This window comes from Nitrosomonas sp. Is35 (assembly GCF_033063295.1).
Classification (GTDB): Bacteria; Pseudomonadota; Gammaproteobacteria; order Burkholderiales; family Nitrosomonadaceae; genus Nitrosomonas.
Genome location: NZ_JAWJZH010000001.1, coordinates 2245057 through 2302727, shown reverse-complemented (window position 1 = coordinate 2302727; position 57671 = coordinate 2245057). Strand labels below are relative to the sequence as shown.

Genomic DNA, 57671 nt, shown 5'->3' with positions numbered 1-57671 from the left:
CCGCGAATTATCCCGTTAATGTGATTAAAGCCGGTGCAAGCGAATTTTCGGCTTACAAAGGTGATGCAGTGATTACCGATGAAGGCAATCACAACATGTACCATATATTTTGGGATAGTGCAGCCGGGGCATTTAGTACCAGTGTTATCGGTACCTTCCCGAATCAGCCGGAAGATGGAATTTTTCTAACTGCAGCAATCCTGAACCCGGTACCGGAACCTGAATCCTATGCGATGTTGTTGGCAGGGTTGGGCTTATTAGGATTCATGGCACGCCGTCGTAAGATTTCTTAAAGAAATTTTGTTCTGGAAATTAGAGGAGCTTAGGTTCCTCTAATTTTTACTGCGGCAGGGAGCGCCAAGGCGCAATGTCGCTTTCTGTGACTAACCGGTGTTTACTGATACTGGTGTCATCAAAATCAGCTTGTTCAAGCGCGTTGATCTGATAAGTTCCTGAAGCGACCTGGATCTTAATGTGTCCATCCGCAACTGCGATATGGCTGCTGCCATCCTTATGCATCTCGATGCTGAAGCGAGTGCCGAAATCCTTGATGATGGCATTGCCGACTTTGACTTCAAGTTGGTTGATCGTATCCTTTTTGATATCGAAATACACATTTCCCTTAAATAGTTCGACTTGTAGCGGCTGACTTTCTTTTACCGCGACGGAGCTGCGCGTATCGAGTGCCATGTTGATACCGGGTGCTATCCCAGTGGCCAGCGTATCTTCGGATTTTGTTTCATAAAAACGGATGCTAGGCGGTTTGCCAAAATACCACGTCATCAGCCCCAGCAGTATGCAAATACTCATGATTGCACTGTGCACGAGAAAACGCCGCCAACTGAAAACAAAAGTGAATGGTTGTATAACCGGGGGTTCAGGTTCCTGCATTTTGTTTTAGCGAAGAAGAAATGAAAGGGGAAATTATATACTGATGACAGTAATTTTTTCAGCTTGCCAGTGACACTTGTGGTTAACCAAGGATTTGCCATGAATATAGATAGGCCTGACTACGCGCGTTGCCGTCGAGCGTATACAACGCGAGCTGGGGGAAAAGGATCGTTACAGAGGCGGGTTGTTCGGGCAGATAAAAGGAATTATCTGCTCACTGACCGCGCAGTGCCCGCCGTAAGCGTTGATTAGACGGTTTGACGCGATCAAAAGCCAAACCGCTGCTGCCTTCACCACGACCGGTTTGTTTCTTCACACCGAGCCAGCAAAAGACCTGACCGTTGTTCCAGCGCGTGCGCTGATACGCTTGCGTGACTTGTATGCCGGCCCGGGGTACTTCTTCTTCGTGCAGAAAGTAAGGTTGCGGCGGTTGCTGATCGAGTCCTTGGCGCAATAATACCGTGCGCGGTTTGATTTTTTCCGGTGAATTCGAGTCACCCAGGATAATGCGCGGCATCGACGCGCGCTGCAATTGAATTTCGCGATTGTTGTTATCCAGATGCACCGGAATCATCGGAATCCAGTTCTCCGGTACGCCTTGCATCAATTGATAGCGGATCGCGGCGCTTGCTTCCGGGATTTCCGGTACCACCAGACCACCCTCGATTTCGCTATCCAGGATACTTTCCAAACGGCTAAAAAGCTCACGGCCTGCTTCGTTACCCGGTTTGCTGCGGCCCGTCGCCAATGGGATATTTTTTTCGATGCCCCACACCATGTTGGCAACTTCATCGCGCACAAACCACAATTCTTCGAACGGCTTTCCTTCCTGAATTTTGGGCACGGTCGGCAACAACAGCAGCGAGGTATCGGCACGCACGTTGTCGCTGCCTTTGACTGAGAGGTTGTACATCGCCCAGCGCTGCCAGTTCTCATCGCTGCCGGAACCCGATGCCGTGACCCAGATTCTTTCACCGAACACATTGGTGACCGCGAGACCTTGAACATCGGCGATACTGCCGACCGGCAACTGGAAAGGCACCAGAAACCAATCGTTGGCATAAACCAGACCGAATTCCATCAGCAGCAGTTTGTTGATGTCGGTGGTATCGGGTTTGATGTCGCCAAAATTGGTTTTGCCTTCTTCAAACGTCCACCAGCGCGTATTCGGCATGCCTTCAAATTGAATCGCGGTCGGAAAAAACGACAACGTGGATTTTCCCTCCACCGGCGGACTACCATTGCCGCCATCTAAGCTTTCCCGGACTGGATCGACGTCCAGGTTGTACCAATCCAACCGGCCTTGGTAATACTCCTCGGCGGTCATGACTTTTTCCGCGCCATTCTGCGGTGCCGATACCGCAAACTGATATTCCAGTTGCTGCGGCAGCCACGCATCGTTTTGGCCTTGATCCGGCTGGTAGAACAACTGCTCGTACCATTGCACGAATTTACTGGCCAGGCCGTCGATGGTCGTTTTATCGCCGTCGTTGGCCAGGGTAATGCCGTCGTAAGCGTGATGCAAGCTGTCGGCTTTTAAATAAAAATACAGATTGGCGCCATCCATGGCGCGTCCTGCCATGGCAGAGAAACTTTGCCACACTGCCAGATGTGCGGTCAGGAAAGCATCGCTGCGGCTGGCGGGATCGGGTTCGGCGATGCGATAACTGGGATGCTGCAAGTATTGCGGCTTTAACGCGGATAAACCAGCCGTCTGCAAATATTTTAACCACTGCCGCCCCATCAACAGACGGATATCCAACGACAGAATGTGCTGTTGCCCGTTGTAAGGCAACGGCCGTTGTTCGACGATCGCTTCCAGTGGCGTCGACCGGTCGAAATCCTGTACGGCGGCGTCGCCAGGTTGATATCTAGTCAACTCGGTGGTGGCCATATGTACTTTGGCGAAGATCGGCGATCCGGCATCGTCGCCTTTGAATTCCCCAGTTTGCCATTGTTTGCACAGCATCCACAATGGATCGCGGACTTCGGCGCGCAACGCGCGGATAAAGTTTTTGGTGCGTGGCCGTCCTTCCAGGCGGTTCCATAGCACCACCGTAGGTAGCAAGACTTTGCGATCAATGACTTCTTGGATATTTTTTATCGCAATAAAATCGTTCATGATTAACTCTCTACGTTGGATTTGAATTGCACCGCGTTATTAAAGGCCAGATCAAGCGCCATCATAATCGGATAGCGAGTTACCGAAGAAACCACGGCGGGCAGGAAGCGCGCGTATTCGGTTTCGTTCCAATGCGCCGGTTCAACGGCGCGCTTGCTGGCCATATCCAAAGTTTCGTGCAAGGTATCGACCAAATCCTGCCACTGCCAGTGACCGCTGAAGTTGGCCGGTAGCGCCAGCAACAATGACTGCGGTGCCTCACAGTTAGGGCGGTCGTAGTGAAACGTCAATCCGGTGGTCTCTTGAGTGGTGGGAATCACTTCGGTCCACTCGTCGAGCAATAACCCGCAAATCGCATCGTTCTGTGCAAAAGCATCGACGTAATGCGCGGTGTACAGCAATTTATCGCTGTCGATCACAAACGGTTCGCTTGTGCCGGGCTGGGTATCGGGATATTGCAACGCCAGCCAGTGATCATCGGTGCGATAAGGAAACTGCAGCGGCGTTAAACTCAAGCTGGCATTGTTCAATGCTTCACTGAACTGCGTCACGCTTTCCCAGCGCTGTAATTTTTCCCGCACCCGTGCAACGCCATATAGCCAGTTGTCTTCGGGGAAATCCACACTCAGGTCATTCTTCTGATAACTCAGCAACTGTGCACGATTGTCGTAGCTTTGCTGCCATTCGCTGCCATGTACGGCGGCCAAATTAAACTCCGGCAGAATGACAAAATCGTCGTGCGTCAACTGCCGGATTGCTTGTGTCAGCTCGTCGATGCGTTGCTCGGCGGAAGCTGAAGCATCACCGGTGATTAAACCGTTGGCCGCCGCCACGCGTTTGTCGATATCCGCCGCCAGACCTTGCACCTTGGCTTGTAAGGTTTGTGCAAAGCTAACAAGGGCCGTTTTGTTGTCGGCAATATCCAATGTCTGCGTGTCATGTAGCGCGATATCGTTTTCCCGGGCAATCAGCGACGCATACAACGCACCGGCTTGACTGGCGGTTGCCAGCAGATTTTCAAGATGGGTCAGGCTGTTTTGAAAACCGGTTTTATGTGTGGTATTCAGTGTGGTCAGTAAATCGTTGGGGTCGTTCGATGCCGGGATCGGAATCGATTCGGTTACGATTAATAACGCTGCTTGCATCAGGTACTGCATTTTGTCTTCGACCGGCATGGCAGGATCCAATGCGCCGAAGCCGGTAATACGTTGTTCGAATTCGAGTAAAGCCGCCTGCCAGCGCGTAACGATGTTTTGCAGCTTTTCCAGCAGCGCCAGGAATTGGGTTCGCCGCCAATCGTACACAAAGCCGGTTGCCGCGCTGCTCAAGCCGAATCGATTGACCGCCTGCGCAAGCGGCAAATAACCGTTGATCATTTCATCGAGATGAGTGAGCGCATTGCTTTCCGCGGCAGCCGGGTCGGGATCGTTCAGCCAGGTATCGATTTGCGTTTTCAGCGCATTCAAGGCCGTTTGTTGCGGCAGCAGCAAATCGCGCACCGCGGTGACTTTTTCCGCACGGATCGCGGCCACGCTATCTTCTTGCTGCGATGCTTCGTTCGGCAGTTTGACGTCGGTGGTTTTGAGCGGACGCGATTGGGTGATCAATGCTTTGAGGTCGTTTAGCATCGGCATCACTTCAAAGAACGAATATTTTCCGGCTTGTTTGCCGCGGTATTGGATTTTGATATCGCTATCGATGCGCACGCCGGGAATCGCATAAACATGAGTCAAAATACGGTCATCGAGTGCGGTCATTTGCTGCTGGTCGCTCGATAGCATGTACATCAAGTCGATGGCCAGCAAGCCAAGGTCCTGCGCACTGATCGTTTGTTGTTCCTGTTGCGCATTGCCCTGGTTGAAATAATCGACGATACAGAAAATGCCGCTCATGGGTGGCAGCAGTTGCGTCAGCCATTGATTGACGGCCGGTTCGCCTTTTGCGCGCGGCGTGCTGTTGGTGGGATCGGCGGGGTTCAATCCGGCGCGCAAGTGCAAGCCGACCCGATGCGTGAGCGTGACACCGCTGCGCGGCGTTTGTACCACTTCCGGTACCGGTGGGAAATGTCCCTTGCTGAAGGCATCCAGTGTTCCGGCGGCGCGCTCATAGTTGCCGCGCACCACTTGATACACGCCCTCGGCCATCGCGAGATCGGCGACGGCATCGTTGATATTCATGATGCGCTGCACTTCGCGATTGATCGCACCCAGCTTATTCTGCTCGGTGATCGTGGGGAGTTGCGCGATACCGAACGGATAATTCCGCTTTGCGCCGGTTTGTGCTTGCACATGCTCGATCAGCGCCAGCCCATCGACGACGTTGCGTGCTTCCACCGCGCTGATCGGCTCGTTGCTGGGAGTTGCGGTAGTTGATAACCGGTCGCCCGCGAGCGGGAATTGCTTGCGCAGATCGAAAATGATGCTATCGAGAAATAAATCACCGGCGTCGTGCAGACCGCGCTCCAGGTAATAACCCAGCAGCGCCGAGAGGCTCTGGCCGTTGCGCATACCTTCGATGACGTTCATCGCCAGCCGCACGCGCTCGGAAGTGAGATTGATCGCCAGACTATCGGGATTGCTGGGTGTGGCATTGGCCAGATAACCGTTGCGCAATACGGCAGCGGTAACGGCATGGTTCAACGAGGGCGCGTGAATGAAGCCGAAATTCTTATCGTCAGCGGTCAACGGTGCTTGACCGGGCTTATTGAAAATTTTATCGAGCTCCTCGGTCAGTTTGACCGGTGTCAGATTTTTGTTTTCCGGCCGGACATCTTCCAGCCAGCCGTATGCGCCCAAGTAGCAACCATGCGAGTTGGCAGCGTTACCATGATCCGGTGTCGTGCCGGGCTCCGGCTGCGCTTGCCCGGCGATTTGCTGCATGATGTCCAGTTGTACGTTCAGCAGTCCTAACCACCAAGCATCGAGACGGTAGCTGCAACAATCGATGTGCTCGGCGAAAATCCGTTCCAGCCGCGCCGTCGGTGTGTGCTGCAAACGTTCCAACGAGTTGATTTGGATATTCAGGTAAGGGTTACGCAGCGTCAGGATTTGCGGAATGAAATCGCCGATTTGCAAATTCGGCTGACTGGTAATCGCCGGTTCCGCTTTGTATAGATATTGCCAAGGACTGCCTTTATCGTCTCCGGACTCTTGGATGTGCATGAACTTCGGCTCGCGTTTCGCCACAGAGAATTGCTGCGGGTTCAGCACATTCGCTTCCAGGTGCAGACGCAGACTGGTATCGAGGTACGACAAATCGAGCGCATGGTGCAGCATCAAATAGAGCAAGGCAGCCGGAGGCTTATCGTCGATAAATCCTTGTTGCAGGCGCAGGGTGTTATGCGAATCGCGCGCTGCGGTAACCAACCACTGAAGATAATTTGTGTTAGTAGTGTGATAAATCCGCGCCGGGTTGAATTCTGAAAGCGCTTGGTCGTCAATCAGCGGGCCTTTCAGCAGGTTGGCGGTGAGCGTGAAAAATTTGTTCAGAATATCGGGAATCTTGTTATGGTCCTGCGCCGTATAACCCAGTTGCGCCAGTAAGTTAAGGCCGCTTTGGGTATAAAACAGCGAGGCAATCGTGGCGTAAATCGCGCCGTTGATGCCGGAAGTTTTATAGCGGTTGTAGAGCTGCTCGGCGCTTTCCGCGTAGCGTTGATAAAACTCGACCGATGCCGGATGCAGACCAACGATGTCGAGCAAGGCTTGTTGCGGATCGGTTTGCGGTTTGCCGACGTACGACACTTTCGGCAGCAGTGAAGTCCAGCGCTCGTCGGCTTTCTTGATAAGGCTGTAGAGCCGGGTCAGGAACAGGAATGAGCCGGAGATATGCGGCTCCAACCGATCGTCGTTGAATAATTTACGATTGATCCATGCCATGCGCGAGAACGGCGTGGCTGGCAAGATGCCGTACGGTTGTTTGCCGATGCGGATCGCTGGCAGCGTGCCGCGGCCCAGCACATAACGGTTGAAATAGTTGCGTGTGCTGGTGATGGTGCCGTCGCTGAACACCGGCTCCATCATTTGTTCCATGAAATAACCGAGTGTTGCCGGCCACAGTGCCTCGTTCATTGCCCGGGCTTCCATCTGATCGTTGGCGTAATACTGCGGCGATAACTTCAGGATCGCCGGGTCGAGACCCAGACTATTTGCCAGCCAGCGGCCGTCTTTCCGTGTGCGCCAATCGGCAGGATCATCGTCGGCGGCGTACTGGTTGAAATAATGATCGTAACTGGCGTCGGCGTCGCTGAACCAGGTATAACCGCTTTCCTGATCTTCAACGTTATTGGTCGGCGCACCCTGCATCAGGAAACTGAATCCTTTGCGGCTGCGTTGATGGTGCTGAATCAACTGTTGCAATTGCTCGCGGCTTTTGTCGACATCGGCGCTGAGCCGCACACCGAGCACAAACAGCCGGTCGAAACCGCGCCGTGCTTGGATATCGTTCAGATTAATCTTGAAGCCCATGCCTTTGGCAACCGCTTCGTCAAAGTCGGTGACCCATTTCATTTCATCGGGTACGATCAGCTCGTCGTCTTCCAGCCGTAGCTGTTGATCTTCCGGAGCATTGGGATTGGGTCCGACGATCAGTTCCGAGGGTACCGGGCGGCCGATATGCTGTAACGTTTGTTCCTTTCCGTTGAAACCCATCACCACAAACCGTTCCGGCAACAGCGCCACGCGTGCCGGATTGGTCCAAGCTTGCAGCTGCGTATCGACTCCGTCGGCGACGGGTAACTCCAGGAATTCGACGCGCACGTTAGTGATAATTTGCGATGGTGCGGGTTTGACGTTTAGATTCTGTGGCTGGTATGACGTGACGATTTCCTGCGCGCGCGCTGCGCCGAGATCGTTTTTGAGTTTGGCATACGCCGCATCCAAAGCCGTGGCATCGTTATTGGCGTTGAATACCGCTTGCCAATATTCCTGTACGAACGGTTTCTCGGTGGCGGGCAGCGGCTGTTCCGAAACAATCACCAAAATATAATCGCCGTCGGCTTTGACCGGTTCTTCAGCCAAATTCAGCGGTTTGAATAATTGGCTCAACCAATACGCCCGGCCCGCGCCGTGGCTCTTGACCAGCGCTTGCCACGCCGCACGTTTTTCGCTGTCGATGCCGCCCGCTTTCCAGATATTGGTCCAATACACGCGGGTGTTGCTGATTTCGACTTCGGATGGAATTTCTTCAAAAGTATCGACGCTGATGTCATCCGGGTAGACGCGCACCCATAGTTGATCGACACTGACATCGCGTCCGCCGGGGCCGGTGACTTTTTTGAAGCGTGTCTCGATGCGCAGCGGTAACAGCAGAATCGGATGGATATCGTTCAATTGACCGATGTTTTTGGTTGGGTCTGAGAAAGTCTCGAACAGCGATTCCCGGCCGATCAATACTTCCCGGTTCCGCTCAAGCTCGGCTTGCAGCTTGCCGGTGTCAGCTCGCAACGCTTCTTGCTCGCGTAGCAAAGTCTGCAATTGTTCCTTGGCTGCACCGTCGGAGCGGCGGCGCAATGCTGCGATCAAGCGTTCGGTTTTTTGCAGCTTCTCATTGGCGGCAGACAAACTTAACCGGCTTTGCCGGTGCTGATGCCGTGCTTGATCGATCTGTTCTTGCGTGTCTTTAAATTGAGTCATAAGCCATTTCTGTCGGTTGAGATTTTGTACTTATGTAACCATGCTTAATCGCGCGGCAGCATTTCGGCAGCATGCACACCGACGAGTACCGGCGCCTGGAATAAAATGTAAGCCAGTTCCGCCGAATTGATATTGTTAGTCCAGCTCAACAAATGATCCTCTTTCCACTGCTCCGCTTTTTCTTGCGCGGTGCCGCCCGGCGCCGTGTTTGGCAAGCTGCGCGCGGGTGCGGCGGCGATGTCGATAAATTCGCCATCACTGATGCCGGGCGCAACATCGGTCCAAGCGAGGTCGTTCCAAACCTGAATCGGACCTTCACGATCGATATCCAGACCGAAGCGCGGTTCACCCGGCCGTTCCTTGATCACGAAGAACCAGCCCGGTTCGTCGTCGACCTCGGGATTGCCGCGCGCTTCTTCCTCGGTTAAATCGAAGCCGAAAAAGTAAATGTCCGGTTTGACCTGCGCTTCGTACAGCGGTGTTTTGATCGGTACGCTATCGTCGAATACCCGTTCGGTTTTTTTGTCCGGTGCCGGATTGGTAGCGCTGATCGGTTGCCATTTGGCTTTTTGCGCGTAAATCACCGCATTGGGGTATTTTTTCAGCAATTCGCCGCGAATTACCAATACCAGTTCTTCTTCGTTTTCCAAACCTTGTTCGCGATGATCGTGTTCGCCCAGTTTGGAGAACCGTGACCAGCGGTGAATCGGCGGAATGTCTTTCAATTCTTCGCGACGTTGTTTGCTGTCCTCGGTCGGACTGAGAAAACCGCTGACGTCCCAGAACTGCCGGAAGTAGGAGCCGCGTTGATCGGTCGGATATTCGCGCCACAACAACTCGCGCGCAAATTCGTGATTGAGGCCGACCATGTACGACTCGATGAACGGCTGATTGGTCTTCAATAACGTGATGGTGTTTTGTTCGATGAAATTCAGGTTCGGCACAAACAACTCGGTGGATTTATCGGTCAGCGGTTTGTACATCGGAACATCGAATTCCGGATACGCCATCGCTTCGACAAACTTTTCACCAATTAACCCGATGATGTGCGGCGGTAACAGGATGTTGCCCAGTGTCCATTTCGGAATCGTAACTGTTGGATTCAGTTTGACCAGCGTATCCGTTGCCAATTGAGCAATATTGACCGGTACGGTTGCCGGTATGACACCGGCTTGCAGGCCGTTTTGCAACACTGTGTAAGAGTCTTTCAGTGCAGTTTTAAAACGGCTGGATTGAATGCTATCGGCTCCACCGGCGCTGGCGGGTTGCGGCGGATTGGCCGGATCCAGCGCTAAAGGATTCAGTTCCGGCGTCAGCACAAAATTACTGCTGGGTGGCATCGAGTCGACCGCAGCCGGTGTTTGCCTGGTTTCGGATACCGAATCGGCTTGATTCATTTGCGTGATTAAACGCTGCGCAGTACGGTAAGCCCACAATAATCCCGCGCTTAGCGCCGCCGCTACAGCCCAGATTGCGGTGCTGGCGCCGATGACCGCCAACACGATCACGAGCAGCAAAATCAACGCTAGCAAGAGGTAAGGGATCAACGGATAGCGTTTCAGTAAATCCAGCAACCAGGACGGCACGTTCTTCGGTTGCGCATCTTGCGATAGATTATCCAAGGTGGGCAATGAAGCAGGTACTTCATGCGGCGGCGCGGCGGTGACAATACCGTCGTTGACGCGCGTGATCAAATTGTTGGGATGAATGCGCTCGTCAAAGGTCGAGAGCTTTTGCAAGCGGCCGTTCGGGCGCAACATGCGCCGCAGTGGTGAGGAGGTCAGCGCGGGCGTGACCGGGCTTTGCTTGATTCGATGAGAAACCGTGATGCCTTGGCTGATGACGCGTTTTTGCACCGGGGCTGTCATGAACAGCACTTTGTCGTGGCTGATTTGTTGCAACGGCAGCACTTGCTTCTGATACCAGCTATTGGCGGTGATCTTGGCGAGCTGCGCCAGGCGGATTTGGCGGTTGGCTTCGAGCACATCGCCGACTTGGTCCCACGCCGCATCCATGTATTCTTCCTGGTTGGCAATGATGACGTCGGTACCGAAACCGGCGGCGCTGCGCCAGCGCGGGTCGAGGTTGAGCTGGTGCAGCCAATTTTGGTCATTGGGCGCATCGCTGCCGTCGGCTTCTTTCAGTACGCGGTTTCTGAGCGCATGCCAGCGGCCGTAAATCGGCGGTGTAATCAATGGATCGGGATCGGCCTGGATGGCATCGGGCAAATCGGTATTCTGGTGAGCCGCATCGGCGGCGAGCCGGGCGTAGTCATCGGCAAGATTCAGAAAGGCCGCCAATTCCTGCTGGAACACATGCGGATACGGCTGATCCCAATTTTCCCATTTGGCGATTTCCTGCTCGGCTTGCTTGCTCAACGGTGCGAGCAGTGCGCCGCCGAGTTTTAGCACGCCTTCGAGATCCGGATTCTGGATACCGCTGATATTGGAGCCGGGGTTCTGTACATCCATGTCGCGGCGGCCGACGCGGCTATCCGCCGGTTTCGGTTCGAGCAGGCGCACTAAGTATTCGAAATCGCCTTGCGAGCCGGTACGGAAGAACCAGCGGTAATAAAACGGAAACTGCGTCGGCGCCGGGCGGCCTTCGCCCCATGCTGAAAATGTCGCGTGCGTTGCATCGTCGGGGTTCATCCCCAGTCCGGCCAAACGGCCGGTTTCAAAGGTGGGGATCAGAAAAGCGTGATAGCGCTCGTTCGGGGTCAGTTTGCGCGGGCAGACGATGCGCGAATAGGCTTCGTCGGCGTTTTGCGCCAGCACGCTTTGCAGTTGCGACAGAGCGTTGTTGATATCCGGCGCTTGCGGCGCATCTTGACCACCGGCAATATTTTTATTGACGTGCACATGCGCCCACGCCCACAGTTCCTCGGCTTTGGGAAATACCGATCCCAGCGCATCAGCTTTAATATCGATAAAAGGCAGCGGCTTGCCGGAAATATTACCGCCCTCGGCAAATTCCGCTTCGGTCAATACGATCAACGTGACCCATGGCCGTAACCGCGATCCCGCCGGTGCCGCCGGGGTGTAACGCCAAGGAAAATCTTCGTCGTAGAACTCGATATGACACAGATAATTCGGTTCAAAGTTGGTGATCCAGTTGAGCGGTTCGGTTTTGATAATCGCTCTCGACTCAATACCGATGATATCGCCGGGGCCGTACAGGGCAACGTTCTTGTTGACCGGAGCGGCCACATCGCCGCCTTCGCCGCCGCTGCCTTTGATGTTCAGACTGACGGCGACACTGGCGCGTGTTTTGACCGAAGCATCCAGATCCGCCGATTGGATATTATTGGCGACGCCTTGCCGTAGCCACGGTAGAAAAGTATACGTGCCGATCGCCATTATGCCGCCTCCTGCAATGGCGCGGCTTCCGCGCTGGGGATGACGTGCAGATTGTCTTGCAACGTGGGCGACTGATTCACTTGCTTACGCAGGAAATCCTGCGCCTGCGCGTGCGTGTCGAAATAAGCGTCTTTGCTATGCGGACTGTTGTTCATGGTCGAGGCGACCACGTAGCCGGTTTCTTTCACGATGATTTTCTGATCGACCGGTGCTTTTTGCGCCTTGTAACTGGCCGAGAGTGCCGATTTCGATGCGGCGTTGCGGCCTAAAAAGTGATTGAAGAATTCGGCGCCGATGGCGACAAAACGGATCAGCAACGAAACAAAGTTATTGTCGATGATATTTTGCTCGTAGCGCACCACACGTTTAACCGCTGCCGGCGATTTGAGTTGCTGGTTGCTCACCGACAGTTCGATACCGGCATTTTGTTTTTCGTAGGAGGGTGCGCTCAGTTTGTTGGCGTCGCTCAAGTTTTTATATTGCGCCGTGGCAAACGATTCTTTGGTGTCCGCGATCTTAGCCAGGCCGGTATCGATCACTTCGACGGTCAGCCGTTTGGCGTCTTTCGGTTTTTGATTGCCGACTTTGTCGAGATCCAGATCGAGCGGAACGGCGCGCTGGTTGACGCGCAATACGCCGACCGGGTGCAAAATCAGATCGCTGGTGCTTTCAATGGCGCGCAGTGATACCAGCAATTGACTGGATGCGGGTAATTCGGCCGTCCAGTTATCCAGCTTATCGAATTCCGCGGTGATGAGCGGCATGATGTCGATGGACGGCAGCGTGGTGTTTTCATCCTCGCCCCAGGTGTGGCTGAAAGGTACGTCGATATCCCAGAATAACAGCGAGATGGAGCCTTCGCCTTCGATGTGCCACGGTGATGTGCCTTCGAGTTCGCCGCGCATATGCACCCCGAACAAGCCGATACCGAACACTTTGACATCGAACGACGCGGAAATGGTGATGATGAAATAGAATGGCGAAAACTGGAACAACGCATCGAAGCCGACATGGCCGGAAATATTGAAGGCGCTGAGACCGAAATAAACTTCCGCTTTGGCGCCGAACTGCACGGTGTTGGAAGTGACGGCGAAATAACCTTCCACGCGGATCCGTGCAAATGAAGTATTCAGGATGTTGATCGCAATCCGGCTGGGATTGGGAAAAGGCAGTGGAGGTGGTTTAAAGGAGGGATGAAAACCACCTACACTGATGACAAAATTGGCATCGTTACCCCAAGCGATCAGCAGACCCATATCGCCGTCGATGGTGAGAAAAATAACCCGGGAATCATATAAGCTGGCATAAAACCACAGCCGCTGTTTATCCACTTCCAGCGCGCCGATGAAACTGACCTGAATGACGATCAACGCCGCGTCTTCATCGGGCAATGCAACTTTCAGCACACCGAGAATGGCGATATTGCCCGGCGGTATTTCGACGATGATGCCAAGCGATGCGCTGACCAGTGTCGGTGTGCCCCAGCCCAATTTGGCCATCGGGCCGATCAGAAACACATCCTGCGCAGGCGGGAAGAATTGGCGCAAATCACTGATGATGCGCGGCGCATTCTCGATGATATTGTCCGGGAACATGATGCTGTTGATCGATCCGGTGCGAACACCGGCGGCAATCACTTCCAGTTCCATGGTGCGATTCAAGCCGAGCAACCCGCCGACGGCGTTCAGCGTAAAACCGAAACCCAGCTGGAACGGCGTGCCGAATTCGGCGCTGAGAATGATCAGCAACGAGAAACCTTCGGAACCGTCGGGCATGCGCGTCGTAATTAGACCGATCGCTTTCACCGTGACGATGCCGCTGAACATCAGCTCCAATGCACCGGCATATTCTTCCTTGTCGAAATCGAAGTAGAGATAGCCGCCGCCTTTGACAATACCGGCATCCAGCGACAAGCCGACGCCATTCGGCGGCTTGAATCCTAGCTGGATATCGACCGGCCCGGCATTGCCGCTGCGGTTATCGACCAAGGCGAAATCGATCGCTAAGCCGATGTTTTCCACGACAGCGGCGAGCGGGCCGAGCGCAGCTTTGATATCCGTTGAAATGGCGGTAGGGAATTTGTTGTTTTCGATACCGACCGAAAAGGTTAACGCGCTGACTTCCACCGGCCCAAGATTCAGGTGCAGCGGCAATTTGATTTCCAAGGCGCTGCTGCCGACGAAAAACAGCCCATCGTTGCTGTTGTAGCCGAACGCCATGCCGAAATCCGAATTGAGCTGGACGCCGCTCAAGATATCGGTAAGAAAACCATCACCGTCGGCAAATGAGATCGCCAGTTTACCGGCGCCGATTTCACCGCCGACGGTAAAATCGGCTGCCGATTGGCCGCCGCTGCCTTGAATCCGGCCGCCGAAGCTGACGCCGAATTTACCGACTTCCAACCGGCTGCCATCGGGGTCGCCAATCAATAGATACGGTGTTGCCGCTTGCGTGCGGTCGGCGGTGACGCTGAGGTTCAACAAACCGGAAACCGTGTCGGCTGCGGAGGTATGAAAAGTGAATGTGGCCGGCGGCTGGATCACAAGCTCGGCGCCGAACGGCAGCGTGGCCTGCAAATCCAGAATGACTTTTAAATCGTCGGCAGCAAATTCGATTTTACCGGGACTGAGATTCTGCCGGATCGACAGGCTCAATCCGTTGGGATTGAGATCGGTGCGCGGCCGCAGTTGAAAAATGACAGCTTCGAGAATCGGCGTGGGCGATGTATCGTCAAAAAAAGCCGGTGCTTTGAGATGAAGCAACAAGCGTTCGAGCCGCTGCAACAAATTGGCGGCATCGAGACTGTTGCTGCCCCAGTTATAGTGCGACTGTAATGCCGATACCGGCGATTCCAGCCACTTGCCTAGTTCGTTGAAATGGAAGGTAGAGATTGTAAACTCGGGATTACCGGGGTCGGTGGAACCAACGTTATTGCGTTGCCGCTCAAGTATGCCCAGCAGCTCGAACAACTCATTGATGCCGTTGGCGGTATCCAGCGCACGGACGAGCAAGTAGTTGAACAACCGTTCGGCAAAATGACTGGAAACGCTCGCTGGGATACTGCCGATGCCTTGCACGGCGGTTTGCAGTTGATCGATTTTTTGGATGGCGGTGATGACTTGGCTGATCAGCTCTATGCTGATGGTGACAATTTGCTCGATATTTTCCGCTTCGATGGCTTCCACCAAATCCCCGGCTTTTTGCAGCACGGTTTTGCTGCTGGCGATCAGCGCTTGCATCGGAGAAGCCAGTGACGAAACCTGGCCGCTGTTGAGCGTAATGCCGAGTTCGGCAAACGTTTGCACCGCGCGCGTGCTATTTAGCTCGCGTTCCAGCGGCTCCAATACGTTGGAGATTTGCAGCAAAACGCGCTGTAAGGTATCCACTTCATTTGACATCGGTGGTTTCCTCCATGAGTGCGGCGTGTCCACTGAATTCGCTGGAGCCGGATGCGTCTTCAAACTGCTTAACGAACTCGTGCAGATTATCGAAACTGTTGATGAATCCCATCACTTCTTCAACGTAACGCTGAATCACTTGCTGCAACGCAGCGCTGCCATGCTGCGTCAGCACCTCGGCCATACGCCGGATCATCTGATCGCGCGTGATGCCTTCCACTTCAAACGGAATGACATGCGCCGGGTCGCGCGCATTGTTGACAAAGTGCGCTAGAAACGCCGGGCCTTTGCTGCGATGCCAAGCCACGGTGACCGGTCGCCGGTGATTGACGAGGGCAATCACTTCCTGACGGTGATCGAGAATCTGCTGATAAATCTCAGCGCCTTTGCGCGTGTTCAGAAAACGCTCGCGCACCTCGGTGGTGTGGTTGATGCCAGTGAAAATGCCTTCAACATCGTTTAATGTTTGCCCCGCGGGGCCGACCGGCGGGTTGGCGGTTGTGATGGGGGTGATGCTGAGGTAGGCCATGACCGGGTGAATGTGCGATGCAAGCGCTCGAGCAGGATTGGCCGAATCCACTGCATACAATAACCCGACCACTTTGTTTTGCGCGTTGACAACAGCGGAGCCGGAGTCGCCATGATCGGCGAATATCAAGTCGCCATTGCAATCGGGTTGCGTCGCTTCGATGTAGATCATGCGCCCGCCACCAGCATCCAGTGCGGTGGTGTCGATGACTTTGCCGGTGGTTTTGCTGGTTCTACGCCCAACTTTATACACGACATAATCGCTACCGCCCAGATCACTTTGTGCAACGCGGGCAACATCTTCCAATTTGCTGTTGCCGCCGATATTCAGTCCGCGAATTTCGTTCTTGTACGATACGCCGCAATTGGTATTGCACCAGCTGGAAATACAGATATCCAGTTTTGCAATGGCGCAATCCAAGTAATAGTCTTGGGCTGTTTCACTGGGGTAGGTATAAGAATAGGGGGCTTGTTGACCCACATTGTGAATTTTTCCGATCGGATTACGCCGTTCTTGTGTGCCGTCAAGAGTGATAGTACCTGCGTTATCGATATAGCGCGGTTGATAAATCGTATCGCCATTGACTGCGCCATTACTTGCAAGTACGTGATTGTTCGACAGCAGCACCACGTTTTCCGGTCCGCTGACACCATTTAACGTGGCAAAACATCCCAATGTTCCGGAGCCAATTTGATTCGAGGCATTCGTTTTGAAATTGGTAATCGATATTCCGCCAATCAGCGGTGAATGTTGATCCAAGTCTTCGCAATGTATTGGTTTGGATTGAATGACAAGCACCACATCGGTGGGAATGCCCTTATATTCTTTCGGGATGATGTCGGCTGGATTCAGGTCTTTCGGTTTGCGTTTTTCTTTGACGTACACGCGGAAGGAAATTTGATTGGTGGTTTTGCCGCCGACTTCTTTCAAGCCGTAGCCAACGCCAACCACGCCCGGGATTTTTTTCAGCTCAGCTTCGGCTTCCGCATGTAATATAGCCAATTCTTTTTGATCCATTACGTTACCTCCATCCAGTCGGCCAGCAGTATGCGAATACAATGCGTTTTTTCTGTGGCATAGCGTTAATCCTTATTGATAGACCGGGGCGCGCAAAAATCGAAGTACCAGGGCGTAATCTGCAAACAACTGAGCACCGGATGAATGTGGCACGCGTAGGAGATATAGGGATCGCGCATGTGATGGCCCCAGAGCAACCCTACCGCGCGCTGGTATTGGTCGACGAGCAAAGCGCCGGAATCGCCTTTACGTGAGAACGGTTGTCTAATGCCGTGGCGATCGGGTAGTGCTTCGATGATCAGCGTGTTGCGGCACAGTTCGCCATGGACAGTCTCAACCGTGGCTGCGCTGTCAATGATTTTTCCCCACGTTGAATCAGGGCGGCCTAACAAGCGGACTTTCAGTTCTCGTCCTCTCAGCGTGTCCAGCGGATGCACCCGGGCGATTTTTGCGAAGTGCCGGATTCTTCCTTGCGTCTGCTGCGGATTTTTGCATTGCTTCAGCAGCAGGCTGGCTGTTGCGCAATCGATGTAATAGGGTTTTTCCGGTTCTCCCGGATAGGCAAAGGAGAAATGCCCGCACAGTCCTTCGCCGTCGATTTTGGCAATGGCATTTAAGCGTGGCGCGTCGAAAATGACATGGTCATCGTGTTCTTCGTAATCAGGTTGAAAAATAATTTCGTCGTGTTCCGCATCGTTGGCGAACAGAACATGCCGGTTGGATACCAGCACCAGCGATTCCCCATCCGGAGCGTTACGTTTGGCGGCCAGGAAACCCAGCGTGCCCAAGCCTACGTTGATGTGGTGGAATTGATAAATGCCTTTCAGATTGCTGATGGCGGCGCCGACACGCGGTAATGCGGCATCAAGGTGATGCTTAACCAAAGCGCCGGAGTGGCCGGTCAATTTGAACGAGGCATTTGCAGTCATAGTAACCACCTATTAATAAAGCCGTCAGCTGATGGGATACACTCAGTGATGCGCTTAATTATTCAACTTATCGCTTCCTATCATCAAAGATGACTCGAGACGATCAGATGCAGTGATGCTGGTACGGAAGCCCTTACGGGTGAATTTTGTTACTACGTTTCTAATTTGACTGAACTTACTAATCCTTGCTAATCAGCAACCGGTTTGCCGATCGGATACGTGTTCCGGTGTAGGGTTTTTTTAGGTGGGTATGCGTGTTATTAGTTTTTATGGATGAAACATTAACCCTTTGTTCGTATTTCATTTTTCTGTTGGAATAGAAAAATAATAACCCCGCTTCAGTCCAGAATATACTGAAAACCCGGAAAGCTGTCAAACAAAGCACCCCGTTTCCGTTTTCGTGCGCTAAACTGATCGACGACGTGTAACGACTATCATTAGCCGGAGGAAAAATGCTGAATTCTTCAATTCTGGATATCGCCATGGGCATGGTGTTTCTCTTTGTTCTGGTTAGTTTATTGTGTTCCGCGGTCAATGAAATGATTGCGCAATTCATCCGGATGCGCGCGAAAAATCTTGAAGCCGGTCTGACCAACTTGCTGCAATCCGGCGAAGCCAATCAATTGGTCGCCGATCTCTATCAGCATCCGCTGATTAGCGGGCTCTCAAAAGCGGGAGAGAAACCTTCCTATATCCCGCCGAAGAATTTCACCCTGGCGCTGATGGATATCATGACCGGCAGTACCGGCAAGCTTCCGGCGGACAATCAATCGCTCATTGCAAAGATCGAGAGCCAAAAGTTTTTTGCGCAAACCGAAGCGGGAAAATCGATCATCCTGCTGCTGCACGAAGCAGGCGACGACGCGGAGAAAGCGCGCAGGAACGTGGAGAGCTGGTACAACGATGCGATGGACCGGGTGGGCGGCTGGTACAAACAAAAAACGCAAGTCATTATTTTTGGTATTTCACTCATGGTCTGTACAGCCTTGAATATCGACGCCATCAAAATTTCCCAGACCCTGTGGACCGATATCGCGCTCAGGCAAGCTTTGGTACAAGCTGCTTCTTCGACGGATGTTGCAAGTTTGATGCCGCAACCACCGGAAAAGCAATCGGCAGAGGAAATATCCGCCGGGAATGATGATGGTGTAGTCAAGAAAACTGCGGAATCCCCCAAGGATGTTGGGGAGTTGATTAAAAAAATTGAAGAACTGCACTTGCCGATAGGATGGACGGTCAAGGATGGCGAAGAGAAAAAATGGGTTTGGGTATCGGAAAAATTTGAAGCCATGGATTGGCTGGTCAAAATCATGGGCATCCTGATCACGACTTTCGCCGGATCGCTTGGTGCACCGTTCTGGTTTCAGTTGCTGAATAAGATTGTCGATTTGCGGGCGGCGGGTAAGCAGCCGGGAAAATCTGGAAGTCAATAATCAGGGGGAAATTATCAACAGGCGAGCTTAAGAATGGCTGCATATGCACTGATAGATGCAATAGCTATTGACCAGATCCACTTCCAATGTAGAAGGTAAAAATTAATAAATGGATTTAATAGAATACGCCATACTGGGAAGTGTGGTTTCCCTGCCATTTCTGTTTCAAAGTCATGATTTTCTATGTGTTTATCGAATTTTTTCTTCAGATCAGAAATTGACCACATAAAGACCTCTAACAAAAATTTAGACAAACTATAGATCAGAGAGTGAAGAACAAAAAATATTAGTTTTTGTTCTTTATCCAATTTTCCCTAATCTTCCTTGCGTTGGAAAAATCTTGTTCCAATGCTTCAGCATCATTCTTCTTCAATAACTCTCGCAAGCTGTTCAATTCAGTCTGATACGCCTCAATCTGCGTAAGTAACGCCTCACGATTCGCCAGACAAATATCGCGCCACATTTCCGGGGAGCTGCTGGCGATGCGGGTGAAGTCGCGGAAGCCGCTGCCGGCGAAGCGCAATAAGCTTTCAGGATCATCGGTGCTGTGGTTGAGGTGATTCATCAGGGTGAACGCCAGGATATGCGGCAGGTGGCTGGTGGCGGCAAGTACGCGGTCATGTTCGTCCGGGGGCATCAGCGAGACTTGGGCGTGACAGGCTTGCCATAACTGGCGCACGCGTTCGACGGCTGCCGTGCTGGTTTCCGGCAGCGGGGTGAGAATCACGTGTTTGTTGCTGTACAAATCCGCTTGCGCGGCTTGCACGCCGCTTTGTTCGGCGCCGGCGATCGGGTGGCCGGGCACGAAGTGGTGCTGGTTCTGCATGGAAAGATGGTGGCGGGCCGCAGCGATAACATCCTGTTTGGTGCTGCCCGCGTCGGTGACGAGGGTGTTGGCGTGCAGATGCGGTGCGATTCTTTCCAGGGTACTGGCGGTTTGGCCGACCGGCATGGCCAGGAACACCAGATCGGCGCCGTTCAATGCGGAGGCGATATCGGTAGCAATTTCATCGATCACACCCAATTCAACGGCGCGTTGCATATTGGTCTGACTGCGCCCGACGCCGGTGATGTGCTTGACCAAACCCGCTTTGCGCAGCGCCAGCGCAAACGATCCGCCGATCAAGCCGACGCCGACAATGACCAGTTTATTCAGTGCCGTGATAGTTGCCATGACTATTGCTGTGATGTGGTAATTAATTCAGTTCGCTTAAGGCCTGCTCGAGCGATTCCAGGAATCGTTTGTTTTGCGATTCGAGTCCGACGGTTACGCGGAGATGGTTCGGCATTTCGTAGATTCCCAGCGGACGCACGATGACACCTTGCTGCAACAGGCTTTGATACACTTTCGGGGTGTTGGCGGCATCGCCTTTGATGCGGAAACTAATGAAGTTGCCGTACGACGGAATGTATTCCACGCCCATTTTGCGGAAGCCGTCGGTCAGTTGCAGCATACCGGCGCGGTTCAGCGCATACGATTTCTGCACAAACTCGGCATCCTGCAGCGCGGCCAGCGCGCCGACCAGGCCGATGCTGCTGACATTGAATGGCTGGCGCACGCGGTTCATCAGATTGGCTACGTCCGGATGCGTCAGTCCGAATCCGATACGCACGCCTGCAAGGCCGTAAACCTTGGAGAAAGTGCGCGTGATCAGCAGATTGGAAAATTGTTTCAGCCATTTGATACTGTCCGGTTTGTTGGCTTCGGGCAGGTATTCGTAATACGCTTCGTCCATGACGACCAGCACATCGCGCGATACCCGTTCCATGAAACGGAACAATTCATCTTCGCCGGATAACGTGCCGGTCGGGTTGTTGGGGCTGGCGATAAAGACGATGCGTGTTTCCGGCGTGATGGCATCCAGCATCGCGGGCAGGTCATGGCCGTAATCGCGGGCGGGAACCGCAATACCGTTCGCGCCGATCATTTGCACCACCAGCGGATACACCGCAAAGGCATGCTGCGAATACACCGCAGCGGCACCGGGTTTGAGAAAAACGCGCGCGGCCAGATCCAGCACGTCGTTGGAGCCGTTGCCCAGAATAATCTGCGTCGGATCGACGCCATAGCGTTTCGATAGCGCGGCTTTCAACTCGTAGCCGCTGCCGTCCGGATACAGCGCGACGTCGTGCAATGTGTTGATCATCGCGTCGAGCGCGAGCGGGCTGGTTCCGAGCGGATTTTCGTTGGACGCCAGTTTGATGATGTAAGACTCATCCAGTCCGATTTCACGTGCCAGTTCCGAAATCGGTTTGCCGGGCTGGTAAGGTTGGATCGAGCGGATATATTCCGGAGCAAAATCGCAAAGATTCATAAGATTAAATGTGTTAATGAATAAAAAAGAATAGGGAAAATGTGGTGAATTGAATAATGCGGCTATTCAGCGGCGGTGCGTTGTCAGGCGGCCGGATACGATCCCAGAATTTTCAGGAAAGCGGCTTTGTGGCGTAACTCCGCCACGGCTGCGGCGACATTGTCATCTTGCTGATGTCCTTCAAGATCGATGAAAAAAACATACTGCCACAGACCGGTGCGGGACGGGCGCGATTCCAGGCGGCTCATGCTGACGCCATACTGCGCCAGCGATTCGAGCAAGGTGTAAATCGCGCCGGAACGGTTATTGGTCGACACGATCAGCGATGTTTTGTCTTTTCCCGAAGGCGCGACGATTTGCCTGCCGATCACCAGAAAGCGCGTGGTATTTTTCGGATCGTCCTCGATGTTTTCCGCGCAGATGGAAAGCCCGAATAATTCCGCCGCTCTTTGGCTGGCGATCGCTGCGGCCTGATTGTCGGCTGCGGCTTGCCGGGCTGCATCGGCATTGCTGGCGGCATGGATCAACGCGGAATGAGACAGATGCGGTAAGTTGGTACTTAACCAGTGATGACACTGTGCCAGCGATTGCGGGTGCGAGTAAATTTTGTTGATGTGCGCTAGATCGGTTTGCTGCGCCATCAGAAACTGATGCACCGGCAATTGAATCTCGCCGCAGATGGTGAGCGGCGTTTGCAGCAGCAAATCCATGGTTCTGCCGACCGCGCCTTCGGAAGAATTTTCCACAGGCACCACGCCGTAATGGGCCGCTTCCGATTCCACCGTGCGGAACACATCGTCGATCGAATCGCACGCGACCTCAGTGATCGCGCTGCCGAAGCGTTTCAGCGCCGCTTCTTCGGAGAAGGTGCCGTTCGGGCCGAGGTAGGCCACGCTCATGGGTTTTTCCAAGGAGCGGCACAACGACATGATTTCGGTAAATAAATGTTTAATGTGTTCGTTGCTGACCGGCCCGGGGTTTTGTTCCTGCACGCGCGCCAATATTTGCGCTTCGCGTTCGGGACGATAGACGATGCCGCTTTTTTTGATTTTGCCGACTTGCTGCGCCAATCCGGCGCGTTTGCTGACCAATTGCAGCAATTCGTTGTCGATGGCGTCGATTTGATCGCGGAGTTGTTTGAGTTCTTCGGACATGTTAGTTAATCATTGAACATTGGGCGATTCGGTAGTGCTTGGGGTTTATCCGGGAAGACGCAAATAACGCGCCATCAGCACGCCGCTGATCGATGCTATCTCATGCAAAACATGCGGCGGGACCGGGCTGTCGGTGTCGACCAGCGTATAAGCCATGCCACCGCGCGATTTGTTGATCATGGTATGAATATTCAGTCCGGCCTGCGCCATGCTGGTCGAAATCTGCCCCAGAATATTCGGCACGTTGGCATTGGCGACCGCGACGCGGTAAGGCACTTCGCGTTCCATCTGCGTGTCCGGAAAGTTGACGGTGTTGGTGATATTGCCGTTTTCCAGATAATCGATCAACTGATCCACCACCATCACGGCGCAATTGTCTTCCGCTTCGGCGGTCGATGCACCGAGGTGCGGCAAGGTAATCACGTTTTTCTGGTGTTGTAGTTTCTCGCTGGGGAAATCGCTGACGTAAGTTTTGATTTTGTTGGCGGCGATGGCTTGCAGAATGGCATCTTCATCGACGATCGCGCCACGCGAGAAATTCAGCACAATTGCATGCGGCTTCATCAACTGTATCGTGCTGCTGTTGATCAGGTGCCGTGTCGAATCGAGCAATGGCACGTGTACGCTGATGAATTCGCTATGGCGCAGCAAATCCTCCAGGCTGTTGGCTTTCTTGACTTCCGCCGACAGGCTCCAGGCCGATTCGACGGTAATTTTCGGGTCGAAACCGATGACTTTCATGCCGAGCCGGATGGCCGAATTGGCAACCAGGCGGCCGATTTCGCCTAGACCGATCACGCCCAGCGTGCGCCCCGGCAATTCGATGCCGGAAAAACGTTTTTTGCCATCTTCGGCTTGCTTGTTGAGCGCCGCATCGTCACCCTGCAGGCTGTCGGCGAATTGCAATGCCGGTACCAGGTTACGCGCCGCCAGAAACAAACTGGCCAGCACTAATTCCTTGACGGCGTTGGCGTTGGCGCCGGGCGTATTGAAAACCGGCACACCGCGCGCATTCATCGCGTCGACCGGGATGTTGTTGGTACCCGCGCCGGCGCGGCCGATCGCTTTGACGCTCTCTGGGATGACGCTGTTCAGCATGTTGTGCGAGCGCACCAAGATGGCATCCGGTTCCTCGATGTCATGACCGGTCTGATAACGCTCCGCGGGAAAACGGTTGAGTCCGTGCGAAGAAATCGCATTGAGCGTCAGAATTTTAAAGGATTGTTGTTCAGGCATGGCGGCTGGCAAACTCCTTCATGAAAGTGACAAGTGTCGCGACACCTTCGACCGGCATGGCATTGTAGATTGATGCCCGCATACCGCCGACCGAGCGATGTCCCTTCAGCTGCAATAAACCGTTGTGTTGCGCTTGTTTGAGAAATTCACCGTCCAACGCGGAATCTTTCAGTGTGAACGGCACATTCATACGCGACCGGTTGGCTATCGCCACCGGGCAGTGATAGAAATCGGTGCTGTCGAGATAGTCGTACAGCAGATTGGCCTTGGCCGTGTTGATTTTTTCCATTGCTGTCAGCCCGCCCTGTTTTTTCAGCCAGGCGAACACCAGGCCGGTGATGTACATGGCGTAAGTGGGCGGGGTGTTGTACATCGAATCATTCTTGGCGTGAATCTGATAATCGTACAGCGTCGGTGTGCCGGGCAGCGGCTGGCCCAATAAATCTTCGCGCACGATGACCAGCGTCAATCCGGCGGGGCCGAGGTTTTTTTGCGCACCGGCATAAATCAGACCAAAACGCGTGACATCCAACGGCCGCGACAAAATATCCGACGACATGTCGGCAACCAGCGGAGCCTCCGTATCCGGTGCCCAGTGAAACTCGACACCGCCGATGGTTTCGTTGCTGGTGTAATGCACATAGGCTGCATCGGGGTTTAGATGCCATTGTTCCCGTGGCGGGATGTACGTGAAATTACCATCTTCTGAAGAAGCGGCCACATTGACCGTGCAATAGCGGCTGGCTTCCTCAATGGCTTTGGCCGACCACTGGCCGGTATTGATATAGTCCGCTGTTGTTTTGCCGCGCAGCAGGTTCATCGGCACCATGGCAAACTGGCTGGAAGCGCCGCCTTGCAGAAACAGCACTTTATAGTTGCGCGGAATGTTTGCCAGCTCGCGCAGATCGTTCTCGGTTTTTTCCGCTATCGACATGAATTCCTTGCCGCGGTGACTCATTTCCATCACCGACATGCCGCTGCCGTGCCAATCGAGCATCTCATCGCGCGCCTGTTGCAATACTTCCTTGGGGAGGACTGCGGGTCCTGCGCTGAAATTGTAGATCTGATTCATGGCGTTTTTTCCGGTAAGTGGTTATTGGCTATTCACCATCTCCATCGCTGTCCTCGCTTTCGACCACCCGTTCCAGACCGGCCAGTTTTTCGCCCGGATCCAGATTGATCAAGGTAACGCCTTGCGTGGCGCGGCTCATTTCGCGTACTTCGTTGACGCGCGTGCGGATCATGACGCCGCCGGAGGTGATCAGCATGATTTCATCGTCCGGTTTTACCAGTTTGGCGGTGACCACCTTGCCGTTGCGCGCGCTGGTGATGATCGCGATCATGCCTTGCGTGCCGCGGTTGTGGCGGGTGTATTCGCTGATCGGGGTGCGTTTGCCGAAGCCGTTTTCCGTCGCTGTTAACACCGCCAGTTCTTCATTCTCCGCTACCAGCATCGAAATGACTTTATGTCCGGAGCCCAGTTTCATGCCACGGACGCCACGGGCGGTACGACCCATCGGACGCACGTCGTTTTCGCTGAAGCGCATGGCTTTGCCATTATCTGAGAACAACATGACATCATGTTTACCTTCGGTCAGTTCGACACCGATCAGATAATCGCCTTCGTCCAGTCCGATGGCGATGATGCCATTGTTACGCGGACGGGAGAATTCCGATAGAGGCGTTTTCTTGACGGTGCCAAACGATGTGGCCATAAAGACAAAGCGGTTCTCGTCGAAAGTTTTGACCGGCAGAATAGCGTTGATTTTCTCGCCTTCTTCCAGCTGCACCCAATTGATGATCGGCTTGCCGCGCGATTGCCGCCCGCCTTGCGGCACTTCGTAGACCTTGATCCAGTACACGCGCCCCAGACTCGAGAAGCACAGGATGTAGTCATGCGTGTTGGCGATGAACAGTTTGTCGATGAAATCATCTTCCTTGGTGCTCGTCGCCAGCTTGCCGCGCCCGCCGCGTTTTTGCGCGCGATAGTCGTCGAGCAACTGGGATTTGATATAGCCGCTGTGCGATAGCGTCACCACGACATCGGCCGGGGTGATCAAGTCTTCGATACTCAAATCCTGCGTGTCGATGACGATTTCACTGCGGCGTTTGTCGCCGAATTGCAGTTTGATCGCGTCCAGTTCTTCGGTGATGATGCTGGTGATGCGCTCCGGATTGGCCAGAATATCCAGAAAATCGATGATTTTATCGATAACTTCCCGGTACTCATCGACGATCTTTTCCTGTTCCAGACCGGTTAAACGTTGCAGACGCAGTTCCAGGATCGCTTGCGCTTGCGCATCGGAAAGCCGGTAACCCTGTGCTTGCAAACCGAAGAAATTATCCAATCCTTCCGGACGCAGCGCATTGGCATCGGCCATGGCGCGCGACAGCATTTCTTCAACCAATTTGGACTGCCAGGTTCTTGCCATCAAGGCTTCCTTGGCATCAGCAGGCGTCGGCGCTGCTTTGATCAACGCGATGATTTCATCGACGTTGGATAATGCAACTGCCAGGCCTTCCAATAAATGACCGCGTTCGCGCGCTTTTTTCAGTTCAAAAACCGTGCGGCGCGTGACGACTTCGCGGCGGTGGCGCAGGAAGGCATCCAGGATCTGCTTCAAATTCAGCAAGCGCGGCTGGCCATCCAGCAAAGCCACCATGTTCATGCCGAACGTATCCTGCATCTGGGTTTCTTTGTACAGATTGTTCAGGATGACTTCGGGCACTTCGCCGCGCTTCAGTTCGATGACGACGCGCATGCCGGATTTGTCGGATTCGTCGCGCAGATCGGAAATACCTTCGATTTTCTTGTCGCGCACCAGCTCGCCGATACGTATCAGCAAATTGGCTTTGTTAACCTGATATGGCAATTCATCGATGATGATGCATTGGCGGCTGCCTTTTTCCAGATCTTCAAAATGTGTGCGTGCACGCATCACCACACGGCCACGGCCGGTGCGATAGCCGTCGCGTACGCCGGCGACACCGTAAATGATGCCAGCGGTGGGAAAATCCGGCGCCGGAATAATATCGATCAGCTCATCGATGGTAATATCCGGGTTTTTGAGCAAGGCGAGGCAGGCTTCCACGACTTCATTCAGATTATGTGGCGGGATGTTGGTCGCCATGCCGACGGCGATACCCGAGGAGCCATTGATCAGCAAATTGGGTATTTTGGCCGGCAGAATCAGCGGTTCTTTTTCGGAATCGTCGTAGTTGGGACCGAAATCCACCGTTTCCTTGTCGAGATCGACCAATAGCTCGTGCGCAATCCGCGACATACGGATTTCAGTGTAACGCATCGCCGCGGCGTTATCGCCATCGACCGAACCGAAGTTACCCTGTCCGTCGACTAGCATGTAACGCAAGGAAAAATCCTGCGCCATGCGAACGATGGTGTCGTAGACCGCAGTATCGCCATGCGGATGGTATTTACCAATAACGTCACCGACGATACGCGCGGATTTTTTGTAGGGCCTGTTCCAGTCGTTGGATAGCTCGTGCATGGCGAATAACACGCGCCGGTGCACCGGTTTCAAGCCATCGCGAACATCCGGCAGAGCGCGGCCCACGATGACGCTCATTGCGTAATCAAGATAGGAACGCCGCATTTCTTCTTCAAGACTGATGGGCAGAGTTTCCTTGGCAAACTGATTCATATCTTATGATTTTGTGAGAAACAACAGGTTATGATGCAGAAATATATCTTTGCTGAAACTGGATATAAGAAATTTATAAATCGGATCATTCTAACATGCTGCTATCGTTTCTCGACTAACTTTGCTATGACCCGCGCATAAAATTGCCATAAATGAGTGGATATGCAAAGAAAAAAGCTTGAAAAAGCAGGCTAAATAGGTAACCATAACAACTTTTTCAAATTTTCCTTACCGTACCGGGTGGAGCGCTGAATTGAATTTTTCGTTTAAAATACAAATGCGAGTGTGATGCAGTGTCTAATTTGATGAATACATACTCACGGTTGCCTGTTACCTTTGTCAAAGGCGAAGGGGTCTGGTTATGGGACGATCGCGGTGAACGGTATCTGGATGCACTGGCCGGTGTGGCGGTGTGCGGACTGGGTCATTGCCACCCGAGATTAACCCGGGCGATCTGTGAACAAGCCGGGACGCTGATCCATACTTCTAATCTTTTTCATATTGAAAAGCAGGAACGGCTGGCTGAACGTCTGACGGAATTATCCGGAATGGATAATGCGTTCTTCTGCAATTCCGGTGCGGAAGCGAACGAAGCCGCCATTAAACTGGCCCGGCTGTATGGACATAACAAAGGGATATCGTTGCCCACGATCATTGTCATGGAGCGGTCATTTCACGGTCGTACCATGGCAACGCTGACAGCCAGCGGAAACCGCAAGGTGCAAGCCGGGTTTGAACCGCTGTTAACCGGTTTTGTGCGCGCTCCTTATAATAATTTGGATGCGATCGCGCAAGTGGCCGCCAATAATAAAGATGTCGTGGCGGTGTTGGTGGAGCCATTTCAGGGTGAGGGCGGGGTAAATATTCCCGAAGCGCATTATTTGCAAGGATTACGCAATCTGTGCAGCCAGAATGGCTGGCTGCTGATGCTTGATGAGGTGCAATCGGGAATCGGGCGCAGCGGTAAATGGTTTGCGTTTCAGCATAGCGATATCATGCCGGATGTCGTTACGCTGGCCAAGGGACTCGGCGGTGGTGTGGCGATTGGTGCTTGTTTGGCGAAAGGTATAGCAGCCGAAGTGTTCAAACCGGGTAATCATGCCTCCACGTTTGGTGGTAACCCGTTGGCCTGTGCGGCGGCGATCGAAACGCTGAAAGTAATTGCCGATGAAGGTCTGCTGGAGCATGCGACAAAATTGGGCGATTTCATGCGCGATCGGCTGCGGAATCAACTGGCCGATGTTCCGGGTGTTGTGCAAGTCAGAGGTCAGGGTTTAATCGTCGGTGTCGAACTTTCCGTGCCTTGCGTCGAATTGGTGCGAAAAGCGCTGGAGAAGAAATTATTGATCAATGTAACATCGGATAAAGTGATTCGCTTGCTACCGGCGTTTGTGATGCAGCAACATGAAGCTGAGCAAGTGATTGATATTACTTGTCTGTTGATAAAGGAGTTTTTGAATAACTAAGCAGATTGCGTAGTAATGCATTGCTGATTGGTTGTTTATCGCGTTATGCAATTAAAGCATTTTTTGCAATTCAAGGATTTTAGCCGCGATGAATATGAGTATTTATTTGCGCGCGCGCGTTGGATAAAGCAGGAGTTCAAACAATACCGGCAATACTGGCCGCTGTCCGATCGCACATTGGCGATGATCTTTGACAAAAATTCAACCCGTACGCGCTTGTCATTTGAAGCCGGCATGCATCAACTGGGCGGTGCAGCCATTTATCTGTCAACGCGGGATACGCAATTGGGGCGGGGAGAGCCGGTGGAAGACGCGGCGCGGGTGATTTCCCGCATGGTCGATCTGATTATGATCCGGACTTATCAGCATGACCTTGTCAAGCGTTTTGCGGAGTATTCCAGAGTACCGGTGATTAATGGTTTGACCGATGAATATCATCCGTGCCAAATCATGAGTGATATTTTTACGTACACGGAATACAGAGGCTCGATAGAAGGTAAAACAGTGGCGTGGATCGGTGACTCCAATAATATGTGCAGTACCTGGTTGCAGGCGGCCGAGATATTTAACTTTAAAGTGCATGTTTCCACGCCGCCCGGTTACGATATTGACCCTGCGCAGATAGGACTCAACGGCACTGCGCATTTTGAGAAATTTGCCAGTCCCCACAAGGCAGTGGAGGGAGTAGATCTGGTCACGACGGATGTGTGGACTAGTATGGGGTTTGAATCGGAAACTGAGCAAAGAAAGAATGATTTTGCCGAGTTTTGTGTTGACGAGGAAATGATGGCATTGGCCAAACCGGATGCATTATTTATGCATTGTTTGCCAGCTCATCGGGGTGAAGAGGTAAGTGCGGAAGTGCTGGATGGACCGCAATCCGTGGTATGGGACGAAGCGGAGAACCGGCTGCATACCCAAAAGGCACTGATGGAGTATTTGCTGCTGGGTAAAATAGATACTGCAAAATAAATTTGCGATTGGTATTCATGGATTGCGCATTAACGGATTACAGCGCTAGATAAACGAACGTACTGAGAATAATGAAAAAGATTAATAAAGTGGTTTTGGCATTTTCCGGGGGATTGGATACATCCGTCATTTTGAAATGGCTGCAAGATACCTATCAGTGTGAAGTCGTTACTTTTACAGCGGACATTGGGCAGGGAGAGGAAGTGGAACCGGCGCGTGCAAAGGCAAAGCAGCTGGGTGTAAAGGAAATTTATATCGATGACTTGCGTGAAGAGTTTGTCCGCGATTTTGTATTTCCCATGTTCCGCGCCAATACGATTTACGAAGGGGAATATTTGCTGGGGACCAGTATTGCGCGTCCATTGATCGCAAAAAGACAGATTGAAATCGCGAGAGAAACCGGTGCTGATGCGGTATCGCATGGTGCTACCGGCAAGGGTAACGATCAGGTGCGTTTTGAGATGGGTTATTATGCATTACAACCGGATATTCATGTGATTGCACCGTGGCGTGAATGGGATTTGACCTCTCGTGAGACGTTATTGCAATATGCCGAGCAGCATGGTATTCCGGTCGAAATGAAGAAGAAGGCGGGATCGCCTTACAGCATGGATGCCAATCTGTTGCATATCTCTTACGAAGGTAGAATTCTGGAAGATCCTGCCGCGGAACCGGAAGAATCCATGTGGCGCTGGAGTGTTTCGCCGGAAAAAGCACCGGATGAACCGGAATATCTGGATATCGAATTTAAACGCGGTGATGTGGTAGCCCTTAACGGTGTCGCATTATCGCCAGCGAGTGTATTGGAAAAGCTCAATCAATTAGGCGGGAAACATGGCATAGGCCGGTTGGATTTGGTGGAGAATCGCTATGTGGGCATGAAGTCACGTGGCTGTTATGAAACGCCGGGCGGGACCATTCTGTTGCGAGCGCATCGTGCTATGGAGTCGATTACACTCGACCGCGAAGTGGCGCATCTGAAGGATGATTTAATGCCACGCTACGCGTCGTTGATCTACAACGGTTACTGGTGGAGTCCGGAACGCAAAATGCTGCAAACCATGATCGATGCAAGCCAGGAAAAAGTAAATGGCTGGGTGAGGCTGAAGCTGTATAAAGGAAATGTCATAGTGGTCGGCAGAGACTCACAAACCGATTCCTTGTTTGACCCCACCATCGCAACATTTGAAGACGACGCGGGCGCATATAACCAAGGGGATGCGGCAGGATTCATCAAACTGAATGCTTTGAGAATGCGCATTGCGGCTAACGCTGGAAAGAAACATAAGAAATAACTTTTTCAAACCCTTATGACCGGAATATCACCGGTTTGCCTGGAAGTGTGAATGCATAGAAAGCGGGTATAGCGTAATTGTTTATGCACAGACACAGAGAGAAATAATGCCATCATTTGATATCGTTTCAGAAGTGGATAAGCAGGAAGTCAGGAATGCAGTCGACCAGGTGAACAAAGAGGTCACTACTCGGTTTGATTTTAAAGGTTCCGATGCCAGAGTGGAGCAGGCGGATTATCAGCTGACTGTATTCGCAGACGACGAATTTAAACTGGAACAAATATTGGATATTCTCAGAACCCGGCTAACCAAGCGGAATGTGGATGTGCGATGCTTGGAGAAAGGCCAGGTTGAAAAAATTAGCGGAAACAAAGTAAAGCAGTCAGTAACAATTAAAACAGGGCTTGAAACTGAGCTGGCAAAAAAAATTATTAAGCACATCAAAGACGGTAAGCTCAAAGTTCAAGCCAGCATTCAAGGCGATGTGGTACGTGTAACCGGTGCAAAAAAAGATGTGCTGCAAGAAGCAATTCAGCTGATAAAGAAATCGATTGATAATTTTCCATTACAATTTCAAAATTTCAGGGATTAACAGGGATTAGTTGATACTTGAAAACTTATTTTGCAGTTTAAGAAACAAGGTTAGGATTCTTAGCAGAAAGGAAGTTGCAGGGATATGTGATGATGGATGGAAGTGTATTGTTCAAGTGAGCTATCTTCGTCTTGACATATATAAATAAACCCAATAGAATCCGCTCTCTTTTTTGCCGCATCTTCGGATTGGTTGGAGGTCGGTATTGATAATTACCAATATGTTTGATGTTGGGAAATTAAAGCAAATCAGCAAACAGATGAAGAACGGCTTAAAGCCATTCCAGTTTTTTAGGACACAGAAATGCCGACAATCAGTCAGTTAGTTAGAAAACCACGTGCTGCCAAGCAAGTTAAAAGTACTGTCCCTGCGCTCGAGAATAGCCCGCAAAAAAGGGGCGTATGTACAAGGGTATATACAACAACACCCAAAAAGCCAAATTCAGCGTTGCGGAAAGTAGCCCGGGTAAGGTTGACTAATGGATTTGAGGTGACTAGTTATATTGGTGGTGAAGGGCATAATCTTCAGGAGCACTCGGTGGTATTAATCCGTGGTGGTCGTGTTAAGGATTTGCCAGGTGTGCGTTATCACACGGTCAGGGGTAGTCTTGACACTGCGGGTGTTAAAGATCGTAAGCAGAGTCGTTCGAAATACGGTTCTAAGAAACCTAAAACTGCTTAAAATTAATTTAGGTGTCAATCCAAAGTGCTAGAAAAAATAAAATTGCGTAATGTAGGGGTTGAATAATGCCAAGACGTAGAGAAGTTCCAAAGCGTGAAATATTGCCTGATCCAAAATACCACAATGTTGAATTGGCAAAATTTGTTAATGTTCTCATGACGCGTGGTAAAAAATCTGTTGCAGAAAGAATTATCTATGGCGCTCTAGAGCATATAGGCAAAAAAACCGGAAATGATCCGCTGGAAGTTTTTACCCAGGCGTTGACTAACGTTCGTCCAATAGTGGAAGTTAAGAGCCGCCGAGTAGGTGGAGCTAATTACCAAGTGCCGGTTGAAGTACGTTCGGTGCGCCGGAATGCGTTGGCTATGCGTTGGCTACGCGATGCGGCTAGAAAGAGAAGTGAAAAGTCGATGGATGCCAGGCTGGCAGGTGAATTGACTGAAGCTGCAGAAGGGCGCGGTGGTGCTGTGAAAAAACGAGAAGAAGTGCACAGAATGGCGGAATCCAATAAAGCATTCTCACATTTTAGATTTTGATAAATTAAATCTCTGGCATCAAACATAACCGTAAGTTGAATTAATCGTAAGGCATTAAACCGTGGCAAGAAAAACTCCAATAGAGCGTTATAGAAACATTGGCATTATGGCTCATATCGACGCTGGTAAGACAACGACGACCGAGCGCGTCCTTTTTTACACTGGTGTATCGCATAAGCTTGGTGAAGTACATGATGGTGCGGCCACGATGGATTGGATGGAGCAAGAGCAGGAAAGAGGTATTACGATTACATCGGCAGCTACAACCTGTTTCTGGAAAGGAATGGCAGGGAACTATCCTGAGCATCGAGTTAATATAATAGATACACCTGGTCACGTGGATTTTACGATTGAGGTGGAGCGGTCATTGCGTGTGCTGGATGGTGCGTGTACAGTATTTTGTGCAGTGGGTGGAGTGCAGCCGCAAACAGAGACGGTTTGGAGGCAGGCAAATAAATATAAGGTTCCGCGTCTTGCCTTTGTGAACAAAATGGATCGTTCTGGCGCAAATTTCATGCGTGTGTATGAGCAGATTAAGGCACGATTAAAAGCCATGCCAGTGCCTATACAGTTACCCATAGGGGCTGAGGATAAATTTGAAGGTATTGTTGACTTAGTAAAAATGAAGGCAATTTACTGGGATGATGAAAGTCGCGGGATGAAGTTTGAAGAGCGCGATATACCGGAAAATTTAAAGGAGGATGCGCAAGCTTGGCGTGAAAAAATGCTGGAATCAGCGGCCGAGGCAAACGAAGATTTAATGAATAAATATCTTGAGAGTGGAGACTTGGAAATCTCGGATATAAAAATTGGTCTGCGTGCACGGACTATCAATAATGAAATAGTTCCCATGATGTGCGGAACCGCTTTTAAGAATAAAGGCGTGCAAGCAATGCTGGATGCAGTCATAGATTACATGCCGTCGCCTACCGATGTATTGGCGATACAAGGCGAGAACGAGAGAGGTGAGGCTGATAAACGTAAGGCTGATGACGATGAACCATTCTCAGCGCTTGCTTTTAAGATTGCCACCGATCCGTATGTTGGGCAGCTCATTTTCTTTAGAGTTTATTCCGGTGTTGTTGTTTCTGGCGATACTGTCTATAACCCGGTCAAGGGTAAAAAAGAAAGAATAGGCAGGATATTGCAAATGCATGCGAATCAGCGTGAAGAGATAAAAGAAGTAAGAGCGGGCGATATAGCGGCAGCTGTTGGTTTAAAAGACGTTGTAACGGGAGATACACTTTGTGATCCGCAAAAGGTAATTACATTGGAAAGAATGGATTTTCCAGAACCGGTTATTCATGTTGCTGTTGAGCCAAAAACAAAAATTGATCAAGAAAAAATGGGCATAGCGCTCAACAGATTAGCACAAGAAGATCCTTCCTTCAGAGTGCGCACCGATGAAGAATCGGGTCAAACCATCATTTCTGGAATGGGTGAGTTGCATCTGGAAATTATTGTTGACCGAATGAAACGGGAATTTGGCGTGGAGGCTAATGTTGGTGCTCCTCAAGTTGCATATCGTGAAGCAATAAGAAAGTATGTTGAGATTGAAGGAAAATTTGTTAAACAATCAGGCGGACGTGGTCAGTATGGTCATGTATGGTTGAAAATGGAACCTAATGAGACGGGTAAAGGTTTTGAGTTTGTTGATGAGATAAAAGGCGGTTCCGTGCCGCGCGAATATATACCAGCGGTCGAGAAAGGTTTGCTGGAAACGTTACCAAGTGGAGTATTGGCAGGATATCCCGTGGTAGATGTTAAGGTTACACTTTTTGACGGTTCATATCACGATGTTGATTCAAACGAAAATGCGTTCAAGATGGCTGCATCAATAGCATTTAAAGATGGCATGCGTAAAGCCAATCCGGTGCTGTTAGAGCCAATGATGGCGGTTGAAGTGGAATCACCAGAAGATTTCATGGGGAACGTAGTTGGAGATTTGTCGTCTAGACGTGGCATGATACAAGGGATGGAAGACGTGCCTGGGTTTAAAGTAATTCGAGCCGAGGTGCCGCTAGCAGAAATGTTTGGTTATTCGACAGCATTAAGATCGGCCACGCAGGGTAGGGCAACTTACTCAATGGAATTTAAACATTATTCAGAAGCACCGAAAAATGTGGCTGATGCGATAATCAATAAAAAATAATCGAATTGGATAGAGTGTAGAGGGATAAAACATGGCAAAGAGTAAATTTGAGCGGTCGAAGCCACACGTAAATGTTGGTACGATAGGGCACGTGGATCATGGTAAGACGACGCTGACGGCGGCGATTACGACGATATTGACGAAGAAATTTGGCGGAGAAGCGAAGAGCTACGATCAGATTGACTCAGCACCGGAAGAGCGTGCGCGTGGGATTACCATTAATACGGCACACGTGGAATACGAAACGTCGAATCGTCATTATGCGCATGTGGACTGTCCTGGGCACGCGGATTATGTGAAAAACATGATCACGGGTGCGGCACAAATGGATGGAGCCATATTGGTGGTGTCTGCTGCCGATGGTCCAATGCCGCAAACACGAGAACATATCCTGCTGGCGCGCCAAGTAGGCGTTCCTTACATCATTGTGTATATGAATAAAGCAGATATGGTGGATGACGCCGAGCTCATAGAGCTGGTGGAAATGGAAATACGCGAACTATTATCCAAATATGACTTTCCGGGTGATGACACTCCGATTATTGTAGGCTCGGCGCTGAAAGCGCTGGAAGGCGATCAAAGCGATATCGGAGAGCCTTCCATATTAAAATTGGCGGAAGCGCTGGATAGCTACATACCACAACCGGAACGCGCAATCGACGGCGCATTTATCATGCCGGTAGAAGATGTTTTCTCGATTTCGGGCCGTGGAACGGTTGTAACGGGACGGGTTGAAAGAGGCATCATCAAAGTAGGCGAAGAGATAGAGATCGTAGGCCTTAAACCCACGCTGAAGACAGTATGCACGGGCGTTGAAATGTTCCGTAAACTATTGGATCAAGGTCAAGCCGGTGATAATGTGGGAATACTGCTACGTGGCACGAAACGTGAAGAAGTAGAACGCGGACAAGTGCTGGCAAAACCGGGTAGCATATCGCCACATACCAAATTCACAGCGGAAATATATGTATTGAGCAAGGAAGAAGGTGGAAGACATACCCCATTTTTTCCTGGTTATCGCCCACAGTTTTATTTCAGAACGACGGATGTTACGGGGGCGATTGAATTACCGGCGGGTACGGAAATGGTGATGCCCGGGGATAACGTATCGGTAACGGTCAATCTGATAGCGCCGATTGCGATGGAAGATGGGCTGCGATTTGCGATACGGGAAGGTGGACGTACGGTTGGTGCAGGCGTCGTCGCAAAAATTATTGAATGATATTTTATAAGGCGAAATAGAGTTAGAGTCAATCCAGTTGTAAAATTGAATCTATAAACTCGAGATTAAAATATATATGCAAAACCAAAAAATTAGAATTCGTCTAAAAGCATTCGATTATCGGTTGATAGATAAATCGGCACTGGAAATTGTAGAAACAGCAAAAAGAACTGGAGCTGTTGTTAAGGGCCCCGTTCCATTGCCGACTAGAATCGAACGTTTTGATGTGTTGAGATCGCCTCATGTAAATAAAACATCTCGTGATCAGTTCGAGATTAGAACGCACTTAAGATTAATGGATATCATTGATCCAACAGACAAAACAGTCGATGCTTTAATGAAATTGGATTTGCCTGCTGGTGTGGATGTGGAAATCAAATTATAAGTTTTTTTAAATAGTTAGAGTATTTAGTTCTTCTTAATAAAGACATGTGCTCTTAGATCGAGGCGGAAAATGGCAATAGGGTTGATTGGTCGTAAAATTGGAATGACTCGGATTTTTACTGAGAATGGTGATAGCTTGCCAGTAACTGTCATTGATGTTTCCAATAATCGCATAACTCAGTTAAAAAGGTCTGATACAAATGGTTATTCTGCGGTGCAATTAACATTTGGAAAAAAAAGACCTAATAGAGTCAATAAATCAATTGCAGGGCACTTCTCAAAAGCAGGTGTAGAAGCAGGAAGCACTATAAAAGAGTTTAGAGTAACTTCAGATGAAGATATCAATGAGCTACAAAATGGCGCTACAGTTACATGTGGTATATTCAAAGTTGGCCAAAGAGTGGATGTGTCTGGAACAACTATTGGCAAAGGCTATGCAGGAACGATAAAGTTGCATCACTTTTCTTCAAATCGAGCTAGTCACGGTAATTCAAAAGCGCATAATAAACCAGGATCAATTGGGATGGCGCAAGATCCCGGTCGAGTTTTTCCCGGTAAAAGAATGTCAGGCCACATGGGTAATGTAAGAAGAACTATTCAAAATATAGAGATATTAAGAATTGATGAAGCAAGGAGTTTATTGCTTTTAAAAGGCGCAATACCAGGATCTAAAGGCGGCAATGTCATAGTGCGTTCGAGCATTAAAGTAAGAAAATAGATTGATTAATAAAACGAAATAACAATAGGATGAACAGGTAATGGAGTTGAAGCTTATCGGTGAAAAGAATCAGGCAACAGAAAATATCACTGTTTCTGATGAACTTTTTAATAAAGATTACAATGAGGCACTTATTCATCAAGTTATAACTTCTTATCTATCAAATGCGCGAGGAGCTACGCGAGCTCAGAAAGGGCGTGCAGATGTTGCCAAGTCAACTCGTAAGCCATGGCGGCAAAAAGGAACAGGGCGCGCTCGTGCCGGTATGGCATCAAGTCCAATATGGCGCGGAGGCGGAAAAATTTTTCCAAATAGTCCTGATGAGAATTTTAGAAAAAAACTCAATAAAAAAATGTATCGTACCGGTATAAGTATCATTTTGTCTCAGTTAGTACGTGATGAGCGATTAATGATTATAGATAACTTTAATGTCGATACGCATAAAACTAAAGCTTTTAAAGAAAAACTAATTGCATTAGGGCTCAGTGAGGTTATGTTGATTACGAATAATGTGGATGAAAATTTGTATCTCTCATCGCGCAATATTCCACATGTTTCTGTAGTTGAAGTGAAGAATGTAGATCCGGTAAGTCTTTTGAAATTTGAAAAGATTTTACTTACAACAGAAGGATTGAAGAATCTTGAGGAACTTCTGTCATGAAAAATTCAAATATTAATCAAGAACGTTTATTAAAAGTCATATTAGCGCCGCATATCTCAGAGAAAGCTACATTTATCGGAGAGAAAAATAATCAAACGGTATTTCGTGTAGCAACAGATGCAACTAAAAAAGAAATAAAACATGCCATAGAGTTATTATGGAAAGAACAAAAGATAGAAGTGAAGAATGTTCAAACGATAAATGTGAAAGGAAAAAGCAAAAGATTTGGACGTTTTATGGGACGCAGAAGTGATTGGAAAAAAGCCATCGTAAGCATTAAGGCAGGGCAGGAATTGAGTTTTGCAAATTTTTCAAATGCAGAGGTTAAATAATGGCCCTTGTTAAATTAAAACCGACTTCACCTGGAAGAAGATCAGTAGTTAAAATAGCAAATAATGATCTGTACAATGGCGAACCTTATAAAAATTTAATAGAAAAACAAACTAAAACTGCGGGACGTAATCATTATGGTCGCATCACTACAAGGCATCGTGGGGGCGGACATAAACAACACTATAGATTGATAGATTTTAAACGTGATAAAGATGATATAACTGGTATCGTCGAACGTATTGAGTATGACCCTAATAGGACAGCAAATATTGCTTTAATTTGCTATCAGGATGGGGAAAGAAGGTACATTATTGCTCCAAAAGGATTAGCAGTAGGCACAAAAATTTCTAGTGGTAAAAATGCTCAAATAAAACCTGGAGATGCGCTACCTTTACGCAATATACCGATGGGGACGATAATTCATTGTGTTGAATTATTGCCAGGAAAAGGCGCCCAATTAGCACGATCGGCTGGTGCTTCGATACAATTACAAGCACGAGAAGGAAATTATGCACAACTGAAACTTCGCTCAGGAGAGATGCGGAAAGTGCATATTGATTGTCGTGCCACAATCGGTGAAGTAGGTAATGCTGAACACAACTTAAGATCTATTGGTAAAGCAGGTGCAGTTCGGTGGCGTGGAATTAGACCAACTGTACGAGGTGTGGCAATGAATCCTATAGATCACCCACATGGTGGTGGAGAAGGAAGGACATCCGCAGGAAGGCATCCAGTCAGTCCATGGGGAACACCAGCTAAGGGTTATAGAACTCGAAAAAATAAAAGAACAGAAGTGATGATAGTTCGTCATCGTTATTCAAAAAAAGGATAATAGATTAAATGGCACGATCAGTTAAAAAGGGACCATTTGTAGATACGCATCTAATGGAAAAGATAGTGAAAGCGCGTGAAACAAATGATAAGAGACCTGTTAAAACATGGTCAAGACGGTCCACCATATTGCCCGATTTTATAGGGATAACAGTGGCCGTACACAATGGTAAGCAACATATTCCTGTTTTTGTGACAGAAAATATGATTGGTCATAAATTTGGTGAATTTTCACTTACACGTACTTTTAAAGGCCATGCTGGCGATAAAAAAGCAGTTACTAAGCGATAGGAATTAATATGGAAACTACTGCTAAATTGCGCGGGGTTAGGTTATCAGCACAAAAAGGACGTCTTGTGGCAGATCAAATAAGAGGTCTGACAGTTGATAAAGCACTGAATATTTTGACTTTCAGCCCTAAAAAAGGCGCAGAAATAATTCGAAAAATCTTGGAATCAGCCATTGCAAATGCAGAACATAATGATGGCGCTGACATTGATGAATTGAAAGTCTCATCTATATATATTGATAGAGGAGTACTGATGAAACGAACAAGTGCACGTGCTAAAGGTCGTGGCAACAGAATTGTTAAGCCTACATGTCATATCTCGTTAACAGTAAGCGATAATGGTAGTCAAATTAAATAAAATCAAAGGCACTAATTGATATGGGTCAAAAAATACATCCAATCGGGTTTCGTCTTTCAGTTCAAAGAAATTGGTTGTCAAAGTGGTATGCAAATAGCAATAACTTTGCAACTATGCTGAATGAGGATATAAAAGTACGGACTTTTCTTAATGAAAAGCTTAAAAATGCCTCGGTTGGTAGAGTTTTGATAGAAAGACCATCAAAAAATGCAAGGATTACTATTTACAGTTCTCGTCCAGGTGTGGTCATTGGCAAAAAGGGAGAAGATATAGAGGTATTGCGCACTGAGCTCCAAAAAAGAATGGGGGTTCCCGTCCATGTTAATATCGAAGAAATAAGAAAACCAGAACTGGATGCGCAACTAATTGCCGATAATATCGCTCAACAATTAGAAAAAAGAATTATGTTTCGTAGAGCAATGAAACGGGCAATGCAGAATGCTATGAGATTGGGAGCTCAAGGTATAAAAATAATGAGTTCGGGTAGATTGAACGGGATAGAAATTGCCCGAACGGAATGGTATAGAGAAGGCCGAGTTCCTCTTCATACTTTAAGAGCAGATCTCGACTATGCAACTTCAGAAGCTAAAACTACTTATGGCATTATTGGCATTAAAGTGTGGGTTTTTAAAGGCGAGATACTTGGAAAAAGTGACGCAAATAGCTTAAATGTCTTAGGTACTGTTTCTGATAGTGAGAAAAAGAAAATTAGTAAAAAATCCTCTCCATCGTTTATTAAAGAATCCGATTCTAAAATAGATAAAAGCATTGAATGATTTAAACATTTATTTACAATTACTAGATTCTTTGATATCTGATAAAAATAAATTCTGGGGAAAGAAATGCTTCAACCAGCGCGTACTAAATATAGAAAGCAGCAAAAAGGAAGAAATACCGGCATCGCAACACGAGGCTCAAAAGTTAGCTTTGGTGAATTTGGTCTAAAAGCAGTTGATAGAGGCCGATTAACAGCACGTCAAATAGAAGCTGCTCGAAGAGCTATGACAAGACATATCAAAAGGGGTGGCCGTATCTGGATACGGATTTTTCCTGATAAACCAATTTCACATAAACCAGCTGAAGTACGGATGGGAAATGGTAAAGGAAGTCCAGAGTATTATGTTGCTGAAATTCAGCCTGGGAAGGTTCTTTATGAAATGGATGGAGTTAGTGAAGAACTAGCTAAAGAAGCGTTTAGACTAGCTGCAGCAAAATTACCAATTAAAACAGTATTTACTATTAGGCAATTTGGCGGATAACAATGAAAGTTAGTGAATTGAAAGAAAAATCATTATCTGAACTCAATAAAGAACTCATTTCCTTATTAAGAGTGCAATTTAGCTTAAGAATGCAATTAGCTACACAACAACTTTCAGACACAAGTCGAATGAAGATGGTTAGAAAAGATATCGCAAGAGTTAAAACAATTATGACTCAGAAAGCAAGTTAATTATGAATAGCGAAAAATTGAAACGTACACTGACTGGTCGTATCACAAGTAATAAAATGGATAAAACAGTAACAGTATTGGTTGAACGCAGAATAAAACACCCACTTTATGGAAAATTTGTAATTAGATCAAAAAAATATCATGCTCATGTTGAGAATGAACATTTATCTATAGGTGATATTGTTTTAATAGAAGAATGTCGTCCATTATCAAAAACCAAGAATTGGAAAGTAGTAAAACACGTTAATAATGTATCCGAGAGATAAATAGTTTCTTTGCTACTTGAAGTGCGTGATTTTCTATAAATTATATCAAAAAAGAGTGTTTTCTTGTATAATGCCGCCTTTTTGATTCGTCGGGATACTTATTAAAATAAATATTTATTTGATCGAAATAAATCTAAATAAATATTCAATATGAGTTTTTAAAAAGAGAATATTAAATGATACAAATGCAATCAATATTGCGAGTTGCAGATAACACAGGTGCGAGATCATTGATGTGTATCAAAGTTCTTGGTGGATCAAAGAGAAAATACGCAGGTATTGGCGATATAATTAAAGTGAGCATCAAAGATGCAGCGCCAAGAGGACGTGTGAAAAAAGGCGAAGTATATAATGCTATTGTAGTACGTACAGCAAAAGGTGTGAGACGTATAGATGGTTCTTTGTTAAAATTCGATGAAAATGCCGCCGTGCTTTTGAATAACAAACTTGAGCCGATTGGAACACGGATATTTGGTCCAGTCACTCGTGAGTTGCGTAATGCGCGCTTTATGAAGATTGTGTCGCTTGCTCCAGAAGTTCTGTAATATCGAGAAGAGAATAGATATGAAAAAAATTAAAAAAGATGATGATGTAATTGTAATTACTGGAAAAGATAAGGGAAAAAAAGGTACAGTACTTCGTACGATCGGTTCTGAGCGTTTGCTGGTGCAAGGAATAAATTCGGTAAAAAAGCATCAAAAGCCTAATCCTTCAACCGGAGTCACTGGAGGAATAATTAATAAAGAAATGCCAATTCATATTTCGAATGTCGCAATTTATAACTTCACATCAAAAAGAGCTGATAGAGTAGGGTTTAGAGTAGATTCTAATGATAAAAAAGTGCGTTTTTTTAAAACTACAAATGAATTGATTGAAGTATAAAAGGAATTGTAATTATATGGCTCGTTTACAGGATTATTACCGTAATACAGTAGCAAAAGAATTAAAAAAGCAATTTGGATACAAATCAGTAATGGAAGTGCCGTGTATAACTAAAATTACACTTAATATTGGATTGGGCGAAGCGACAATTGATAAAAAAGTGATTGAGAATGCAATTTCTGATATAAAAAAGATTTGTGGTCAACAGCCGGTTGTGACAAAAGCTAAGAAATCTATTGCAACTTTTAAAGTTAGAAAAGATTATCCAGTAGGTTGCATGGTAACTCTTAGGAAGGTTCGGATGTATGAGTTTCTTGATAGACTAATTACTATAGCAATACCTAGAATTCGGGATTTCAGAGGAATATCTGGAAAATCATTCGATGGAAGAGGAAATTATAATATAGGTATAAAAGAACAAATTATATTTCCTGAAATTGATTACGATAAAATAGACGCTTTACGCGGTATGAATATTTCGATTACAACAACTGCAAAAAATGATGTAGAAGCGAAAGCTTTGTTGGCAGCATTTAGTTTTCCCTTCAAGAATTGAGGAAGTTATGGCTAAGTTATCAACAGTGAATAGAAATAATAAAAGACAAAAATTAGTAAGTAAATATTTTGAAAAAAGAAAAAACTTATGCGAAATAATTTCAAATTATTCACTGGATGAAGATGATAGGTTAAAAGCTAGACAGCAATTACAGAAACTTCCAAGGGATTCAAGCGCTGTTAGATTAAGAAATAGATGCGAATTAACAGGAAGACCACGAGGAGTTTATTCTAAATTTGGACTTGGAAGAAACAAATTGAGAGATATGGCAATGAGTGGAAAAATTCCAGGAATCATAAAAGCTAGTTGGTAATTTTTTGTCTAATAAGTTAATCATAGTATAAATAATTAATTATAGAGTGTAATCAATATGAGTATGAGCGATCCGATTGCAGATATGCTAACAAGAATTAGAAATGCTCAGATGGCAAGAAAGCAATTTACTAAAATGGAAAGTTCTCGCTTAAAAGTGGCAATTGCTAATGTTTTAAAAGAAGAAGGTTATATTGATTCTTATAGTGTTATTAACGAAAATAGCAAAAGTACATTAGAAATTTTACTAAGATATTATGCAGGTAAGCCTGTAATTGAGAATATTAAACGTATTAGTAAACCTGGTTTAAGAATTTACAAATCTAGTAAGGATTTACCAAATGTTATGAATGGCCTTGGCACTGCAATTGTTTCAACGTCGCAAGGTGTGATGACGCAAAATAAAGCGCGCGAGTTAGGTATAGGCGGCGAACTCTTGTGCATTCTAGTTTAGAGGATTTTATTAAATGTCTCGTGTAAGTAATAATCCAATATCTGTTCCTGATAATGTTCAAATCTCTTTATCTGGACAAGATATCACGATAAAAGGACCTCTTGGGGCTTTAGAGTATCCTATCGCAAGTGAGATTAGTGTGGATCAGATAGATGGTTTTCTGAAAATTAAAGCAAATTCTAATTCTCAACATGCAAATGCGTTATCTGGAACATTCAGGGCATTAATTGCAAATATGGTTCATGGAGTTTCAAAAGGATTTGAAAAGAAATTGCAACTAGTTGGAGTTGGTTACAGAGCGCAAGCAACTGCTAATAAATTAAGTCTCACACTTGGGTTTTCACATCCAATAAACTTTGAAATTCCTGATGGAATTAAAATTGAAACTCCAACACAAACCGAGATAATAATTAAAGGCATTGATAAACAAAAGGTTGGGCAAGTTTCGGCTGATATTAGAGCATACAGAAAACCAGAACCTTACAAAGGAAAAGGTGTTCGTTATTCAGATGAAATTATTGTTCTTAAAGAAACTAAGAAAAAATAAGTGAAATTAACATGCTGAATTTGAAAGAAAAGCGTATTAGAAGATCAAAAAAAACTCGTGCCACTATAGCCGAATTGGGTGTCATTAGATTATCTATACATAGAAGTAACTCGCATATATATGCACAGTTGATTGATGATAAGAAAAATAAAACTATTGTTAGTGCATCTACCTTGGAACCTGATGTAAGGAAGGAAATTAAAGTGGGTGGTAATATTGAGGCGGCTGTAATAATTGGAAAAAGAATTGCAGAAAAAGGAATAAAGTTTGGTATATCAAATATTGCATTTGACAGATCTGGATATAAATACCATGGTCGAGTTAAGGCTTTAGCTGAGGCAGCTCGTGAAGAAGGGTTGAAATTCTAACAGAATGTAATGATATCCAAGGTCAAAATATGAGTACTAAAACGATAGGTGCAGAAGAAGGTGGCGATAATTTACGTGAAAAAATGGTTGCTATCAACAGGGTTACAAAAGTTGTTAAAGGTGGTCGTATTTTAGGATTTGCGGCACTTACTGTAGTCGGAGACGGTGATGGCGGAGTTGGCATGGGTAAAGGTAAATCACGTGAAGTGCCAGTCGCAGTGCAGAAAGCAATGGATGAAGCTCGTCGAAAAATGATAAAAGTTAAATTGAAAAATGGGTCTATATATCATCCTATAACCGCATCACATGGTGCTGCTAAGGTATATATGCAACCAGCACCTGAAGGAACAGGTATAATTGCTGGAGGACCTATGCGAGCTATATTTGAAGTCATGGGAATGACCAATATTTTAGCTAAGTGCATTGGTTCTACAAATCCATATAATGTAGTTAGAGCAACACTAAAAGGCTTAGATCAAATGAATACTCCAGCAACAATTGCAGCTAAGCGCAATAAGACAATAAAAGACATAATAGGTTGAAATTATGGTTAATTCTCAAAAAGAAAAAACTATCAAAATTACACTTATTAAAAGCTTGATAGGAACAAAAGAATCGCATAAAGCTACAGCTCGAGGTTTAGGGCTGAGGAAATTAAATAGTTCTTCAATACTTAAGGATACACCCGAAATACGTGGAATGATTGACAAGATTAATTATTTAGTTAAATGCGATTAAATTATGTATTTGAATTCTATTAAACCTTCTGAAGGTTCGAAAAAAAATAAAGTGCGAGTTGGACGTGGTATTGGTTCAGGTTTTGGGAAAACCTGTGGTAGGGGACATAAAGGGCAAAAATCAAGGTCTGGAGGGTTTCATAAGGTGGGTTTCGAAGGTGGGCAAATGCCAATTCAACGTCGTTTGCCAAAAAGAGGTTTTGTGATTTTAAGAAAACGAGAATATCCTAATATACGTTTGAATGATTTGAATTCACTTTCCGAATTAGAGATTACTATTGAAACTTTGATTGCAAATAATATAGTTCCCAAAAAAACGAATAAAGTTAAAATATTTCAATCTGGAAATTGTACAAAAACCTTTAATTTTAAGAATATTGTGATTAGTAAAGGAGCTAAAGATATACTTTTGACTTCTGGAAGTACAATTTCATAATGATTATTTAAATCCAAATAATATGTCGAATTCTGCTGTAGATAAATTTTCTGATCTAAAAAAGCGCTTATGGTTTTTACTATTAGCGTTAATTGTCTATAGAATTGGCGCTCATGTTCCTGTTCCTGGTATAGATCCTATTGTGTTGAAGGATCTATTCGAATCGCAAGAAGGCGGTGTCTTGGGGATGTTTAATATGTTTTCGGGGGGCGCCCTTTCACGATTTTCGATTTTTGCGCTTGGAATCATGCCTTATATTTCTGCGTCTATTATTATGCAATTAGGAACAGTTGCAATACCTTTCCTAGAATCTTTGAAAAAAGAAGGAGAAAGTGGCAGAAGAAAAATTACTCAATATACAAGATATGGCACCGTTGCTTTAGCATTGGTTCAAAGTTATGGAATTTCTATTGCGCTACAGTCGCAAGCGGGTTTAGTAATAAACCCGGGCGGAATGTTTACGATTACTACTGTTATTACATTAGTTACTGGCACAATTTTTTTAATGTGGCTGGGTGAACAGATCACAGAGCGTGGAATTGGTAATGGAATATCATTGATAATATTCGCGGGTATAGCTGCTGGTTTGCCAAGTGCTATTGGAGGTACTTTAGATTTAGTTAGTACAGGCTCGATGCATTTTTTAGTTGCTTTAGGAATTTTTATCGCTGCCGCTTGTGTCACTGGAATTGTTGTTTTTGTTGAAAAGGGACAAAGAAGAATTTTAGTTAATTATGCAAAACGCCAAATTGGACAAAAAGTTTATGGCGGCCAAAGTTCCCATTTGCCTTTAAAGCTTAATATGCCTGGTGTAATTCCACCGATTTTTGCTTCAAGCATAATTTTATTTCCAGCAACATTAGCTGGATGGTTTGCCAATAATGAATCTGTAACATGGCTGAAGGATATTAGCTCTGCATTATCTCCTGGGCAACCCATATATGTCATTTTATATGCCATGATGATCATTTTCTTCTGTTTTTTTTATACAGCTCTTGTTTTTAATCCTAAAGAGACTGCTGATAATCTTAAGAAAAGTGGAGCTTTTGTTCCGGGTATTAGGCCAGGAGAACAGACTACGCGTTATATCGAAAAGATTATGTTACGTTTGACACTATCGGGTTCGATTTACGTTACTTTAGTTTGTTTGTTACCTGAATTTTTGATTCTTAAATGGAATGTTCCATTTTATTTTGGTGGTACCTCTCTTTTAATTATTGTAATTGTGACAATGGATTTTATGTCACAAGTTCAGTCACATGTAATGTCGTCGCAATACGATAGCTTGCTTAAGAAAACTAATTTCAAAAGTAACCAAACGAAATTAACTACAAGATAAATATTTGGCATTTTTTGATGGCAAAAGAAGATACAATACAAATGCAAGGTGAAATTCTCGAAACTCTTCCCAATGCAACATTTCGAGTAAAATTAGAAAATGGACATATAGTGTTAGGACATATTTCTGGGAAAATGCGTATGCATTATATAAGAATTTTGCCGGGCGACAAAGTTACAGTTGACTTAACACCATATGATTTAACAAGAGCTCGCATCACTTTCCGAGCTAAATAGTAAAAAATCAAAATTACATAAACATATTATTATTACCAATTTTAATTATCAAATTTAATCTTATGAAAGTAAATGCTTCAGTTAAAAAATATTGCAGAAATTGCAAAATAATAAGACGTAATAGAGTTGTCCGAGTTATTTGCATAGATCCAAGACACAAACAGAGACAAGGTTAAACATAGAAAGTGAAAGCAAGATTATATAGGAAAATATAAATGGCACGTATTGCTGGCGTAAACATACCTAATCATCAACATGTTGGCATTGCTCTCACTGCAATTTATGGTATTGGTAGATCTAGTTCTAAGAACATTTGTCAAGCAGTGGGTATCGAAACTGATAAAAAATTAAAAGATCTTACAGAAGAGCAAATTGATCAATTGCGTGAATATGTAACTCGAATGACAATTGAGGGTGATCTTCGTCGTGAAATTTCGATGAATATTAAAAGATTAATGGATTTAGGATGCTATCGTGGATTACGACATAGGCGTGGTCTTCCTGTTCGTGGACAACGCACAAGAACAAATGCAAGAACTAGAAAAGGCCCTCGCAAAGCAATACGAGCTCGTTAACTATGTTAGATAAATAGTTGTAATTTTGGTGCCATAATGAATAAAACAAATTCACGTGTTAAGAAAAAAATCAAGAAAAATGTATCTGAAGGTATCGCTCATATACATGCTTCTTTTAATAATACAATAGTTACTATAACTGACAGGCAAGGAAATGCTCTATCATGGGCAACTTCAGGTGGGGCTGGATTTAAAGGATCAAGAAAAAGCACACCATTTGCTGCACAAGTTGCTGCTGAAACAGCAAGTAAAATAGCAATTGACTGTGGTGTTAGAAATCTTGAAGTTAAAGTAAAAGGCCCAGGTCCAGGTCGTGACTCTGCAGTAAGAGCTTTGAATGCGGCCGGTTTTAAAATTACTAGCATTTCAGATGTGACACCCGTACCCCATAATGGATGTCGACCACCTAAAAAACGCCGTATTTAAGGAGATATCTTGGCTCGAAATCTTGCACCAAAATGTAAACAATGCCGAAGAGAAGGTGAAAAATTATTCTTAAAAGGTGAAAAATGTTTTACTGACAAATGCGCTATAGAACGTAGGAATTACCCTCCTGGACAACATGGCCAAAAAAAGGGTCGATTGTCTGACTACGGCGGTCAGCTGCGTGAAAAACAAAAGGTGAAAAAAATCTATGGAATTTTAGAAAAGCAATTTCGTAATATTTATAAAGCAGCCGACAAGGAGCGAGGTATCACAGGCGATAACTTACTACAATTGTTAGAAAGCCGCCTTGATAATGTCGTTTATCATATGGGATTTGGATCTTCTAGATCGGAAGCACGTCAAATTGTTAGACACAACTGTATTTTAGTTAATGGTCATAGAGTTAATATACCTGCTTATTTAGTTAATGTTGGAGATACGATCGAAATTGATAAGAATGCAAAAAATCAATTACGTATTAAATCTTCTATTGAGATAGCCAGCAATCGAAATTTTCCTTCCTGGATAGATGTAAATGTTAGCGAAATGAAAGGTGTCTATAAAATGAAACCTGAACGTTCTGATTTACCTGCTTCTATTAATGAATCATTGATAATTGAATTATATTCAAAATAGTCATATAGATTTTTAAACATAAGGATTTTTTATGCTCGGTACGGAGCTGCTTACACCACGAATTATTGATGTTCAGAATATATCTCCTTTGCATGCCAAAGTTGTGATGGAACCCTTTGAAAGAGGTTATGGCCATACATTAGGTAATGCACTTCGAAGAATTCTATTATCTTCAATGTCAGGTTTTGCTCCAACAGAAGTAAAAATTGCAGGAATCGTTCATGAATATTCTGCTTTGGATGGAGTTCAAGAAGATATTGTTGATATTCTATTGAATATTAAAGGTATAGTCCTGAAACTTCATAATAATGATGAAGCTACTTTATATTTGAGGAAAAATGGAAAAGGTGTTGTTACTGCTGGCGACATCGAAGCTGGTCATGATGTTGAAATAATAAATCCAGAACACATTATTGCTCATTTGACTGCAGATAGTAAAATTAACATTGAATTGAGAGTTGAGAAAGGTAGAGGATTTGTTCCGGCGACAATTAGAAAAAATAAGAATACTGATAAAGACATAGGAACAATTTTTTTGGATGCCTCTTTTAGTCCCGTTAGACGTGTCAGTTACATTGTCGAAAGTGCTCGTGTAGAACAACGTACGGATTTGGATAAGCTGATTATAGATCTGGAAACAAATGGAGTTGTCGAACCAGAAGAAGCGATACGATACGCAGCCCGTGTTTTAGTTCAACAGCTATCTGTTTTTGCTGATTTGGAGAGTACTCCTATTCCAAAAGAAAAGCCTCAGATGCCTCAAATTGATCCAATTTTACTGCGCCCTGTTGATGATTTAGAACTAACTGTCAGATCTGCTAATTGTTTAAAAGTCGAAAATATTTATTACATTGGAGACTTGATTCAACGTACAGAAGCTGAGCTACTCAGAACCCCAAATTTAGGAAGAAAGTCTCTCAATGAAATCAAAGAGGTATTGGCGTCGAGAGAACTTACTTTAGGCATGAAGTTAGATAATTGGCCGCCTGCTAATTTAGAAAATATATCGAAGGATCAGAATCATGCGTCATAATAATGCGTTTAGGAAATTAAATAGAACTAGTAGTCATAGATTGGCAATGTTTCGTAATATGAGTAACTCTTTATTACGTCATGAAGTAATTACTACGACACTTCCAAAAGCAAAAGAACTTAGAAGTTATGTTGAACCTGTTATTACATTAGGTAAAAAACCGTCTTTATCTAATCGAAGGGCAGCTTTTAATAAACTTCGCGATCGCGAAATCGTAACAAAATTGTTTGATGAACTTGGACCACGTTATATTACTCGACCTGGTGGTTATGTCAGAATTCTTAAATTTGGATATAGAAAAGGTGACAACGCTCCAATGGCGCTTGTTGAATTACTTGATCGTCCAGTTGACGAAGTAGATGACAAGAATGAAATCAGTGAGGAATAAGACTGTTGCTGTTTCGTAATATGTATTTATCATTTTTATCACTAAATTACTACTAAAATATACTTTTATATATTTCATGTTTAAGAAAATTTGATAGTTTTGATGTAATTAAAATTAACTTATTAAATAGAAATAAAATTCTTGAGTTTATTCCATGTTACTCAAAGATATTTAATATAAAAATATTCAATATAATTGATTCTACGAATAATTATTTATTGAATAAATTTGATAAATCTGAGTACAATAATAATTTAATAGTTGTTGCAGCTTCTGAGATCCAATTTAACGGGCGCGGCCGTGAAAATCGTAAATGGTATGGTGGAACATTAGGTAATACTCTTACCTTTTCAATTTTATGGCGTTTCGAGAAGGGTGTTTCTTCTTTATCTGGTTTGAGCTTAGTAATTGGTATTGTTCTCGTACGTGTCTTAAGATCCTTTTCAGATAGTAATATTTACCTTAAATGGCCTAATGATATTCTGCATGATAATAGTAAATTGGCTGGTATATTAGTAGAACTTCGTGGAAAGATTCATGGGCCATCATTTGCTGTTATTGGAATTGGTATAAATTTTCATCTGCCATTCTCGATTAAATCTCACATCCAACAAAAAGTAACAGATTTATTTCAATGCACAGGCAAAGTGCATGATCGTAACGAAATACTTGGTGCACTTCTTGTTCAGCTATATATTGTTTTATCTGATTTTGTGAAATATGGATTCTCATATTTCAAAAATGAATGGATGAGTTATCATGCATATCAAGGAAAAAATGTGACACTGCTTTTTCCAGATAATAAATCAGTTGTTGGAGTTGTAGATGATGTAAATGATGACGGTTCTATTTGCTTAATAACACCTAATGGCAAACAGTCTTACAATACCGGTAATATCTCTATGCGCTTAAAAAATAATTAAGCGACCAATGAATCCCACTTTACTAATCATTGATTCTGGCAACTCCTGTGTAAAATGGGGATTGTTTGATAAAAATAATTGGTTATCTCAAAATACTGTTTCGTATGATGATATTTTTGAGTTAAAAAAAGAATTTAGTGTTTTATCTGAACCGAATTTAATTATTATTTCACACGTGGCACGAGATGAAACAAAAAATGAAATTTATAAGTCCATTTCACGCTGGTCCATACAACCAATATGGCACCATTCGCAATCCTATCAATGTGGTGTTTTAAATTGCTATTCAGATCCAAAGCAACTGGGTAGTGATCGTTGGGCAGCTTTAATTGCTGCTTGGAATATAGAACACAAGGCCTGTTTAGTTATTAACGCTGGTACTGCGTTAACTATCGATACACTGTCTGATAGCGGAAAATTCCTGGGGGGCGTTATTTTACCTGGTTTTGGTTTGATGCTTAATAGCCTTTATTCTGGTACTCAATTGAAACCTAATAAATCGGGTGTCTACCAAAATTTTCCCGTTAATACGCAAAATGCGATTCATAGTGGCATAATACAGAGCTTGGTAGGTGCTATTGATCGTATGTATGATATTTTATCTACTCAACCCACGCGTTCAACTATAAGCTGCATCATCAGTGGTGGAAACGCATTTTTGCTAAGCTCTTTCATTAAGTATCCTACTAAGATAATTGACAATTTAGTTTTAGAAGGATTGTTAGTGATTGCTAAGGATGAATTGAAAAGAAGAGAGCTGTACAGTTCTTAAAATATCATGCACTTATTCCAGAAAGCGACCTTTTATACCTCCATCAATGATATGCATGCATTACCACAGCATACTGGAGTTGAGATTGCCTTTGCTGGAAGATCTAATGCTGGTAAATCAAGTGCTATAAATACTTTGGCCAACAAAAACCGACTGGCTTTTGTGAGTAAAACACCAGGGCGCACACAGCATATTAATTTTTTTCGACTGGATGAGAATCAGTTTCTCGTTGATTTACCCGGATATGGATATGCGAAAGTTCCGGATAACATCCGCAAGCATTGGGAGGAGTTACTAAGTCGATATTTACAGACGCGCGAGTCACTTAAAGGCTTAGTATTGATTATGGATATCCGGCATCCATTCAAAGCGCTGGATATTCAGATGCTGGATTGGTTTATACCGACAGGAAAGACAGTCCATATCTTATTGACGAAAGCCGATAAATTGAGTAAACAACAAGCAAATATGACATTACAACATGCTAAGCAATACTTACATGAGTCCTATCCGGGCTGTAGCGTGCAGTTATTTTCTAGCTTAACTCGTAGCGGGATCGAGGATGCTACTTCCGTCATTAATTCTTGGCTAAATGCTGATTAGAATTTAGTGCTGAGCGATTCAAACTGTAAAAAAAGCCCCCGGCTAAAGGGGAGTAAAACCGGGGGGAATCGCCTTAATATCACACTAAGGCCCTGTCTCAGGGAGGAAAGACAGGGGGACGATCAAAATGTCCTTTGCTAAGAGACCTTATCGACTCGATTAGTTCCTCAAATTAATAGAATTATTTTTTATCGTATTATTTTTCCTAATTTTTATTTATGTCTTTTTATAGCCAATTTCCGCAAAAAAGAATGCGACGCATGCGTCGTGATGAATTTTCCCGCCGTCTCATGCAAGAAAATCATCTCCGCGCTGATGATTTGATTTATCCGGTATTTGTTTTGGATGGGAAGAATCGCAGCGAAGATGTGAAATCAATGCCTGGGATTGTCAGGCAAAGTTTGGATCTTTTAATGGCACAAGCGGAAAACTGTTTACGGCTTGGCATTCCCGCATTGGCTATTTTTCCGGTGATTGACGCTGAATTTAAGAATCTGACTGCGAGTGAAGCTTACAATCCCGATGGATTGGTGCCTAGGGTAGTGCAGCAACTGAAGCAGAATTTTCCCGAGCTAGGGATCATTACGGATATTGCGCTTGACCCGTATACCAGTCATGGTCAAGACGGTCTTATTGATCAGCACGGTTACGTTATGAACGATGAAACCGTGGATGTTCTGCGCCAGCAAGCGCTGGTGCATGCACAAGCAGGTGCTGATGTTGTCGCGCCTTCCGACATGATGGATGGGCGCATCGCGGCGATCCGGAATAGTTTGGATAGTCAGCAGTTTATTCATACCCGCATATTGGCGTATTCCGCGAAGTATGCATCGAGTTTTTATGGACCATTTCGCGACGCGGTTGGGTCAGCAGCGAATCTCGGCGCGGGGAATAAATACACTTATCAGATGGATCCGGCAAACTCGGATGAAGCTTTATGGGAAGTTGGGTTGGATTTGAACGAGGGGGCGGATATGGTGATGATTAAGCCTGGTATGCCTTATCTTGATATCGTGCGTCGTGTGAAGGATCAATTCGGTGCGCCCACTTTTGTATACCAGGTGAGCGGCGAGTATGCGATGCTTAAAGCTGCCGCGATTAACGGATGGTTAGATGAAGAGGCCTGTGTGCTGGAATCATTGCTTTCATTCAAACGTGCCGGTGCGGACGGAATATTAACGTATTACGCCATAGAAGCCGCAAGTTGGCTCAAGAAGAGACAATAAGCGATAAAATAATAGAGTATAAAGTTAGAACAGCTGATCTTGTAAATCCCGGGTAACTTTCGGTGTATATTCAACCGGATTTTCATTCAGCGGCGGGAGCTGTTCACTAAGGAAATACTCGGTCATATCTCCGCCGGATTCCCTGAATCCGGTGGCTGAATTAATTCTCGCGGCAACGACGCCATTGGGCGGTTTGTATTCTGCCATGGCGACGCCTTTCAACACAGGCCCCATGTAATCCATCCAAATCGGTAATGCGACGCGCCCGCCGGTTTCATTGTTTCCCATCGATTTAGGCTCGTCATATCCAGTCCAGGCAATGGTTACCAGGTCTTTTTGAAAACCGCAAAACCAAGCGTCGATAAAATTACTGGTCGTACCAGTTTTTCCCGCGAGATCGGTGCGTCCCAGTTGTTTGGCTTTGACTGCCGTACCCTGACTCACAACATCTTGCATCATGCTGGTCATGAGAAAGGCATTACGCGGATCGATCACACGTTTTGCGCCATTGGTGACCGAGACAGGTTGGAATTGTTCGATGGTGTTGCCTTTTTCATCTTCGATTTTCTTGATGAAATAAGGTGCAATGCGAAAACCGCCATTGGCAAAAACTGCATATCCGGCGGCCATTTGCATCGGTGTGACGGAACCCGAACCGAGTGCCATCGGTAAGTAGGGCGGATGACGGCTGGCATCGAAACCGAATCGCGTAATGTAATCTTGTGCGTACTGTATGCCGATCGCCTGCAAGATCCGGATCGACACAAGATTCTTTGATTTGGTTAACGCGGTGCGCATGCGCATCGGCCCTTCAAATTTTCCATCGAAATTTTTCGGTTCCCATAGCTGACTGCCAGTCTGGGCTGCGCTGAACGAGAGCGGGGCATCGTTGATAATGGTGGCTGGCGTGAAACCTTTCTCCAGTGCAGCCGAATAAATGAAAGGTTTGAAACTGGAGCCCGGCTGCCGCCATGCCTGTGTGACATGATTGAATTGGTTTTTATAGAAATCAAATCCACCGATCAATGCACGGATAGCGCCATCATTAGGGTCGATAGAAACAAGCGCCGCTTCTATTTCCGGTAGTTGAACGATATGCCAGACATTCTTCTGATTTTTTTGCACACGGATTAATGCACCGGGGGTAATGTATTTTTTACCGGGATCTTTTTTCTCCGCCAAAAATTTCTGTGCGAATTTTAGTCCATCGCCGGTGATTTCAATGAACTCTCCACCCTTTTTATAAGCCTGGACAGAATTCGGTTTAGCCGCTATGACAACAGCGGCATAAATATCATCGCTATCGTTGATTTCATCCAGCGCATCGTCCAGTGTTTTTTCTTGATTACCGCCATATTTCATCAGATCGATATAAGCCTCTGGACCGCGATAACCGCGGCGTTTGTCGTACTCGATCACATTTTTACGGAGCGCCTGATAAGCGGCTTCCTGATCCAGCTGCCGCAGCGTGGTATAGACCTTGATCCCTTTATCGTAGGTTTCTTCCTGATATCGATCATAGATGACCTGGCGGACCATTTCTGCCACATACTCGGCACGCATGGCGAAGGCAGACGATTGCTTCTTCACGGGAACGGGTTGTTTTTCCAATTCACTCAATTCGTTACTGGAAATGTAATTGAGTTTATGGAGCCGGCCCAATACGTACAATTGCCGGCTTTTAGCCCGCTTAGGATTACTGATCGGGTTATAACTGGAAGGCGCCTTGGGCAATCCGGCCAGCATGGCGGCTTCTACGATATTGATCTCTTGTAATGACTTACCGAAGTAGGTATGTGCCGCCGCTGCAAAACCATAACTGCGATGCCCGAGGTAAATTTGATTCACATACAATTCTAGGATTTTGTCTTTGCTGAGGCTGTGTTCAATCTTAAATGCCAGTAGCGCTTCGCTGAGTTTCCGGGTTAGTGTCTTTTCCCTGGTCAGAAAAAAATTCCGGGCGACTTGCATGGTGATCGTACTGGCGCCTTGGCGGACACTGCCCGCGGAGAAATTGGAATAAGCCGCACGCAATACACCCAAATAATCGACCCCGCCATGTTCGTAAAAGCGATCATCTTCCGCCGCAAGAATGGCCTGTTTCAGATGCTCCGGCACTTCAGAGATACTGACGACGTTTCTCCGTTCCGCGCCAAACTCACCGATCATCTGACCTTCTTCACTGTATATGCGTAAAGGTATTTTCGGGCGGTAGTCCGTCAGTGTATCCAGTGATGGCAGATTGGAGTAAATGACCAGTCCGGCAAAACCTGCCAGTAGCACGCCGATCAAACCTAATGCGGATAATGTGACAAAAAGATAGTACAACCAGCGAGCAAACATGAATAATTAAATGATGAAACGGTTAAAATACAAAATTATAGGGGGTATATCTACTGTTTTTCTTTGAATAGGATTTTTCGAATTCTGTCAGAATCAACACCGGCTTTTTAATTTGCTGAATAAACTTGGATTTATCTTGATAATGGGTAGTAGTTTACCTATATTCAGCTTTAACAGGGTAATTTATAATGCGCGAGTATCGCTTCTAACAGGCCAATGTTCAAGGGAAATTTTGCTATCAATTTAGACTTCTTAAAGCTGAAGTCGCCACCATTGATCGGAGTGGACATCAGTTCCTCATCCGTGAAGATGGTTGAGTTATCGATGATTGGCAGAGACAATCAAGCTTACCGCATCGAACGCTATGTCATAGAATCCTTGCCGGCTGACGCCATGCAGGACGGTGGAATTGCCAATATGGAAGCAGTGACCGAAAGCCTGCGGCGCGGCTGGAAGCGGATGGGAACGCGGCAAAAGAATGTGGCGCTCGCACTGCCCGCGACGGATGTGATTACCAAGAAAATTGTAGTGCCAGCCGGGCAACGCGAGGAAGACCTGGTTTTTCAAGTAGAGAATGAAGCCAGTCAATACATTCCTTTTCCGCTGGATGAAGTGGATCTGGATTTTCAAGTAACCCGATCCGTTCCGGATAACCCGGAAGAAGTCGAAGTCCTGATTGCGGCTTCGCGTAAGGAAAAAGTAGAGGATCGTGTGGCTGCCGCGCTTGCAGCCGGTATGAAGACAGTGATCGTGGATGTTGAACCTTATGCGGCACAGGCAGCATTTGAATTAACGTTGCGTCAATTACCGGGCGGCGGAAAAGATCAAGTGATTGCGCTGGTTGATATTGGCGCGACTGTCATGAAGGTCAATGTGCTATTGAATGATGAATCACTCTATACGCGCGACCAGCACTTCGGCGGCGATCAACTGACACAGGAAATTCACAATCAATTTAATCTGTCACTGGAAGAATCGGAGGCTGCCAAGCGCGG

Annotated in this window: 58 protein-coding genes (2 of these 58 only partly in view); 44 read left to right on the top strand and 14 right to left on the bottom strand. The window is 46.7% G+C overall.

The window, feature by feature from the left end; genetic code table 11:
* On the top strand, positions 1 to 293 hold the 3' portion of the coding sequence (locus R2083_RS10935) for an FxDxF family PEP-CTERM protein (RefSeq protein ID WP_317531292.1). 742 nt of this gene lie to the left of the window's left edge; 293 of the gene's 1035 nt are visible here — the last part of the coding sequence; the start codon falls outside the window, past its left edge; the stop codon is at positions 291 to 293.
* 46 nt (positions 294 to 339) lie between these two features.
* Here R2083_RS10935 and R2083_RS10930 read toward each other — a convergent pair whose 3' ends face one another.
* From R2083_RS10930 to R2083_RS10900, 7 genes are all read right to left on the bottom strand, one after another.
* Positions 340 to 810, bottom strand: a complete 471-nt coding sequence (locus tag R2083_RS10930; protein WP_317531291.1) for a FecR family protein — start codon at positions 808 to 810, stop codon at positions 340 to 342.
* Between the two features lie 295 nt (positions 811 to 1105).
* Entirely contained in the window at positions 1106 to 3013 is a 1908-nt protein-coding gene (locus tag R2083_RS10925) for a hypothetical protein (protein WP_317538456.1), read from the bottom strand.
* Between the two features lie 2 nt (positions 3014 to 3015).
* On the bottom strand, positions 3016 to 8646 hold the full coding sequence (locus R2083_RS10920; protein WP_317538455.1) for a hypothetical protein: 5631 nt from the start codon (positions 8644 to 8646) through the stop codon (positions 3016 to 3018).
* Between the two features lie 44 nt (positions 8647 to 8690).
* Complete coding sequence (locus R2083_RS10915; RefSeq protein WP_317538454.1) at positions 8691 to 12005, bottom strand: hypothetical protein; 3315 nt, start codon at positions 12003 to 12005, stop codon at positions 8691 to 8693.
* On the bottom strand, positions 12005 to 15403 hold the full coding sequence (locus R2083_RS10910) for a DUF6603 domain-containing protein (protein ID WP_317538453.1): 3399 nt from the start codon (positions 15401 to 15403) through the stop codon (positions 12005 to 12007). Before R2083_RS10910 ends, R2083_RS10915 begins: the two co-directional genes overlap by 1 nt.
* Positions 15393 to 16949, bottom strand: coding sequence for a hypothetical protein (locus R2083_RS10905; protein WP_317538452.1), 1557 nt, complete (start codon positions 16947 to 16949; stop codon positions 15393 to 15395). The genes R2083_RS10910 and R2083_RS10905 overlap by 11 nt, the downstream gene beginning before the upstream one ends.
* 65 nt (positions 16950 to 17014) lie before the next feature.
* Positions 17015 to 17878, bottom strand: a complete 864-nt coding sequence (locus tag R2083_RS10900; RefSeq protein ID WP_317538451.1) for a hypothetical protein — start codon at positions 17876 to 17878, stop codon at positions 17015 to 17017.
* A 452-nt stretch (positions 17879 to 18330) separates the two neighbouring features.
* Between R2083_RS10900 and R2083_RS10895 the strand changes: the two genes are divergently transcribed.
* Positions 18331 to 19311 carry a hypothetical protein gene (locus R2083_RS10895; protein ID WP_317538450.1) on the top strand — a complete coding sequence of 327 codons (981 nt, stop codon included), beginning with the start codon at positions 18331 to 18333 and terminating at the stop codon, positions 19309 to 19311.
* 286 nt (positions 19312 to 19597) lie between these two features.
* Here R2083_RS10895 and R2083_RS10890 read toward each other — a convergent pair whose 3' ends face one another.
* The 6 genes from R2083_RS10890 to gyrA form a co-directional block, all read right to left on the bottom strand.
* Positions 19598 to 20485: a prephenate dehydrogenase gene (locus R2083_RS10890; RefSeq protein WP_317538449.1), complete on the bottom strand. Its 888-nt coding sequence runs from the start codon at positions 20483 to 20485 to the stop codon at positions 19598 to 19600.
* A gap of 22 nt (positions 20486 to 20507) precedes the next feature.
* The gene (gene hisC / locus R2083_RS10885) at positions 20508 to 21626 is read right to left on the bottom strand and encodes a histidinol-phosphate transaminase (RefSeq protein WP_317538448.1); all 1119 of its coding nucleotides are present in this window, start codon (positions 21624 to 21626) and stop codon (positions 20508 to 20510) included.
* A gap of 83 nt (positions 21627 to 21709) precedes the next feature.
* Positions 21710 to 22780 (bottom strand): prephenate dehydratase, encoded by a 1071-nt coding sequence (gene pheA, locus R2083_RS10880; protein WP_317538447.1) that lies wholly within the window; start codon positions 22778 to 22780, stop codon positions 21710 to 21712.
* Positions 22781 to 22825: 45 nt separating this feature from the next.
* Positions 22826 to 24016 (bottom strand): 3-phosphoglycerate dehydrogenase family protein, encoded by a 1191-nt coding sequence (locus tag R2083_RS10875; protein WP_317538446.1) that lies wholly within the window; start codon positions 24014 to 24016, stop codon positions 22826 to 22828.
* Positions 24009 to 25088 (bottom strand): 3-phosphoserine/phosphohydroxythreonine transaminase, encoded by a 1080-nt coding sequence (serC, locus tag R2083_RS10870; RefSeq protein ID WP_317538445.1) that lies wholly within the window; start codon positions 25086 to 25088, stop codon positions 24009 to 24011. The genes R2083_RS10875 and serC overlap by 8 nt, the downstream gene beginning before the upstream one ends.
* Before the next feature lie 28 nt (positions 25089 to 25116).
* Positions 25117 to 27678 (bottom strand): DNA gyrase subunit A, encoded by a 2562-nt coding sequence (gyrA, locus tag R2083_RS10865; RefSeq protein ID WP_317538444.1) that lies wholly within the window; start codon positions 27676 to 27678, stop codon positions 25117 to 25119.
* Between the two features lie 305 nt (positions 27679 to 27983).
* Between gyrA and R2083_RS10860 the strand changes: the two genes are divergently transcribed.
* The 41 genes from R2083_RS10860 to hemB all read left to right on the top strand — a co-directional run bounded on the left by R2083_RS10860 (position 27984) and on the right by hemB (position 54333).
* A complete protein-coding gene (locus R2083_RS10860) occupies positions 27984 to 29144 on the top strand; it encodes an aspartate aminotransferase family protein (protein ID WP_317538443.1) in 1161 nt (386 codons plus the stop codon).
* Positions 29145 to 29189: 45 nt separating this feature from the next.
* The gene (argF, locus tag R2083_RS10855) at positions 29190 to 30116 is read left to right on the top strand and encodes an ornithine carbamoyltransferase (protein ID WP_317531277.1); all 927 of its coding nucleotides are present in this window, start codon (positions 29190 to 29192) and stop codon (positions 30114 to 30116) included.
* 71 nt (positions 30117 to 30187) lie between these two features.
* Positions 30188 to 31411 carry an argininosuccinate synthase gene (locus R2083_RS10850; RefSeq protein WP_317538442.1) on the top strand — a complete coding sequence of 408 codons (1224 nt, stop codon included), beginning with the start codon at positions 30188 to 30190 and terminating at the stop codon, positions 31409 to 31411.
* A gap of 106 nt (positions 31412 to 31517) precedes the next feature.
* Complete coding sequence (locus tag R2083_RS10845) at positions 31518 to 32003, top strand: YajQ family cyclic di-GMP-binding protein (protein WP_317531275.1); 486 nt, start codon at positions 31518 to 31520, stop codon at positions 32001 to 32003.
* 303 nt (positions 32004 to 32306) lie between these two features.
* Positions 32307 to 32684: a 30S ribosomal protein S12 gene (rpsL, locus tag R2083_RS10840; protein WP_090320171.1), complete on the top strand. Its 378-nt coding sequence runs from the start codon at positions 32307 to 32309 to the stop codon at positions 32682 to 32684.
* 65 nt (positions 32685 to 32749) lie between these two features.
* On the top strand, positions 32750 to 33220 hold the full coding sequence (gene rpsG / locus R2083_RS10835; protein WP_108698004.1) for a 30S ribosomal protein S7: 471 nt from the start codon (positions 32750 to 32752) through the stop codon (positions 33218 to 33220).
* 61 nt (positions 33221 to 33281) lie between these two features.
* Positions 33282 to 35372 carry an elongation factor G gene (gene fusA, locus R2083_RS10830; RefSeq protein ID WP_317538441.1) on the top strand — a complete coding sequence of 697 codons (2091 nt, stop codon included), beginning with the start codon at positions 33282 to 33284 and terminating at the stop codon, positions 35370 to 35372.
* A gap of 31 nt (positions 35373 to 35403) precedes the next feature.
* Complete coding sequence (gene tuf / locus R2083_RS10825; protein WP_317529986.1) at positions 35404 to 36594, top strand: elongation factor Tu; 1191 nt, start codon at positions 35404 to 35406, stop codon at positions 36592 to 36594.
* 76 nt (positions 36595 to 36670) lie between these two features.
* Complete coding sequence (gene rpsJ, locus R2083_RS10820) at positions 36671 to 36979, top strand: 30S ribosomal protein S10 (protein WP_013966801.1); 309 nt, start codon at positions 36671 to 36673, stop codon at positions 36977 to 36979.
* 69 nt (positions 36980 to 37048) lie between these two features.
* The gene (rplC, locus tag R2083_RS10815) at positions 37049 to 37696 is read left to right on the top strand and encodes a 50S ribosomal protein L3 (RefSeq protein ID WP_317531273.1); all 648 of its coding nucleotides are present in this window, start codon (positions 37049 to 37051) and stop codon (positions 37694 to 37696) included.
* A gap of 40 nt (positions 37697 to 37736) precedes the next feature.
* On the top strand, positions 37737 to 38357 hold the full coding sequence (rplD, locus tag R2083_RS10810; RefSeq protein WP_317531272.1) for a 50S ribosomal protein L4: 621 nt from the start codon (positions 37737 to 37739) through the stop codon (positions 38355 to 38357).
* Positions 38354 to 38689, top strand: coding sequence for a 50S ribosomal protein L23 (gene rplW / locus R2083_RS10805; RefSeq protein ID WP_317531271.1), 336 nt, complete (start codon positions 38354 to 38356; stop codon positions 38687 to 38689). Before rplD ends, rplW begins: the two co-directional genes overlap by 4 nt.
* The gene (rplB, locus tag R2083_RS10800) at positions 38689 to 39522 is read left to right on the top strand and encodes a 50S ribosomal protein L2 (RefSeq protein ID WP_317538440.1); all 834 of its coding nucleotides are present in this window, start codon (positions 38689 to 38691) and stop codon (positions 39520 to 39522) included. Before rplW ends, rplB begins: the two co-directional genes overlap by 1 nt.
* A gap of 8 nt (positions 39523 to 39530) precedes the next feature.
* The gene (gene rpsS, locus R2083_RS10795; RefSeq protein ID WP_317531269.1) at positions 39531 to 39812 is read left to right on the top strand and encodes a 30S ribosomal protein S19; all 282 of its coding nucleotides are present in this window, start codon (positions 39531 to 39533) and stop codon (positions 39810 to 39812) included.
* Between the two features lie 8 nt (positions 39813 to 39820).
* Positions 39821 to 40168, top strand: coding sequence for a 50S ribosomal protein L22 (rplV, locus tag R2083_RS10790; protein WP_317538439.1), 348 nt, complete (start codon positions 39821 to 39823; stop codon positions 40166 to 40168).
* A gap of 20 nt (positions 40169 to 40188) precedes the next feature.
* Positions 40189 to 40944, top strand: coding sequence for a 30S ribosomal protein S3 (gene rpsC / locus R2083_RS10785; RefSeq protein ID WP_317538438.1), 756 nt, complete (start codon positions 40189 to 40191; stop codon positions 40942 to 40944).
* A 66-nt stretch (positions 40945 to 41010) separates the two neighbouring features.
* The gene (rplP, locus tag R2083_RS10780; RefSeq protein ID WP_090319395.1) at positions 41011 to 41427 is read left to right on the top strand and encodes a 50S ribosomal protein L16; all 417 of its coding nucleotides are present in this window, start codon (positions 41011 to 41013) and stop codon (positions 41425 to 41427) included.
* Positions 41428 to 41429: 2 nt separating this feature from the next.
* Complete coding sequence (rpmC, locus tag R2083_RS10775) at positions 41430 to 41618, top strand: 50S ribosomal protein L29 (RefSeq protein ID WP_317531266.1); 189 nt, start codon at positions 41430 to 41432, stop codon at positions 41616 to 41618.
* Positions 41619 to 41620: 2 nt separating this feature from the next.
* A complete protein-coding gene (rpsQ, locus tag R2083_RS10770) occupies positions 41621 to 41884 on the top strand; it encodes a 30S ribosomal protein S17 (protein ID WP_317531265.1) in 264 nt (87 codons plus the stop codon).
* Positions 41885 to 42060: 176 nt separating this feature from the next.
* Positions 42061 to 42429 carry a 50S ribosomal protein L14 gene (rplN, locus tag R2083_RS10765; protein ID WP_317531264.1) on the top strand — a complete coding sequence of 123 codons (369 nt, stop codon included), beginning with the start codon at positions 42061 to 42063 and terminating at the stop codon, positions 42427 to 42429.
* 19 nt (positions 42430 to 42448) lie between these two features.
* A complete protein-coding gene (rplX, locus tag R2083_RS10760) occupies positions 42449 to 42766 on the top strand; it encodes a 50S ribosomal protein L24 (RefSeq protein ID WP_317538437.1) in 318 nt (105 codons plus the stop codon).
* 16 nt (positions 42767 to 42782) lie between these two features.
* Positions 42783 to 43322, top strand: a complete 540-nt coding sequence (gene rplE / locus R2083_RS10755; protein WP_317531262.1) for a 50S ribosomal protein L5 — start codon at positions 42783 to 42785, stop codon at positions 43320 to 43322.
* 7 nt (positions 43323 to 43329) lie between these two features.
* The gene (rpsN, locus tag R2083_RS10750) at positions 43330 to 43635 is read left to right on the top strand and encodes a 30S ribosomal protein S14 (protein WP_317531261.1); all 306 of its coding nucleotides are present in this window, start codon (positions 43330 to 43332) and stop codon (positions 43633 to 43635) included.
* 57 nt (positions 43636 to 43692) lie between these two features.
* Positions 43693 to 44088, top strand: coding sequence for a 30S ribosomal protein S8 (gene rpsH, locus R2083_RS10745; RefSeq protein ID WP_317538436.1), 396 nt, complete (start codon positions 43693 to 43695; stop codon positions 44086 to 44088).
* 13 nt (positions 44089 to 44101) lie between these two features.
* Entirely contained in the window at positions 44102 to 44635 is a 534-nt protein-coding gene (gene rplF, locus R2083_RS10740) for a 50S ribosomal protein L6 (RefSeq protein WP_317531259.1), read from the top strand.
* Positions 44636 to 44646: 11 nt separating this feature from the next.
* On the top strand, positions 44647 to 45003 hold the full coding sequence (rplR, locus tag R2083_RS10735) for a 50S ribosomal protein L18 (protein WP_317538435.1): 357 nt from the start codon (positions 44647 to 44649) through the stop codon (positions 45001 to 45003).
* Positions 45004 to 45032: 29 nt separating this feature from the next.
* Positions 45033 to 45545 (top strand): 30S ribosomal protein S5, encoded by a 513-nt coding sequence (gene rpsE, locus R2083_RS10730; protein WP_317538434.1) that lies wholly within the window; start codon positions 45033 to 45035, stop codon positions 45543 to 45545.
* Between the two features lie 4 nt (positions 45546 to 45549).
* Positions 45550 to 45741: a 50S ribosomal protein L30 gene (gene rpmD / locus R2083_RS10725; RefSeq protein ID WP_317531256.1), complete on the top strand. Its 192-nt coding sequence runs from the start codon at positions 45550 to 45552 to the stop codon at positions 45739 to 45741.
* A gap of 3 nt (positions 45742 to 45744) precedes the next feature.
* The gene (gene rplO, locus R2083_RS10720; protein ID WP_317531255.1) at positions 45745 to 46176 is read left to right on the top strand and encodes a 50S ribosomal protein L15; all 432 of its coding nucleotides are present in this window, start codon (positions 45745 to 45747) and stop codon (positions 46174 to 46176) included.
* Between the two features lie 22 nt (positions 46177 to 46198).
* Complete coding sequence (gene secY / locus R2083_RS10715) at positions 46199 to 47515, top strand: preprotein translocase subunit SecY (protein WP_317538433.1); 1317 nt, start codon at positions 46199 to 46201, stop codon at positions 47513 to 47515.
* Positions 47516 to 47532: 17 nt separating this feature from the next.
* Positions 47533 to 47751 (top strand): translation initiation factor IF-1, encoded by a 219-nt coding sequence (gene infA / locus R2083_RS10710; protein ID WP_013966779.1) that lies wholly within the window; start codon positions 47533 to 47535, stop codon positions 47749 to 47751.
* Between the two features lie 62 nt (positions 47752 to 47813).
* Positions 47814 to 47927: a 50S ribosomal protein L36 gene (gene rpmJ, locus R2083_RS10705; RefSeq protein ID WP_090319434.1), complete on the top strand. Its 114-nt coding sequence runs from the start codon at positions 47814 to 47816 to the stop codon at positions 47925 to 47927.
* 39 nt (positions 47928 to 47966) lie between these two features.
* A complete protein-coding gene (rpsM, locus tag R2083_RS10700) occupies positions 47967 to 48326 on the top strand; it encodes a 30S ribosomal protein S13 (RefSeq protein ID WP_317531253.1) in 360 nt (119 codons plus the stop codon).
* A gap of 36 nt (positions 48327 to 48362) precedes the next feature.
* Entirely contained in the window at positions 48363 to 48752 is a 390-nt protein-coding gene (rpsK, locus tag R2083_RS10695; RefSeq protein WP_317531252.1) for a 30S ribosomal protein S11, read from the top strand.
* A gap of 9 nt (positions 48753 to 48761) precedes the next feature.
* Positions 48762 to 49388: a 30S ribosomal protein S4 gene (gene rpsD, locus R2083_RS10690; protein WP_317531251.1), complete on the top strand. Its 627-nt coding sequence runs from the start codon at positions 48762 to 48764 to the stop codon at positions 49386 to 49388.
* Positions 49389 to 49419: 31 nt separating this feature from the next.
* On the top strand, positions 49420 to 50421 hold the full coding sequence (locus R2083_RS10685; RefSeq protein ID WP_317531250.1) for a DNA-directed RNA polymerase subunit alpha: 1002 nt from the start codon (positions 49420 to 49422) through the stop codon (positions 50419 to 50421).
* Positions 50411 to 50809 carry a 50S ribosomal protein L17 gene (gene rplQ, locus R2083_RS10680; protein WP_317531249.1) on the top strand — a complete coding sequence of 133 codons (399 nt, stop codon included), beginning with the start codon at positions 50411 to 50413 and terminating at the stop codon, positions 50807 to 50809. Before R2083_RS10685 ends, rplQ begins: the two co-directional genes overlap by 11 nt.
* A 59-nt stretch (positions 50810 to 50868) precedes the next feature.
* Positions 50869 to 51732: a biotin--[acetyl-CoA-carboxylase] ligase gene (locus R2083_RS10675; protein ID WP_317538999.1), complete on the top strand. Its 864-nt coding sequence runs from the start codon at positions 50869 to 50871 to the stop codon at positions 51730 to 51732.
* A gap of 7 nt (positions 51733 to 51739) precedes the next feature.
* Positions 51740 to 52504 carry a type III pantothenate kinase gene (locus R2083_RS10670; RefSeq protein ID WP_317538432.1) on the top strand — a complete coding sequence of 255 codons (765 nt, stop codon included), beginning with the start codon at positions 51740 to 51742 and terminating at the stop codon, positions 52502 to 52504.
* 6 nt (positions 52505 to 52510) lie between these two features.
* Complete coding sequence (gene yihA, locus R2083_RS10665; protein ID WP_317538431.1) at positions 52511 to 53107, top strand: ribosome biogenesis GTP-binding protein YihA/YsxC; 597 nt, start codon at positions 52511 to 52513, stop codon at positions 53105 to 53107.
* A gap of 218 nt (positions 53108 to 53325) precedes the next feature.
* Positions 53326 to 54333 carry a porphobilinogen synthase gene (gene hemB / locus R2083_RS10660; RefSeq protein WP_317538430.1) on the top strand — a complete coding sequence of 336 codons (1008 nt, stop codon included), beginning with the start codon at positions 53326 to 53328 and terminating at the stop codon, positions 54331 to 54333.
* Between the two features lie 24 nt (positions 54334 to 54357).
* Here hemB and R2083_RS10655 read toward each other — a convergent pair whose 3' ends face one another.
* Positions 54358 to 56676, bottom strand: coding sequence for a penicillin-binding protein 1A (locus tag R2083_RS10655; RefSeq protein ID WP_317538429.1), 2319 nt, complete (start codon positions 56674 to 56676; stop codon positions 54358 to 54360).
* A 216-nt stretch (positions 56677 to 56892) separates the two neighbouring features.
* Between R2083_RS10655 and R2083_RS10650 the strand changes: the two genes are divergently transcribed.
* Positions 56893 to 57671, top strand: partial view of a pilus assembly protein PilM gene (locus R2083_RS10650; RefSeq protein ID WP_317531244.1) — the 5' portion only. 325 nt of this gene lie beyond the right edge of the window; 779 of the gene's 1104 nt are visible here — the first part of the coding sequence; it begins with the start codon at positions 56893 to 56895; its stop codon lies beyond the right edge, outside the window.

Excerpts from the sequence above, each read along its gene's own strand:
- R2083_RS10930 (WP_317531291.1), bottom strand. The coding sequence starts at position 810 with ATGAGTATTTGCATACTGCTGGGGCTGATGACGTGGTATTTTGGCAAA.
- R2083_RS10925 (WP_317538456.1), bottom strand. The coding sequence starts at position 3,013 with ATGAACGATTTTATTGCGATAAAAAATATCCAAGAAGTCATTGATCGC.
- R2083_RS10920 (WP_317538455.1), bottom strand. The coding sequence starts at position 8,646 with ATGACTCAATTTAAAGACACGCAAGAACAGATCGATCAAGCACGGCAT.
- R2083_RS10915 (WP_317538454.1), bottom strand. The coding sequence starts at position 12,005 with ATGGCGATCGGCACGTATACTTTTCTACCGTGGCTACGGCAAGGCGTC.
- R2083_RS10910 (WP_317538453.1), bottom strand. The coding sequence starts at position 15,403 with ATGTCAAATGAAGTGGATACCTTACAGCGCGTTTTGCTGCAAATCTCC.
- R2083_RS10905 (WP_317538452.1), bottom strand. The coding sequence starts at position 16,949 with ATGGATCAAAAAGAATTGGCTATATTACATGCGGAAGCCGAAGCTGAG.
- R2083_RS10900 (WP_317538451.1), bottom strand. The coding sequence starts at position 17,878 with ATGACTGCAAATGCCTCGTTCAAATTGACCGGCCACTCCGGCGCTTTG.
- R2083_RS10895 (WP_317538450.1), top strand. The coding sequence starts at position 18,331 with ATGCTGAATTCTTCAATTCTGGATATCGCCATGGGCATGGTGTTTCTC.
- R2083_RS10890 (WP_317538449.1), bottom strand. The coding sequence starts at position 20,485 with ATGGCAACTATCACGGCACTGAATAAACTGGTCATTGTCGGCGTCGGC.
- hisC (WP_317538448.1), bottom strand. The coding sequence starts at position 21,626 with ATGAATCTTTGCGATTTTGCTCCGGAATATATCCGCTCGATCCAACCT.
- pheA (WP_317538447.1), bottom strand. The coding sequence starts at position 22,780 with ATGTCCGAAGAACTCAAACAACTCCGCGATCAAATCGACGCCATCGAC.
- R2083_RS10875 (WP_317538446.1), bottom strand. The coding sequence starts at position 24,016 with ATGCCTGAACAACAATCCTTTAAAATTCTGACGCTCAATGCGATTTCT.
- serC (WP_317538445.1), bottom strand. The coding sequence starts at position 25,088 with ATGAATCAGATCTACAATTTCAGCGCAGGACCCGCAGTCCTCCCCAAG.
- gyrA (WP_317538444.1), bottom strand. The coding sequence starts at position 27,678 with ATGAATCAGTTTGCCAAGGAAACTCTGCCCATCAGTCTTGAAGAAGAA.
- R2083_RS10860 (WP_317538443.1), top strand. The coding sequence starts at position 27,984 with ATGAATACATACTCACGGTTGCCTGTTACCTTTGTCAAAGGCGAAGGG.
- argF (WP_317531277.1), top strand. The coding sequence starts at position 29,190 with ATGCAATTAAAGCATTTTTTGCAATTCAAGGATTTTAGCCGCGATGAA.
- R2083_RS10850 (WP_317538442.1), top strand. The coding sequence starts at position 30,188 with ATGAAAAAGATTAATAAAGTGGTTTTGGCATTTTCCGGGGGATTGGAT.
- R2083_RS10845 (WP_317531275.1), top strand. The coding sequence starts at position 31,518 with ATGCCATCATTTGATATCGTTTCAGAAGTGGATAAGCAGGAAGTCAGG.
- rpsL (WP_090320171.1), top strand. The coding sequence starts at position 32,307 with ATGCCGACAATCAGTCAGTTAGTTAGAAAACCACGTGCTGCCAAGCAA.
- rpsG (WP_108698004.1), top strand. The coding sequence starts at position 32,750 with ATGCCAAGACGTAGAGAAGTTCCAAAGCGTGAAATATTGCCTGATCCA.
- tuf (WP_317529986.1), top strand. The coding sequence starts at position 35,404 with ATGGCAAAGAGTAAATTTGAGCGGTCGAAGCCACACGTAAATGTTGGT.
- rpsJ (WP_013966801.1), top strand. The coding sequence starts at position 36,671 with ATGCAAAACCAAAAAATTAGAATTCGTCTAAAAGCATTCGATTATCGG.
- rplC (WP_317531273.1), top strand. The coding sequence starts at position 37,049 with ATGGCAATAGGGTTGATTGGTCGTAAAATTGGAATGACTCGGATTTTT.
- rplD (WP_317531272.1), top strand. The coding sequence starts at position 37,737 with ATGGAGTTGAAGCTTATCGGTGAAAAGAATCAGGCAACAGAAAATATC.
- rplW (WP_317531271.1), top strand. The coding sequence starts at position 38,354 with ATGAAAAATTCAAATATTAATCAAGAACGTTTATTAAAAGTCATATTA.
- rplB (WP_317538440.1), top strand. The coding sequence starts at position 38,689 with ATGGCCCTTGTTAAATTAAAACCGACTTCACCTGGAAGAAGATCAGTA.
- rpsS (WP_317531269.1), top strand. The coding sequence starts at position 39,531 with ATGGCACGATCAGTTAAAAAGGGACCATTTGTAGATACGCATCTAATG.
- rplV (WP_317538439.1), top strand. The coding sequence starts at position 39,821 with ATGGAAACTACTGCTAAATTGCGCGGGGTTAGGTTATCAGCACAAAAA.
- rpsC (WP_317538438.1), top strand. The coding sequence starts at position 40,189 with ATGGGTCAAAAAATACATCCAATCGGGTTTCGTCTTTCAGTTCAAAGA.
- rplP (WP_090319395.1), top strand. The coding sequence starts at position 41,011 with ATGCTTCAACCAGCGCGTACTAAATATAGAAAGCAGCAAAAAGGAAGA.
- rpmC (WP_317531266.1), top strand. The coding sequence starts at position 41,430 with ATGAAAGTTAGTGAATTGAAAGAAAAATCATTATCTGAACTCAATAAA.
- rpsQ (WP_317531265.1), top strand. The coding sequence starts at position 41,621 with ATGAATAGCGAAAAATTGAAACGTACACTGACTGGTCGTATCACAAGT.
- rplN (WP_317531264.1), top strand. The coding sequence starts at position 42,061 with ATGATACAAATGCAATCAATATTGCGAGTTGCAGATAACACAGGTGCG.
- rplX (WP_317538437.1), top strand. The coding sequence starts at position 42,449 with ATGAAAAAAATTAAAAAAGATGATGATGTAATTGTAATTACTGGAAAA.
- rplE (WP_317531262.1), top strand. The coding sequence starts at position 42,783 with ATGGCTCGTTTACAGGATTATTACCGTAATACAGTAGCAAAAGAATTA.
- rpsN (WP_317531261.1), top strand. The coding sequence starts at position 43,330 with ATGGCTAAGTTATCAACAGTGAATAGAAATAATAAAAGACAAAAATTA.
- rpsH (WP_317538436.1), top strand. The coding sequence starts at position 43,693 with ATGAGTATGAGCGATCCGATTGCAGATATGCTAACAAGAATTAGAAAT.
- rplF (WP_317531259.1), top strand. The coding sequence starts at position 44,102 with ATGTCTCGTGTAAGTAATAATCCAATATCTGTTCCTGATAATGTTCAA.
- rplR (WP_317538435.1), top strand. The coding sequence starts at position 44,647 with ATGCTGAATTTGAAAGAAAAGCGTATTAGAAGATCAAAAAAAACTCGT.
- rpsE (WP_317538434.1), top strand. The coding sequence starts at position 45,033 with ATGAGTACTAAAACGATAGGTGCAGAAGAAGGTGGCGATAATTTACGT.
- rpmD (WP_317531256.1), top strand. The coding sequence starts at position 45,550 with ATGGTTAATTCTCAAAAAGAAAAAACTATCAAAATTACACTTATTAAA.
- rplO (WP_317531255.1), top strand. The coding sequence starts at position 45,745 with ATGTATTTGAATTCTATTAAACCTTCTGAAGGTTCGAAAAAAAATAAA.
- secY (WP_317538433.1), top strand. The coding sequence starts at position 46,199 with ATGTCGAATTCTGCTGTAGATAAATTTTCTGATCTAAAAAAGCGCTTA.
- infA (WP_013966779.1), top strand. The coding sequence starts at position 47,533 with ATGGCAAAAGAAGATACAATACAAATGCAAGGTGAAATTCTCGAAACT.
- rpmJ (WP_090319434.1), top strand. The coding sequence starts at position 47,814 with ATGAAAGTAAATGCTTCAGTTAAAAAATATTGCAGAAATTGCAAAATA.
- rpsM (WP_317531253.1), top strand. The coding sequence starts at position 47,967 with ATGGCACGTATTGCTGGCGTAAACATACCTAATCATCAACATGTTGGC.
- rpsK (WP_317531252.1), top strand. The coding sequence starts at position 48,363 with ATGAATAAAACAAATTCACGTGTTAAGAAAAAAATCAAGAAAAATGTA.
- R2083_RS10685 (WP_317531250.1), top strand. The coding sequence starts at position 49,420 with ATGCTCGGTACGGAGCTGCTTACACCACGAATTATTGATGTTCAGAAT.
- rplQ (WP_317531249.1), top strand. The coding sequence starts at position 50,411 with ATGCGTCATAATAATGCGTTTAGGAAATTAAATAGAACTAGTAGTCAT.
- R2083_RS10670 (WP_317538432.1), top strand. The coding sequence starts at position 51,740 with ATGAATCCCACTTTACTAATCATTGATTCTGGCAACTCCTGTGTAAAA.
- yihA (WP_317538431.1), top strand. The coding sequence starts at position 52,511 with ATGCACTTATTCCAGAAAGCGACCTTTTATACCTCCATCAATGATATG.
- hemB (WP_317538430.1), top strand. The coding sequence starts at position 53,326 with ATGTCTTTTTATAGCCAATTTCCGCAAAAAAGAATGCGACGCATGCGT.
- R2083_RS10655 (WP_317538429.1), bottom strand. The coding sequence starts at position 56,676 with ATGTTTGCTCGCTGGTTGTACTATCTTTTTGTCACATTATCCGCATTA.